The organism is Nonomuraea sp. NPDC049152, from assembly GCF_040648355.1.
GTDB lineage: Bacteria > Actinomycetota > Actinomycetes > Streptosporangiales > Streptosporangiaceae > Nonomuraea.
In genome coordinates, this window is the sequence record NZ_JBEZDO010000031.1 from 57,157 (window position 1) to 113,623 (window position 56,467).

General features: G+C 69.6%; 50 protein-coding genes, 1 tRNA gene and 2 pseudogenes (2 of these 53 running past the window's edge). 24 read left to right on the forward strand and 29 right to left on the reverse strand.

The window, feature by feature from the left end; translation table 11 throughout:
- The 4 genes in view from AB0B45_RS40135 to AB0B45_RS40150 are tightly spaced (at most 56 nt apart) and all read left to right on the forward strand, a layout consistent with a single transcriptional unit that may run on beyond the window.
- On the forward strand, positions 1-277 hold the end of the coding sequence (locus AB0B45_RS40135; RefSeq protein ID WP_358142234.1) for a hypothetical protein. The gene continues 629 nt to the left of window position 1, outside the view; only the last 277 of its 906 coding nucleotides appear in the window; its start codon lies beyond the left edge, outside the window; it ends in the stop codon at positions 275-277.
- A 5-nt stretch (positions 278-282) separates the two neighbouring features.
- Entirely contained in the window at positions 283-1,128 is an 846-nt protein-coding gene (locus AB0B45_RS40140) for a sulfotransferase domain-containing protein (protein WP_358142237.1), read from the forward strand.
- 56 nt (positions 1,129-1,184) lie between these two features.
- Positions 1,185-2,477, forward strand: coding sequence for a polysaccharide biosynthesis C-terminal domain-containing protein (locus AB0B45_RS40145; protein ID WP_358142239.1), 1,293 nt, complete (start codon positions 1,185-1,187; stop codon positions 2,475-2,477).
- On the forward strand, positions 2,462-3,361 hold the full coding sequence (locus tag AB0B45_RS40150; RefSeq protein ID WP_358142242.1) for a sulfotransferase: 900 nt from the start codon (positions 2,462-2,464) through the stop codon (positions 3,359-3,361). Before AB0B45_RS40145 ends, AB0B45_RS40150 begins: the two co-directional genes overlap by 16 nt.
- 143 nt (positions 3,362-3,504) lie before the next feature.
- Here AB0B45_RS40150 and AB0B45_RS40155 read toward each other — a convergent pair whose 3' ends face one another.
- The 9 genes from AB0B45_RS40155 to AB0B45_RS40195 form a co-directional block, all read right to left on the reverse strand.
- The gene (locus AB0B45_RS40155; RefSeq protein WP_358142245.1) at positions 3,505-4,416 is read right to left on the reverse strand and encodes a WecB/TagA/CpsF family glycosyltransferase; all 912 of its coding nucleotides are present in this window, start codon (positions 4,414-4,416) and stop codon (positions 3,505-3,507) included.
- Complete coding sequence (locus tag AB0B45_RS40160; RefSeq protein WP_358142248.1) at positions 4,413-5,333, reverse strand: glycosyltransferase family 2 protein; 921 nt, start codon at positions 5,331-5,333, stop codon at positions 4,413-4,415. Before AB0B45_RS40160 ends, AB0B45_RS40155 begins: the two co-directional genes overlap by 4 nt.
- Positions 5,330-6,208, reverse strand: coding sequence for a sulfotransferase (locus tag AB0B45_RS40165; protein ID WP_358142392.1), 879 nt, complete (start codon positions 6,206-6,208; stop codon positions 5,330-5,332). The genes AB0B45_RS40160 and AB0B45_RS40165 overlap by 4 nt, the downstream gene beginning before the upstream one ends.
- 242 nt (positions 6,209-6,450) lie before the next feature.
- On the reverse strand, positions 6,451-7,707 hold the full coding sequence (gene cysN / locus AB0B45_RS40170; protein WP_358142251.1) for a sulfate adenylyltransferase subunit CysN: 1,257 nt from the start codon (positions 7,705-7,707) through the stop codon (positions 6,451-6,453).
- Positions 7,708-7,759: 52 nt separating this feature from the next.
- Entirely contained in the window at positions 7,760-8,674 is a 915-nt protein-coding gene (gene cysD / locus AB0B45_RS40175; protein WP_358142254.1) for a sulfate adenylyltransferase subunit CysD, read from the reverse strand.
- A 17-nt stretch (positions 8,675-8,691) separates the two neighbouring features.
- Positions 8,692-9,456, reverse strand: coding sequence for a 3'(2'),5'-bisphosphate nucleotidase CysQ (locus AB0B45_RS40180; RefSeq protein ID WP_358142256.1), 765 nt, complete (start codon positions 9,454-9,456; stop codon positions 8,692-8,694).
- Positions 9,456-10,895 (reverse strand): sugar transferase, encoded by a 1,440-nt coding sequence (locus tag AB0B45_RS40185; RefSeq protein ID WP_358142259.1) that lies wholly within the window; start codon positions 10,893-10,895, stop codon positions 9,456-9,458. Before AB0B45_RS40185 ends, AB0B45_RS40180 begins: the two co-directional genes overlap by 1 nt.
- Positions 10,896-10,965: 70 nt before the next feature.
- Positions 10,966-11,550 carry an aminoacyl-tRNA hydrolase gene (gene pth / locus AB0B45_RS40190; RefSeq protein WP_358142262.1) on the reverse strand — a complete coding sequence of 195 codons (585 nt, stop codon included), beginning with the start codon at positions 11,548-11,550 and terminating at the stop codon, positions 10,966-10,968.
- A gap of 68 nt (positions 11,551-11,618) precedes the next feature.
- Positions 11,619-12,242, reverse strand: a complete 624-nt coding sequence (locus AB0B45_RS40195; protein ID WP_358142265.1) for a 50S ribosomal protein L25/general stress protein Ctc — start codon at positions 12,240-12,242, stop codon at positions 11,619-11,621.
- Between the two features lie 219 nt (positions 12,243-12,461).
- Between AB0B45_RS40195 and AB0B45_RS40200 the strand changes: the two genes are divergently transcribed.
- From AB0B45_RS40200 to AB0B45_RS40210, 3 genes are all read left to right on the forward strand, one after another.
- Positions 12,462-13,403 carry a TIGR03619 family F420-dependent LLM class oxidoreductase gene (locus AB0B45_RS40200; protein WP_358142268.1) on the forward strand — a complete coding sequence of 314 codons (942 nt, stop codon included), beginning with the start codon at positions 12,462-12,464 and terminating at the stop codon, positions 13,401-13,403.
- 183 nt (positions 13,404-13,586) lie between these two features.
- Positions 13,587-14,699, forward strand: coding sequence for a PP2C family protein-serine/threonine phosphatase (locus tag AB0B45_RS40205; protein ID WP_358142270.1), 1,113 nt, complete (start codon positions 13,587-13,589; stop codon positions 14,697-14,699).
- A 165-nt stretch (positions 14,700-14,864) separates the two neighbouring features.
- Positions 14,865-15,248 (forward strand): hypothetical protein, encoded by a 384-nt coding sequence (locus AB0B45_RS40210; protein WP_358142273.1) that lies wholly within the window; start codon positions 14,865-14,867, stop codon positions 15,246-15,248.
- A 589-nt stretch (positions 15,249-15,837) separates the two neighbouring features.
- Here AB0B45_RS40210 and AB0B45_RS40215 read toward each other — a convergent pair.
- The 3 genes from AB0B45_RS40215 to AB0B45_RS40225 all read right to left on the reverse strand — a co-directional run bounded on the left by AB0B45_RS40215 (position 15,838) and on the right by AB0B45_RS40225 (position 18,471).
- Complete coding sequence (locus tag AB0B45_RS40215) at positions 15,838-16,815, reverse strand: ribose-phosphate diphosphokinase (RefSeq protein WP_358142276.1); 978 nt, start codon at positions 16,813-16,815, stop codon at positions 15,838-15,840.
- On the reverse strand, positions 16,812-18,260 hold the full coding sequence (gene glmU / locus AB0B45_RS40220; protein ID WP_358142279.1) for a bifunctional UDP-N-acetylglucosamine diphosphorylase/glucosamine-1-phosphate N-acetyltransferase GlmU: 1,449 nt from the start codon (positions 18,258-18,260) through the stop codon (positions 16,812-16,814). The genes AB0B45_RS40215 and glmU overlap by 4 nt, the downstream gene beginning before the upstream one ends.
- A 139-nt stretch (positions 18,261-18,399) precedes the next feature.
- A tRNA-Gln gene (locus tag AB0B45_RS40225) sits at positions 18,400-18,471 on the reverse strand.
- A 282-nt stretch (positions 18,472-18,753) separates the two neighbouring features.
- Here AB0B45_RS40225 and AB0B45_RS40230 point away from each other — a divergent pair.
- The 4 genes from AB0B45_RS40230 to AB0B45_RS40245 are packed head-to-tail and all read left to right on the forward strand — an operon-like array spanning position 18,754 to position 23,525.
- On the forward strand, positions 18,754-19,692 hold the full coding sequence (locus AB0B45_RS40230) for an acyl-CoA desaturase (RefSeq protein WP_358142282.1): 939 nt from the start codon (positions 18,754-18,756) through the stop codon (positions 19,690-19,692).
- Between the two features lie 55 nt (positions 19,693-19,747).
- Positions 19,748-20,608, forward strand: coding sequence for a TetR/AcrR family transcriptional regulator (locus AB0B45_RS40235; protein WP_358142284.1), 861 nt, complete (start codon positions 19,748-19,750; stop codon positions 20,606-20,608).
- A gap of 54 nt (positions 20,609-20,662) precedes the next feature.
- On the forward strand, positions 20,663-22,723 hold the full coding sequence (locus tag AB0B45_RS40240) for an RNA degradosome polyphosphate kinase (protein ID WP_358142287.1): 2,061 nt from the start codon (positions 20,663-20,665) through the stop codon (positions 22,721-22,723).
- Complete coding sequence (locus AB0B45_RS40245) at positions 22,716-23,525, forward strand: NUDIX hydrolase (protein WP_358142290.1); 810 nt, start codon at positions 22,716-22,718, stop codon at positions 23,523-23,525. Before AB0B45_RS40240 ends, AB0B45_RS40245 begins: the two co-directional genes overlap by 8 nt.
- Here AB0B45_RS40245 and AB0B45_RS40250 read toward each other — a convergent pair.
- Together AB0B45_RS40250 and AB0B45_RS40255 are read right to left on the reverse strand one after the other, a co-directional pair.
- Positions 23,513-24,946 (reverse strand): CYTH and CHAD domain-containing protein, encoded by a 1,434-nt coding sequence (locus AB0B45_RS40250; protein WP_358142293.1) that lies wholly within the window; start codon positions 24,944-24,946, stop codon positions 23,513-23,515. The two genes, AB0B45_RS40245 and AB0B45_RS40250, sit on opposite strands and share 13 nt — an antisense overlap.
- A 153-nt stretch (positions 24,947-25,099) precedes the next feature.
- Positions 25,100-25,882 (reverse strand): trans-aconitate 2-methyltransferase, encoded by a 783-nt coding sequence (locus AB0B45_RS40255; RefSeq protein ID WP_358142296.1) that lies wholly within the window; start codon positions 25,880-25,882, stop codon positions 25,100-25,102.
- Positions 25,883-25,938: 56 nt separating this feature from the next.
- Between AB0B45_RS40255 and AB0B45_RS40260 the strand changes: the two genes are divergently transcribed.
- Positions 25,939-26,430, forward strand: a complete 492-nt coding sequence (locus tag AB0B45_RS40260) for a MarR family transcriptional regulator (RefSeq protein ID WP_358142299.1) — start codon at positions 25,939-25,941, stop codon at positions 26,428-26,430.
- A gap of 11 nt (positions 26,431-26,441) precedes the next feature.
- On the opposite strand, the gene AB0B45_RS40265 is transcribed toward AB0B45_RS40260, so the two are convergent.
- Positions 26,442-28,244, reverse strand: coding sequence for an ABC-F family ATP-binding cassette domain-containing protein (locus AB0B45_RS40265; protein WP_358142302.1), 1,803 nt, complete (start codon positions 28,242-28,244; stop codon positions 26,442-26,444).
- Positions 28,245-28,531: 287 nt separating this feature from the next.
- Positions 28,532-29,434 (reverse strand): 4-(cytidine 5'-diphospho)-2-C-methyl-D-erythritol kinase, encoded by a 903-nt coding sequence (locus tag AB0B45_RS40270; RefSeq protein WP_358142305.1) that lies wholly within the window; start codon positions 29,432-29,434, stop codon positions 28,532-28,534.
- A 235-nt stretch (positions 29,435-29,669) separates the two neighbouring features.
- Between AB0B45_RS40270 and AB0B45_RS40275 the strand changes: the two genes are divergently transcribed.
- Positions 29,670-30,035, forward strand: a complete 366-nt coding sequence (locus AB0B45_RS40275; RefSeq protein ID WP_358142308.1) for a hypothetical protein — start codon at positions 29,670-29,672, stop codon at positions 30,033-30,035.
- A pseudogene (locus AB0B45_RS40280) lies at positions 29,999-30,130 on the forward strand (hypothetical protein); the annotation flags it as partial. The gene AB0B45_RS40275 and the pseudogene AB0B45_RS40280, both read left to right, overlap by 37 nt.
- Before the next feature lie 14 nt (positions 30,131-30,144).
- Here the strand turns inward: AB0B45_RS40280 and AB0B45_RS40285 are convergent.
- The 4 genes from AB0B45_RS40285 to rsmA form a co-directional block, all read right to left on the reverse strand.
- On the reverse strand, positions 30,145-31,434 hold the full coding sequence (locus AB0B45_RS40285) for a transposase (RefSeq protein WP_358142311.1): 1,290 nt from the start codon (positions 31,432-31,434) through the stop codon (positions 30,145-30,147).
- 6 nt (positions 31,435-31,440) lie between these two features.
- Positions 31,441-31,839 (reverse strand): IS200/IS605 family transposase, encoded by a 399-nt coding sequence (gene tnpA, locus AB0B45_RS40290; protein WP_358142314.1) that lies wholly within the window; start codon positions 31,837-31,839, stop codon positions 31,441-31,443.
- Positions 31,840-32,507: 668 nt separating this feature from the next.
- On the reverse strand, positions 32,508-33,518 hold the full coding sequence (locus AB0B45_RS40295; RefSeq protein ID WP_358142316.1) for an NlpC/P60 family protein: 1,011 nt from the start codon (positions 33,516-33,518) through the stop codon (positions 32,508-32,510).
- A 155-nt stretch (positions 33,519-33,673) separates the two neighbouring features.
- Positions 33,674-34,480: a 16S rRNA (adenine(1518)-N(6)/adenine(1519)-N(6))-dimethyltransferase RsmA gene (gene rsmA / locus AB0B45_RS40300; protein WP_358142319.1), complete on the reverse strand. Its 807-nt coding sequence runs from the start codon at positions 34,478-34,480 to the stop codon at positions 33,674-33,676.
- A 137-nt stretch (positions 34,481-34,617) separates the two neighbouring features.
- Here rsmA and AB0B45_RS40305 point away from each other — a divergent pair, with 137 nt between their 5' ends.
- Together AB0B45_RS40305 and AB0B45_RS40310 are read left to right on the forward strand one after the other, a co-directional pair.
- Positions 34,618-36,183 (forward strand): serine/threonine-protein kinase, encoded by a 1,566-nt coding sequence (locus tag AB0B45_RS40305; protein ID WP_358142395.1) that lies wholly within the window; start codon positions 34,618-34,620, stop codon positions 36,181-36,183.
- Positions 36,180-37,355, forward strand: a complete 1,176-nt coding sequence (locus AB0B45_RS40310; RefSeq protein ID WP_358142322.1) for a hypothetical protein — start codon at positions 36,180-36,182, stop codon at positions 37,353-37,355. The genes AB0B45_RS40305 and AB0B45_RS40310 overlap by 4 nt, the downstream gene beginning before the upstream one ends.
- An 89-nt stretch (positions 37,356-37,444) precedes the next feature.
- Here AB0B45_RS40310 and AB0B45_RS40315 read toward each other — a convergent pair whose 3' ends face one another.
- Together AB0B45_RS40315 and AB0B45_RS40320 are read right to left on the reverse strand one after the other, a co-directional pair.
- Positions 37,445-38,368 carry a ubiquitin-like domain-containing protein gene (locus tag AB0B45_RS40315; RefSeq protein ID WP_358142325.1) on the reverse strand — a complete coding sequence of 308 codons (924 nt, stop codon included), beginning with the start codon at positions 38,366-38,368 and terminating at the stop codon, positions 37,445-37,447.
- A 34-nt stretch (positions 38,369-38,402) separates the two neighbouring features.
- Positions 38,403-39,260: a TatD family hydrolase gene (locus AB0B45_RS40320; protein WP_358142328.1), complete on the reverse strand. Its 858-nt coding sequence runs from the start codon at positions 39,258-39,260 to the stop codon at positions 38,403-38,405.
- 31 nt (positions 39,261-39,291) lie between these two features.
- Between AB0B45_RS40320 and AB0B45_RS40325 the strand changes: the two are divergent.
- A pseudogene (locus AB0B45_RS40325) lies at positions 39,292-39,957 on the forward strand (AfsR/SARP family transcriptional regulator); the annotation flags it as partial.
- Positions 39,958-40,343: 386 nt separating this feature from the next.
- On the opposite strand, the gene AB0B45_RS40330 reads toward AB0B45_RS40325, so the two are convergent.
- Entirely contained in the window at positions 40,344-40,832 is a 489-nt protein-coding gene (locus AB0B45_RS40330; RefSeq protein WP_358142331.1) for a MarR family transcriptional regulator, read from the reverse strand.
- Between the two features lie 272 nt (positions 40,833-41,104).
- Here AB0B45_RS40330 and AB0B45_RS40335 point away from each other — a divergent pair, with 272 nt between their 5' ends.
- The gene (locus tag AB0B45_RS40335) at positions 41,105-42,265 is read left to right on the forward strand and encodes a cytochrome P450 (protein ID WP_358142334.1); all 1,161 of its coding nucleotides are present in this window, start codon (positions 41,105-41,107) and stop codon (positions 42,263-42,265) included.
- Between the two features lie 110 nt (positions 42,266-42,375).
- Here AB0B45_RS40335 and metG read toward each other — a convergent pair whose 3' ends face one another.
- Together metG and AB0B45_RS40345 are read right to left on the reverse strand one after the other, a co-directional pair.
- A complete protein-coding gene (gene metG / locus AB0B45_RS40340; protein WP_358142337.1) occupies positions 42,376-43,920 on the reverse strand; it encodes a methionine--tRNA ligase in 1,545 nt (514 codons plus the stop codon).
- Positions 43,921-43,995: 75 nt separating this feature from the next.
- On the reverse strand, positions 43,996-45,225 hold the full coding sequence (locus tag AB0B45_RS40345; RefSeq protein WP_358142340.1) for a glycosyltransferase family 2 protein: 1,230 nt from the start codon (positions 45,223-45,225) through the stop codon (positions 43,996-43,998).
- A gap of 287 nt (positions 45,226-45,512) precedes the next feature.
- On the opposite strand from AB0B45_RS40345, the gene AB0B45_RS40350 reads away from it, so the two are divergent.
- Positions 45,513-46,991: a hypothetical protein gene (locus AB0B45_RS40350; protein WP_358142343.1), complete on the forward strand. Its 1,479-nt coding sequence runs from the start codon at positions 45,513-45,515 to the stop codon at positions 46,989-46,991.
- On the opposite strand, the gene AB0B45_RS40355 is transcribed toward AB0B45_RS40350, so the two are convergent.
- Positions 46,942-48,471, reverse strand: a complete 1,530-nt coding sequence (locus AB0B45_RS40355) for a phospholipid carrier-dependent glycosyltransferase (protein WP_358142346.1) — start codon at positions 48,469-48,471, stop codon at positions 46,942-46,944. The genes AB0B45_RS40350 and AB0B45_RS40355 overlap by 50 nt on opposite strands.
- Positions 48,472-48,507: 36 nt before the next feature.
- Positions 48,508-49,356: a 16S rRNA (cytidine(1402)-2'-O)-methyltransferase gene (gene rsmI, locus AB0B45_RS40360; RefSeq protein ID WP_358142349.1), complete on the reverse strand. Its 849-nt coding sequence runs from the start codon at positions 49,354-49,356 to the stop codon at positions 48,508-48,510.
- A gap of 78 nt (positions 49,357-49,434) precedes the next feature.
- Between rsmI and AB0B45_RS40365 the strand changes: the two genes are divergently transcribed.
- The 4 genes from AB0B45_RS40365 to AB0B45_RS40380 all read left to right on the forward strand — a co-directional run bounded on the left by AB0B45_RS40365 (position 49,435) and on the right by AB0B45_RS40380 (position 54,203).
- Positions 49,435-51,042 (forward strand): phospholipid carrier-dependent glycosyltransferase, encoded by a 1,608-nt coding sequence (locus tag AB0B45_RS40365; RefSeq protein ID WP_358142352.1) that lies wholly within the window; start codon positions 49,435-49,437, stop codon positions 51,040-51,042.
- A 114-nt stretch (positions 51,043-51,156) separates the two neighbouring features.
- Positions 51,157-52,329 (forward strand): hypothetical protein, encoded by a 1,173-nt coding sequence (locus AB0B45_RS40370; RefSeq protein WP_358142354.1) that lies wholly within the window; start codon positions 51,157-51,159, stop codon positions 52,327-52,329.
- 28 nt (positions 52,330-52,357) lie between these two features.
- Positions 52,358-53,512, forward strand: coding sequence for an AI-2E family transporter (locus tag AB0B45_RS40375; RefSeq protein ID WP_358142357.1), 1,155 nt, complete (start codon positions 52,358-52,360; stop codon positions 53,510-53,512).
- A gap of 112 nt (positions 53,513-53,624) precedes the next feature.
- Positions 53,625-54,203: a hypothetical protein gene (locus AB0B45_RS40380; protein ID WP_358142360.1), complete on the forward strand. Its 579-nt coding sequence runs from the start codon at positions 53,625-53,627 to the stop codon at positions 54,201-54,203.
- Here the strand turns inward: AB0B45_RS40380 and AB0B45_RS40385 are convergent.
- Positions 54,180-55,064, reverse strand: coding sequence for a DMT family transporter (locus AB0B45_RS40385; protein ID WP_358142363.1), 885 nt, complete (start codon positions 55,062-55,064; stop codon positions 54,180-54,182). The two genes, AB0B45_RS40380 and AB0B45_RS40385, sit on opposite strands and share 24 nt — an antisense overlap.
- Before the next feature lie 154 nt (positions 55,065-55,218).
- On the opposite strand from AB0B45_RS40385, the gene AB0B45_RS40390 reads away from it, so the two are divergent.
- Positions 55,219-56,418 carry an FAD-dependent monooxygenase gene (locus AB0B45_RS40390; protein ID WP_358142366.1) on the forward strand — a complete coding sequence of 400 codons (1,200 nt, stop codon included), beginning with the start codon at positions 55,219-55,221 and terminating at the stop codon, positions 56,416-56,418.
- A 25-nt stretch (positions 56,419-56,443) separates the two neighbouring features.
- Here the strand turns inward: AB0B45_RS40390 and AB0B45_RS40395 are convergent, their stop codons facing one another.
- Positions 56,444-56,467, reverse strand: the end of a protein-coding gene (locus AB0B45_RS40395; RefSeq protein WP_358142369.1) for a MerR family transcriptional regulator. 342 nt of this gene lie beyond the right edge of the window; only the last 24 of its 366 coding nucleotides appear in the window; the start codon falls outside the window, past its right edge; it ends in the stop codon at positions 56,444-56,446.

Here is a 56,467-nt window from a genome sequence, read left to right on the forward strand (position 1 = left end):
CTACGAGGTCGGCGTGCCGCCCGGCTTCGACGCCGTCCACCACCTGTTCCAGCGAGCGCTGCGCCGCATGCCGCCCGACCAGGCCGCCAAGGCATGCCTGGCCCAGTCGGGGCGCGCGCTCGCGCCGCTCGGGCTCTCGACGGCCCAGGCGCGGCTGACCGCGATCCGTTACCTCATCGCGCTCGCCGACCGGCACGTCGCCGACGGCCACGAGCCCCTGGGCCCGCCCTCGTCCTGGCTCAACCCGCTCGTCGATCACCAGGAGCTGCTCCTATGAACGCCATGAAGCACTCTGTCATGTCCGTCTCCCGCACCACGGGACGGCTGACCTCCGGCGGCCGGCTGCTGCCCTCCTTCCTGATCATGGGAGCCCAGCGCTGCGGCACCACCTCGCTCTACCGCGCGCTCGCCCAGCACCCGCTCCTGCTCAAGCCCGTGCTGCACAAGGGCGTCCACTACTTCGACATGGGCTACGGCAAGGGCCCGTCCTGGTACCAGGGACACTTCCCGCTGAAGATGAGCGCGGTGCTTCTCAAGACGAGGTACGGCATGCAGCCCCTGGCCTTCGAGTCGGCCCCCTACTACCTGTTCCACCCGCTGGCCGGCGAGCGGATCGCCAGAGACCTGCCAGGCGTGAAGCTGATCGTGCTGGTGCGCGACCCCGTCGAGCGGGCCTTCTCCGCGCACTCCCACGAGCTGGCGCGCGGGTTCGAGACCGAGTCGCACTTCGAGTACGCGGTGGAGCTGGAGGTCAGGCGGCTGGCGGGAGCGGACCAGCAGCTGCGCTCCCAGCCGTACTCGGCTCACTACTCGCACCGTCACCACGCCTACCTGGCCCGCGGGCGGTACGCCGAGCAGCTCAACCGGCTGGAGCCGCTGTTCGGGCGCGACCGGATCCTCGTCCTCGACAGCCACGTGTTCTTCACCGAGCCCGAGCGGGCCTACAACCAGGTGCTGGAGTTCCTCGAGGTGCCCGCGATGGGCAAGCCGGTGTTCGAGCGGCACAACGGCAGGTCCAGGCCCAAACCGCTGCCCGAGTCGGTACGGCAGACGCTGATGGAGCACTTCGAGGTGTACGACACGGACCTCGTGCCCTGGCTGGGCGGTGAACCTTCATGGCGCCGGTAACCCCCGGCCCTTCGGAGAGACGCGCGCGCCGTAGGTCCGGTGGGGTGATCGGGCGGGTGGCCATAGGGGGGATCGCGGGGATCACCGGAGCGGGGGTCGGCGCGGTAGCCCAGTTCCTCCTGGTCGTGGTGGTGACCAGGGCCTTCAGCGCCGACCAGGCGGGTGTCCTCTTCACCGCCATCGCGCTGGCCCTGATGGTCGCCGGCATCGCCAAGCTGGACGCGGGCAACGGCCTCATCTACTTCATCGCCCGAGCCAAGACCTACGACTACCGCGGCATATCCGGATATATCAGGGCAGCCGTCGCCCCCGGCACGGCGCTCTCCCTCGCGGCGAGCGCACTCCTCTACCCCAGTCTCGGCCCGCTCGCCCTCGCGCTCCCCTTCATCGTCGTCGCCGACGTGCTCCTCGCCGCCACCAGAGGGTTCGGCACGATGCGCCCGACCGTGCTGCTCGACGGCGTGCTGCTGCCCGTCGCGCAGCTGGTGCTGGTGGCGTCCGTGAGCTTGACCGCGCTGGCCGGTCTCCTCCCCGACGACCGCGCCGGTCACAACGGCCACGACGGCCAGGTCGCCGACCTGCTCGCCGCCGCGTGGGCCGCGCCGTACCTCCTGCTGGTGGTCCTGGCCGCGGTGAGCCTGCGCGGCCGGATGCCGCGCACGCCGTACCTTCCAGGCACGGGACGCGACCTGTGGCGTCACACCGCGCCGAGATCGGCCGCGGGTGCGATCCAGGCGGTGTTCCAGCGGCTCGACATCGTGATCGTCGCCCTGCTCGCAGGACCTGTCCAGGTGACCGTCTACACCGCGGCGACCAGGTTCAAGGTGGTCGGGCAGCTCGCGAACCAGGGTCTTTCCCAGGCCGCGCAGCCCCGCCTGGTGCGCGCGATGGCCGAGGGCGACCTGACGCGAGCCGGAGAGCTCTACCAGGTGACCACCATGTGGCTGGTGCTGCTGACCTGGCCGGTCTGGCTCGGCTACGCGCTGCTCGCGCCGTGGCTGCTACGCGTCTTCGGCACCGGCTACGGCGACGCGGTGCCCGTGGCGCTCGTACTGGCGGGAACGATGATGGTCGCCACGGCGTGCGGCATGGTCGACGTCGTCCTCACCTCGGCAGGGCACACCTCCTCCAGCCTCGCCAACCTGGTCGCGGCCGTCGGCTTCACGGTGATGCTCGACCTGGCGCTGATCCCCGCCCACGGGGCGCTGGGCGCGGCGCTCGGCTGGTCGGGCGGGACATTGCTGAAGAACCTGCTGCCGCTGTGGCAGCTCCACCAGCGTTACGGCCTGCGCCCCTTCGGCCGTCACAGCCTGACCGCCCTCCGGTTCCGCTCGTGGGCGACCGCGTGACGCCGATCCTCGTCACCGGCCTGCCCCGAAGCGGCACCAGCTGGGCGGGCAAGATGCTGTGCGCCTCGGGCGAGCTCGTCTACGTCAACGAGCCGCTCAACCCGCAACACCCGCCCGGCCGCTGCCCCGGCGTGCTGCGCGCCTCCGTCACGCACCGCTTCCAGTACATCTGCGACGACAACTCCGCAGACTGGCTACCGGCGTTCCGCGACACCGCGGCCCTCCGCTACGGCTTCCTGGCCGAGCTGCGCGCCAACCGCTCGCCGTACGACCTGGCCAGACTCGCGCGGTACGGCACCGCCTTCGCCTGGGGACGCCTCGCCGGACGGCGGGCGCTCCTCGACGACCCCTTCGCGGTGCTGTCGGCCGGCTGGTTCGCGCACCGGCTCGGCTGCAGGGTGATCGCGCTGGTGCGCGACCCCGTGTCGTTCGTCGGCTCGTGGACGCGGCTGGGCTGGACCGTCTACTTCCACGAGCTGCTCGAACAGCCCCTGCTCGTCCGCGACCATCCTGAGGTCGAGGAGCTGAGGGCGCTGGTCGGCTCGCAGGACCGCATCGCCAAGATCTGCGCGCTGTGGCGGGTCACCCGCACCGTCCTGGCCCGCACCGAGGGCATCACCGTGGTCTCGTACGAGGACCTCGCCGCCGCGCCCCTGCCCGGCTTCCGGAGACTCTACGAGGTGGCGGGACTGCGCTGGTCCCCCTCGGCCGAACGTCTCATCACCCGCGCCTGCACGGCCTCCGGTACGGCTGAACGCGGCTTCACATGGTCCGGCCTGTCACGCACCGCGTACCGCCCGATGGACTCCAGCCGAGCGCTCCACTCCTACCGCGACCGCCTGACCGACGACGAAATCGCCAAGATCCGCCACCTCACCACCTGAACAAACCCCCTGACCCGGCCGGCACCCAGCGCCTCAAGTTCGCGATCTCACCACCGGACCCGTGACACGAACCCGCGATCTTCTCGCCGGGCGACGCCATCGCCGGGGATCCGCCTGCTCGCCCACCGGCTGGATCGGCGACCTCACCGCCGGACGAGCAACGACCTGGCCATCAGCCGTACCGCGAAAGGAACGTCGTCGACCAGGTAGCGCCTGGCCAGCCGCCCTGGCTCGCTGGCCAGGCGGAACAGCCACTCGGCCCCGGCGCGCCGCATCCACGCCGGCGCCCTGGGCACCGACCCCGCCGCGAACGCGATCGCCGACCCGCACCCCACGAACCACGCGCTCGGCACATCAGCACGCAGCTCGGCGATCAGCCGGTCCTGCCTGGGGAAGCCGAGCCCCACGAAGACGACGCTCGGCCGGGCGGCGACGAGCCTGGCCCTGACCCTGTCCAGCTCCTCCGCGTTCTCCTCGAACCCGAACGGCGGAGCGTCCACCCCGCACACCTCCAGTCCGTGGTAGAGGCCCGCCAGCTCCCTCGCCGCCCTCGCCGCCACGCCAGGCGGACCGCCGAGCAGGTAGACGGACCGGCCGATGCCGGCCGCCATCGCGCTGAGCGACCAGATCAGGTCGGCGCCCGTCACCCGCTCCGGGATCGTGGTCCCGAGCAACTTGGACGCCCAGACCAGCGGCATCCCATCGGCGACCACCAGGTCGGCGGCGGCGACCAGCGCGCTGAGAGCGGGGTCCGTTGAGACCGCGTGGCAGATGTCGACGTTCGGGGTGACGATGTGGCCGCCCTTGCCCTGGTCGAGCGCGGCGGCCACCCACTCGACCACCTGGCGCTCGGTGAACGGATCCACCTCGATCCCCGCCACCCGCACCCTGGGAGGACGACCCTCCACCGGGTCGACGGCCGTCGCCGCCTCATGTGACGACTTGGACTCGCGCGCCCCACCGCCCACAGCCCGCCCCGGACCGCCGGAGTCCTCCCCGAAGGCGGAGGGGGCTGAGCCGGGGGTGGGTGGGTTGTGCGGGGGGGTGCCGCTCAAATTCCGTGGCCTCTGTCGTGGAGGAGGGCGAGTACCGCGGGAGCCGACACCAGCCCCGCCGCCACCGCCAGGGCGATCGGAGCGCGGGGTTCGCCGAGGCGGGCGGCGAAGGTGCGCAGCGCCCAGCGGCCCGCCTCCCTGCGCCGCCCCAGCGCCGCGTTGTGGAACGCGAGTTGGCCGTAGATCCGCGCCGCGCCGCGCGGATCCACGGCCAGTTCAGGGTGCCGGGCGAGCATCCACTCCAGCCCGGCGATGCGGTCGGCCCACTTGGCGACGTACTGGGACGCCCCCCAGCGGACCCTGACCAGCGGACGGTCGACGTGCGCGATCGGCTGCCGTTTGGCGGCGCGCAGCGCGAGGTCCCAGTCCTCGTTCTGGCCCGCGGGCGCGCTCTCGTCGACCCAGTAGGCGCCGCGCTTGAACAGGAACGTCGAGGAATGGACCATCACCATCCGCGAACACACCAGGTGGGCCTTGGTGACCTGGCTGACTCCCGCCAGCCTGGGGACGCGGCGGTTGCCGTACTCCACCTCGATGGAGCAGCTGGCGAAGTCGGCGCCGTCGGTGAGCGCGCCGCGCTGCGCGGCGAGCTTGCCCGGCAGCCAGACGTCGTCGTCGTCGCAGAAGGCGACCAGGTCGGTGTCGGCGGCGGCGATGCCGGTGTTGCGGGCGCCCGGCAGGCCGGGGCTGAGCCTGTTGGGCAGCACCCGCACCCTGTGGTGGTCGTCGGCGTGCGACCTGGGCGCGACGATGTCGGCCACCTGCTCGGCGACCGTGGCGGGGTCGCCACCGTCGACCACGATGACCAGGTCGATCCTGCCTGGATAGTCCTGGGCGAGCACCGCGCGCGTCGCCGCCCGCAGCTGCTCTGGCCGTCTGCCCGTGGTGGGGATCACCACGCCGACCGAAGGAGTCATGCCGCCGCTCCGCGATAGCCGTACTTGGTCATGAGAGGGGCCGTCAGGCCCGAGACGACGGCGCGCTGGACGGGTGGCAGCCCGCCGCGCCACGCGTCGTCGTGGAAGAGCCGCACCTGGCCGACCGCGAACCGCATGGGGTTGCCCGAGGCGGTGTGAGCGGGGCCGAGGCTCGCGGTCGTGCCGTCGAGGAAGCCGAGGCGGGCGTCGAGGCCCAGTTCGGCCGCGAGCGCGGTGAGGGTGGTGCGGGGATCGGCGAGCAGGTCCTCGTAGCGGACCCTGATCACCTGGACGCCCCGTCTGGGCAGCAGGTCGAGCGCGAGGTTCTGGGCGCTCCAGTGGAGTGAGGTGCGCATCGCGCCCCACCTGGTCATCGGTCGGCCGTCCTCGGGCCGGGCGACCGTTCTGCGCCACGAGTGGGCCACGGCGCGCGGATCGCGCACGACGTGGACCACCCGGGGGGACACGCCACCCGCCGACAGGCAGAACGCCAGGGAGGCGTGCTTGCTGGAGTCGACGACGACGGTGCCGCCGGCGACGTCCATGGCCGCGGAGTAGACGCGGTCGTAGGCGTTGACGTATTCGGCCAGGTCGGGGTGTCCGACCGCGGGGATGCGCCTGGTGCGGTCGACCCTGTGACGCAGCGCCAGCACCCGCTGGGCCAGCTCGCTCGGCCAGCCGCCGAAGGCGCGCTCGCCCACCTCGCGCCAGAACGGGCAGCGCCCGAACGGCTCGCCGCACCCGCACGGCTCGTCGGCCAGCACGCCGCGCGCCCAGAGATGGACGACCTCGCCGAGCGGCACGACGCCGGGCAGCTCGCCGAGGAGCCGCTCGAGCAGCGTGGTTCCGCTGCGGCCGAGGCCACCGAGAAAGATCACCCGGCTAGTCACTGGCACGCCTCCGGCGGTGCGACGGATACGGACCGTGGAGACGTTAGCGCGGAGAGTAATCAGAGCGTCAGCGAAACTTAAAGGATCTACCTAAGAGCAGCCGCCGTTTCAAGACCGCCCACATGCGAGAGCGCCGCGTGAAGGAACCACGCGGCGCTCAGGTCGTACGGCGGGCACGGCACGCCACAGGGCCCTCGGTCACACCGGGACCGCGAGCCCTTCGAGCGTCAGGCCCTGGCGTCGACGATCATTCCGGCGCCGACCGTCGTGTTGGTGCCCTCGTCGACGAGGATGAACCCGCCCGTCATCCGGTTGCGCGCGTAGTCGTCCACGAACAGCGGCTGGGTGACCCGCAGCGACACCCTCCCGATCTCGTTCAGCCCCAGCGAGGTCGCCGCCTCGTCGCGGTGCAGGGTGTTGACGTCGAGCCGGTAGTGCAGGTCGCGCACGAGCGCGCGCGCCGTACGCGTGGTGTGCTTGATGGTCAGCTTCGAGCGCGGCGCGAGCTTGGCCACGTCGGACATCCAGCAGACCATCGCCTCCAGCTCCTGCGCGACGTGCGGCCGGTTGTTCGGCCTGCAGATCAGGTCGCCACGGGAGATGTCGATGTCGTCCTCCAGCCGGAGGGTGACCGACATGGGAGCGAAGGCCTCCTCGACGGGCCCGTCGAAGGTGTCGATCGAGGCGATCCGCGTGGTCAGGCCCGAGGGCAGGTGGAGCACCTCGTCACCGGGCTTGAGGACGCCGCCCGCGACCTGCCCCGCATAGCCGCGGTAGTCGTGGAACTCGGTCTTGTGCGGGCGGATGACGTACTGCACGGGGAAGCGCACGTCGACCAGGTTGCGGTCGGAGGCGATGTGCACGTTCTCCAGGTGGTGCAGCAGCGAGGAGCCCTGGTACCAGGGCATGTTCTCCGACCTGGAGACCACGTTGTCGCCGTTGAGCGCGGAGATCGGGATGAAGGTCAGGTCGGCCACGTTCAGCTTGGAGGCGAACGCGGTGAACTCCTCGCGGATCTCCTCGAACCGCTCCTCGGAGTACTCGACCAGGTCCATCTTGTTCACCGCGAGGACCAGGTGGGGGACCCGCAGCAGCGATGTCAGGAACGCGTGACGGCGCGACTGCTCCAGCACGCCCTTGCGCGCGTCGATCAGGATGATCGCCAGGTCGGCGGTGGAGGCGCCGGTGACCATGTTCCGCGTGTACTGGATGTGGCCAGGGGTGTCGGCGATGATGAACTTCCGCCGGGGCGTCGCGAAGTAGCGGTAGGCCACGTCGATCGTGATGCCCTGCTCCCGCTCGGCGCGCAGGCCGTCGGTGAGCAGCGACAGGTCGGTGTACTCGGTGCCGCGGTCGCGCGAGGTGCGCTCGACCGCCTCGAGCTGGTCCTCGAAGATGGCCTTGGAGTCGAAGAGCAGGCGCCCGATGAGGGTGGACTTGCCGTCGTCGACGCTTCCCGCCGTGGCAAAGCGAAGGATGTCCATTACAGCTGCTCTCCCGTGGTGGTACGGCTTGCGAGGGGAAGGCGGGGGCCCATTAGAAGTAGCCCTCCCTCTTGCGGTCTTCCATCGCGGCCTCGGAGGCCCTGTCGTCGGCCCTGGTGGCACCGCGCTCGGTGATCCTGGTGGCCGCGATCTCCTCGATGATCTCCTCGACCGTGGCGGCCGTGGACTGGACGGCGCCCGTGCAGGTCATGTCGCCGACCGTGCGGTAGCGGACGACCGTCTCGAACAGCGGCTCGTCGTCGCCCCTGCTGACCACCGCGGCGTCGGGCAGCAGCATGCCGTCGCGCTCGAACACCTTGCGGGTGTGCGCGTAGTAGATCGAGGGGATCTCGATGTCCTCGCGGCGGATGTAGTCCCAGATGTCGAGCTCTGTCCAGTTGGACAGCGGGAACACCCGGATGTGCTCGCCCTTGCGGATCCGCGAGTTGTAGAGGTTCCACAGCTCGGGTCGCTGGTTCTTCGGGTCCCACTGGCCGAACTCGTCGCGGAAGGAGAACACGCGCTCCTTGGCGCGGGCCTTCTCCTCGTCGCGGCGCGCGCCGCCGAAGACCGCGTCGAACTCGTTGTCCTCGATCGCGTCGAGCAGCGTCGTGGTCTGCAGGCGGTTGCGGGAGGCACGCCGTCCGGTCTCCTCGGTGACGCGTCCCGCGTCGATGGAGTCCTGGACGCTGGCCACCACCAGGCGCGCGCCGAGCTCCTCTGCCCGCCGGTCGCGGAAGTCGATGACCTCGGGGAAGTTGTGCCCCGTGTCGACGTGCATCAGCGGGAACGGGATCATCGCGGGCCAGAACGCCTTCTCCGCGATGCGGAGCATGACGATGGAGTCCTTGCCACCGGAGAAGAGCAGACAGGGCCGCTCGAACTCCGCGGCCACCTCGCGCATGATGTGGATGGCCTCGGCCTCTAGGACGTCGAGCTGCGACGTCGTGTAGTCGCGCTGAAGCATGGGGGCTTCCTCCGGCATTAGCGGTGCAGGTCGCGGATCCCGGCGAGCAACGTTGGCGCCAGCTCCGGTAGGGAAACAAGGATATCCGGAAGAGTGGGGTCCTCCTGGTTGTAGGCCAGCTCAGAGCCGTCGATTCGGCTCGCGAAAGCCCCAGAGGCCTGCGCGACAGCCACCGGCGCCGCGGAATCCCACTCATACTGCCCGCCCGCGTGGACGTACGCCTCCACCTCGCCGGTCAAAACCGCGGAGATCTTCGCTCCGGCCGAACCGATCGGCACGAGGTCGGCGCCCGCGAGGTAGGCGAGCTTCTGGACGAACTCGGGCGGTCTGGTACGGCTGACCGCGATACGGAACCGGCCGCCCTGGTAAGGGGGCAGCTTGGGCGGCTCGCCCGTCGACAGCGTGCGGCCCTGAGCGGGCAGCGCCACCGCTCCGGCGACCAGGGCGCCACGCTCCCAGAGCGCCACGTGGACCGCCCAGTCCTCGCGGCCCTCCTCGGCGAACTCCCTGGTGCCGTCGAGCGGGTCGACGATCCACACCCGGTCCGCCGCACGCCTCGCGGGGTCCTCGCGCTCCTCGCGGGTGGCCTCCTCCGACAGCACGCCGTCGCTGGGCCGCAGCCGGGCCAGGGCCTCGGTGAGGAAGACGTGGGACATCCTGTCGCCCTCGGCCCGGAGCGCGGGCGGGTGCGCGAACCCCTCGCGGGCGCGCAACGCGAGCAGACGTTCTCCCGCCTCCGTCGCCAGGTCCGAGGCGAGGGAATGGTCGTCGCGAATCGTCATCAATAAGCTCCTTGCCCGCGGGCGACGGCCGACCAAGTCTTCCACAGGATCTGCAGATCAAGCATGAGTGACCAGTTCTCGACGTAACGCAAGTCGAGGCGGACGGATTCCTCCCACGACAGATCTGACCTGCCGGAAACCTGCCACAGCCCCGTCAGCCCCGGGCGCACCAGCAGTCGCCGGCGGACGTCGTCGCCGTACCTGGCGACCTCCTCGGGCAGCGGCGGGCGGGGACCGACGAGCGACATGTGACCCAGCAGCACATTGACCAGCTGAGGGAGCTCGTCCAGGGAATGACGGCGCATCAGCGCGCCGAGGGCGGTGACACGTGGATCGTTCCTGACCTTGAACAGCAGGCCGTCGGCGTCGCTGACCAGCTCGACCTTCAGCCGCTCCGCGTCCTGCCGCATCGTGCGGAACTTCACGATCGTGAACAGCTTGCCGTCCCTGCCGACGCGCGTCTGCCTGAACAGCGCGGGCCCTGGACTGTCCAGCCGTACGGCGACCGCCACCGTCAGCAGCAGTGGCGCGCCGAGCACCAGCAGCAGCAGCGCCACCAGCCTGTCGAACACGTTCTTCACCAGCTGCCGCGCGCCCGCCAGCTCGGGGTGCTCCACGTGCAGCAGCGGCAGCCCCGCGGCGGCCCTGATCGTCGTGCGCGGGCCCGCCACCTCCATCAGCGCGGGCGCCACGACCAGCTCGGTGTGCGTCCTCTCGAGCCGCCACGCCAGGCGGCGCAGGGCCACGCCGTCCATCTCCTGGCAGGCCAGGACCGCCACCGTGTCGGCGCCCAGCTGGGCGACCACCAGCGGCACGTCGCCGAAGCCGCCCGCCACGGGCACGCCGCCGACCTCCTTCTCAGGAGAGTCTTCGGGCAGGCACGCGGCCACGATCTCCATGCCGTGGTAGCGCTCCTTGCGGAACCTGCTCACCAGCTCGGCGACACCCGCGGCGTGGCCGACGGCCACCACCCTGCGCATGCACTGCCCCGCCGCCCTGCGCCTGTGCAGGGTGCGGCGCAGGCCGTACCGGAAGAGCACGGTCAGCAGTGTCGTCAACGGCAGCGCCAGCACGACGTAGCCGCGCGCCACCTCGGTCTTGGTCGCGTAGGCGCAGATCGCCATCGCCGCGGTCAGTGCCAGGCCGCACCTGACGACCCTGCGGAACTCCTCCGAGCCGATGCCGATGAGGCGCGGCTCGTAGGCCCTGTTGAGCGCCACCGCGCACACCCAGACGGGCGGCAGCGCGAGGCTCAGCACGATGTACGGCGCGGCGTGGGGCGTCAGCCCGCCGAACCTGGCGGAGAAGGCGAGCATCGCCCCCGCCACCGCGCACGACAGATCCACCCACAGCGCCTGCGCGCGGTAGGAACGCACCCATCCGGGCATGCGAGGGCTCGCCCGCCAGACAAGCGGCGGCTCGACCTTCGCGACCGTCATCAGCCCCCCTGACCAATCTCAACAGACAGTCATGGAATGGTAGCGGGGGGTAGCCGTGCGTGACCGGAATTCAGCGAGGCGGACCGGAGATCTTCAGATCGACGCTGTGGAAAGCGTTCTGCGTCGCCTCCAGGCCCTTCTCCATCAGGGACTCCACCACGTCCGCCGCCCTGTCGACCAGGAACGCCAGGTCCTTGCGCTCCGCGGTGCCGAAGTCCTTCAGCACGAAAGCGGCGGCGTCCATGCGTCCCGGCGGGCGGCCGATGCCGAACCGCACCCTCAGATAGTCGCGGGTGCCCAGCACCTTGGTGATCGACTTCAGCCCGTTGTGCCCGTTGTCGCCACCGCCGAACTTGGCCCGCAGCGCGCCGTACGGAATGTCCAGCTCGTCGTGGACGACGATCACCCGCTCAGGGGTGATCTTGTAGAAGTCGGCGAGCAGCTTCGTGGGGCCGCCCGACAGGTTCATGTACGTCTGCGGCTTGGCCAGCACCGCGCCCCTGGTCTCCAGGACGTGCGCGCGGCTCTTGTGCGCCTTGAACTTGCCGCCCGCCCTCGCGGCCAGCTCGTCCAGCACCATGAAGCCCGCGTTGTGCCTGTTGCCCTCGTACTCGGACCCAGGGTTGCCCAGGCCGACGATCAGCCAGCGATCCATCGCTCCTCCATGCAGAAACGGGGCGAGCTGGGCGGTGCCCGGCTCGCCCCGTTCCGGGCTCTGGCTACTTACTCGGCGGCCTCAGCGGACTCGCCCTCGGCGGAAGCCGCGGCGGTCTCGCCCTCAGCGGCCTCCTCGCCCTCGGCGGGAGCCTCGGTCGGCCTGGCGATGACCTGGACGATCACGGTCTCGGGGTCGGCGGCCAGGGTCGTGCCCTCCGGCAGCTTCAGGTCGCCGGCGGTGATCGAGGCACCGACCTCGAGACCCTCGACGCTGACCTCGACGCCGGTCGGGATGTGGGTGGCCTCGGCCTCGACCGCGATGCTCATGGCCTGCTGATCGAACAGACCCTCGGAGTTGACGTCACCGGTCGTGGTGACGGGGATCTCGACCGTGACCTTCTCGCCGCGCTTGACCAGCAGCAGGTCGACGTGCTCGACGAAACCCTTGATGGGGTCGCGCTGGACGCCCTTGGGCAGCGCCAGCTCGTCCACGCCGTCGCCCTGGAGGCGGATCAGGACGTTGGCGGTGCGCAGCGCGAGCAGGACCTCGTGACCGGGAAGCGTGAGGTGCTTGGGGTCGATGCCGTGCCCGTAGAGAACGGCGGGCACCTTGTCGGCGCGACGGATCTTGCGGGCGGCGCCCTTGCCGAACTCGGTGCGGGCTTCGGCGGCGATACGTACTTCGGACACGACATCTCCTAGGGATGCATGGGAAGACCGGATACTGCGTTCCCCCTCACCCGCCCTAGCGGAAGGCGTTACGAACGCAACCTGAGTAGTCTACCCGCTCCCTTCCCTCCCCCGGCCCGCTCGCGCCTTCGCCGGTGGCGTGCGCACGTTGCCTTGACACTGGCGACAAGGTTCTAGCGTGGCCGCGACGGGCGGGTGAGCCGGCGCGCCATGCACGGCGTGCCGCACGCGCCGGCCGACGGCCGCGTCGCCGGGGGCGGCACGCGCGTCGGCGCGACCGAAGGGATGAGGATGAAGTTCGGGATCAGCTACAACACGGCCTACTACGGCGTCGACCCCGACAAGATGATGGCCTTTGCCCAGCATGCGGAGGATTGCGGCTTCGAGTCGCTCTACGTGCCCGAGCACATCGTGCTGTATCCGGGCGCCACGGTCGGACCCGTCGAGTTGCCGCCCTCGCTGCCGTTCGCCGATCCGCTCGATTGCCTGAGCTTCATCGCCGCGGCCACCCGGCGGATTCTGCTCGGGACGGGCGTGCTGCTGCTGCCGTACCACCATCCGGTGGTCCTGGCCAAGCGCCTGGCGACCGTCGACGTGCTGTCGAAGGGGCGGATGCGGCTGCTGACGGTGGGGCTCGGCAGTCTCCCTGGTGAGGCCCGAGCGGTGGGAGTCGACTTCGGGTCGCGCGGCCGTCGCGCCGACGAGGCGATCGACGTGATGCGACTGCTCTGGGCCGGCGGCGAGGACGGCGTGAGCTTCGAAGGGGAGTTCTTCACCTTCGACGACCTGTGCAGCTTCCCCAAGCCCCTTGGGGTCGCACACCTGCCGATCCACGTCGGCGGATCGAGCCGGGCGGCCGCGCGCCGCGCCGGACGGCGGGGCGACGGCTACTTCCCCGGTGGCGCGCTCGACCCGGCCGAGCGTGCCGTCCAGATGGAGCTTGCCCGGTCGGCCGCCATCGAGGCGGGCCGTGACCCGGAGACGCTGGAGTACACGCGATGGGGGTCGATCGGCATGTCCGCCGAACGCGTCGAGGCCTTCGCCGCGCAGGGAGTGACCCGCGTCGTCGTCAGCCCGACCACGACCGAACTCGACTGGCAACGCGATGAGATGTCCTCCTTCGCCCAGCGGTTCGCCCTCCTCGACCCGCTCCCCCGTTAGTCCTGCGCGCCCGCCCGGTACGGCGGGCGCGCCGCACATCGGCGGCCGCCGCCCCGATGAGGCCCGCCGAGCCGTCCCACCACCCGCGGAGATGATCCATTCCGTCGGCGAGCGCACAGGAGGGCGGATTCGTGCGCCTCCCCGCGCGTCCCCATGCGACGATGCGGGCGAAGGAGGCCCACGATGTCTGTGCTGGAAGCCGTCCGTCGCGTCTGGTCACCCGGCGACAAGGTGATGGAGTTCTCCACAGGAGAGGGGCTCCCGCCCGCGGCCGGCACCTACACCGCTCCATCTTTGGATCTTGGAAGGCACCGGCTCCTGCTCATCGCGCTCACCCTGGCGGCCCTGGCCATCGGGCCGCTCGCCGCGACGTTCGGCACCGCGTGGGCACCGCCGATCATGCTGGCGCCGATCGTCCTCACCGGTGGGCTGCTGCTTCGCCTTCCCGCCATCGCCGTCGTCCTGGCCGCCTCGGCGGTCTCCGCCGTCGCCTCCCTGACGGTCACGCTCGAACTCGCGCAACTGGCCGTGCTAATGGTGGTGGCCGTCCTGGCCGTGTCGCTGGGCTACGCCCGCGCGAGCGTCGGCATCTACGGCCTGCGCGGCGACCACGCCCTGATCGAGCTGAAGAGCCAGCTCAAGGCGATCAACCAGATTCCGCCGTTACCGCGTCGCTGGGGCCGCAAGGTCGCACTCCAAGCCGCGCCTGGCGCGCTGTTCGGCGGTGACTTCCTCGTCTCCCGCCTGGAGGACTCCCGCCTGCAGCTCGCCCTCGTCGATGTCTCCGGCAAGGGCAACGACGCCGCCGCGCACGCGCTGATGCTGGCGGGCACCTTCGGCGGGCTGCTGGCCTCCGTGCCGGCCGAGCGCTTCCTGCCCGCCTGCAACGAGTACCTCCTCCGCCGGGGCGAAGAACGCCTCGTCACGGCCGTCCATCTCGATCTCGATCTGACCACCGGCGCCTACACCATTGCCTGCGCCGGGCATCCGCCCGCGGCTCAGTACTTCGGGGGCAGCGGCACCTGGCAGCCGTCGACCGCCGTCGGCATCGCGCTCGGCGTCATCGACCACGTCAGATGGCCCACGGTGGAGGGCGCGCTCAGCAAGGGGGACGCGCTCATGTTGTTCACCAACGGTTTGTGGGGGCCGCGCGCGGACCCCGATACGGGCCTCGATCGGATCCTCGGCGAGGCCCACTCCCTGGTCAGGGAGGGCTTCACCGAAACCGCCACGCTCGTGAAGAGCGTCCGCAACCGTGAGGACGACTCCGCGCTCGTACTCATCTGGCGCACCTGAGCCTCCGGCGTCCGTTGTGGGCCGCCGCCCCGCGCCGTCGGGCGCCCCTTCCCCTGCCCCGAGGCCCTTCTGCCCCCGAGCCAGGTGACCGTCCCGGCCAAGGACCTGGCCGGGACGGTTTGGTCTGCTGCGCGCCGAGGACGGCGCAACCCACGGTCGCGGTGTGTGAAAGATCTCGACAAACCTGCGAGAGCCGACGGACCACTGGAGGTCGCGGCATCACGCTGGGCGACGCATCAGCCTCTGTTGCGCGAAGACCTGGGGACGGCCACGATCGTCGCCTTGTATCCGTTCTGGCTCACGCTTTCCAAGGTGATCGTCCAATCGCCGATCACCACGGACGTGCCTCTCCTCACGGACTTCTTCTCAGTGCCCAACGCGATCGAGATCGAGTCATCGGTGAAGTCGCTGATGACCAGGCGTGCCTTGACGTTGTCGGCCCCCAGCGTGATGACCTGGGTGGGCGCGCCGGACACCACCACCGTGCAGGTGCCGTTGGAGCACCTGCTGGACTGGGACCTGGACTGGCGCGTGGACGGAGGGGTGTAGGTGGCGGTGGGCGCGGGAGTGACGGTCGTCGTGACGGTCGCCGTGGGCTTGGGGGTATGCGTGGAGGTGTAGGTGTGCGTAGAGGTGTAGGTGGCAGTGGGAGTGCTGGTGGGACTGGGACTGGCAGTGCTGGTGGAGGTAGGGATGTGCTTGGGCGTGTGTGCGGGTTGACGCTCGGACATGAACTTGGCCGCGGACATGGACGCGATATCAGTGCCGCATGCGGTCAGGCCGCCCACCACCGAAGTCGCGGCCACTACGCCGACCCAAAGCAGTCGAAGACTCATGATTCATCCTCATAAGTACGAAAGGACCCATAGCGAGGTCCTTTTTGTGAGGCGGTGGGCGTGCTGATCACATCTCCACCGCTTGACTACGAAGAGTTATGATACATGCACATACTGTGACGTTCGGCTTGAGCTGGTCGAATGCACGGAAGGCCTCGGCAAACTCACTCAGGGCACCAGGGCATCACAGCGTCACGGCGCCCGGCAGCCGAACCGATGAGAGTGTCGTGGAGAGGGATCCCGAAAAGAACGGCCCGGGCCCCCACGTGTGAAGGGGCTCGGGCCGAAGGACGTGCGGTTGCTCAGGTGTTGCCCTCGAACAGGCTGGTGACCGACCCGTCGCTGAACACCTCGGTGATGGCCCGAGCGATGAGCGGCGCGATCGACAGCACGGTCAGCTTGTCGAACCTCTTCTCCTCCGACAGCGGCAACGTGTTCGTCACGATCACCTCGGCGATGCGCGAGTTCTTCAACCGGTCCACCGCCGGGTCGGAGAACACCGCGTGGGTGGCCGCCACGATGACGTTCGTGGCCCCCTGGTCGTACAGCGCGTCAGCCGCCTTGCAGATGGTGCCCGCCGTGTCGATCATGTCGTCGATGAGCACGCAGGTGCGCCCGCGTACCTTTCCGACCACCTCGTTGACCTTCACGGAGTTCGCCACGTCGAGGTCGCGCCGCTTGTGGATGAACGCCATGGGGGTGCCGAGCGTGTCCGCCCACCGCTCCGACAGCCGGACGCGACCGGTGTCGGGCGAGACGATGGTGGTGTTGGCCAGGTCGAGCTTGTCCTTGAGGTAGCTCTCCAGGACCGGCATCGCGAACAGGTGGTCGACGGGCCCGTCGAAGAAGCCCTGGATCTGCGAGGTGTGCAGGTCGATCGACATGAGCCGGTCGGCGCCCGCCGTCTTGAAGATGTCGGCCATCAGCCGCGCGGTGATCGGCTCGCGGCCACGGCCCTTCTTGTCCTGCCGCGCGTAGCCGAAGAACGGCATGACCACGGTGATGCGCTTGGCGGAGGCCCGCTTGAGCGCGTCGACCATGATGAGCTGTTCCATGATCCACTTGTTGATCGGCCCGGTGTGGCTCTGGATCACGAAGGCGTCGCACCCGCGTACCGACTCCAGGTAGCGCGCGTAGATCTCACCGTTGGCGAAGTCGATCAGCTTCGTCGGCGTGAGCGAGACCCCGACGTTCCTGGCGACCTCTTCGGCCAGCTCAGGATAGGCCCGGCCAGAAAAGAGCATCAGCTCCTTGGACCCCGGCTGTTTGATGCTCGTCACGTGCCACTCTCCCGCTCTTGCTCGGCAAGCGCCCTTTCGGCCGCCGCTGCCGACTTCGTGCCCGCGCGCCTGCGCAAGACCCATTTCTCGATGTTGCGCTGCCGCGCTCTTGCCACGCCGATCGCCCCTGGTGGGACGTCGTCGGTGATGACCGATCCGGCCGCCGTGTAGGCGCCGTCGTTGACGGTCACCGGAGCGACCAGCATGGTGTCGCACCCCACGAAGACGCCGTCTCCGATGGTGGTGTGGTGTTTGTCTACCCCGTCGTAGTTGACGAAGACGGCGGACGCCCCGATGTTGACGTCCTCGCCGATCGTCGCGTCGCCCACGTAGGTCAGGTGCGGCACCTTGGACCGCGCCCCGACCTTCGAGTTCTTCACTTCGACGTAGGTCCCCGCCTTGGCCTTGTGACCCAGCTCGGCGCCGGGGCGCAGGTAGGCGTACGGTCCGACGGAGGCTTCGGGCCCGATGACCGCGCTGTCGCACACGGCGTTGCGCACGACGGCGCCCGCTCCGACGGTGGTGTCGGTCAGTGTGGAGGCGGGGCCGATCTGCGCGCCCGCCCCGACGGCGGTGCTGCCGTGGAGCTGCGTGCCGGGGTGGATGACGACGTCGGTCTCGAGCGTGACCTGGACGTCGACGAAGGTGCTCGCGGGGTCGATGACGGTCACGCCGGCCCGCATGTGCGTTTCGAGGATGCGCTGGTTCAGCACCTTGCGGGCGAAAGCGAGCTGCACCCTGTCGTTGACGCCTTCGACCTCAACGTAGTCGGCGGCGATGTGCGCCCCGACCCTGTGCCCGTCCTCCCTGAGGATGGACAGCACGTCGGTGAGGTACTCCTCGCCTTGCGCGTTGTCCGTCGACACCCGCTTGACTGCGTCGGCGAGCAGGAGGCCGTCGAAGGCGTAGACGCCGGAGTTCATCTCCTTGATGGCACGCTGCGCCTGGCTGGCGTCCTTGTCTTCGACGATCTCGAGGACGGCGCCGGTGCCGTCACGAATGATCCGTCCGTATCCGGTCGGATCGGGCACCTCCGCGGTCAGCACGGTGACCGCGTTGCCGTCGGCCGCGTGGGCTTCCAGCAGCCTGCCGAGGGTCTCGGCGCGCAGCAGCGGCGTGTCGCCGTAGGTGACGAGCACCGTGCCCGCGATGGTGCCCACCTCTTCGAGCACGGTGCGTACGGCGTGGCCCGTGCCGCGCTGCTCGCGCTGCACGACCGCCCGCGCGTCGGGGCTGGTCTGGGCGAGGTGGCCGCCGACCCGCTCTTTCGCGTGGCCGATGACGACGATGAGCCGCTCGGGTTCGAGCTCTCGCGAGGCGGCGAGCATGTGGTCGACCAGCGTGCGGCCGCACAGCTCATGGAGGACTTTGGGGGTCTGGCTCTTCATCCGGGTGCCCTCGCCTGCGGCGAGGACGATGACTGCTGCCGGGCGCGGCACACTCACGGACTGAGGCTCCCTGTGACGAGGCGGATCAGGGCGTGGTACGGCTACCGCACCGCTACCCTCCCGACACCGTGAGGATACCTTCCCGCCCTCAATGCCTCTCTAGCTACCCGGCCTATGGCCGTATGGCACCCCAGAGCTCCCGGAAGAGGACTCGAACCCCTACAAAGTGGACCAAAACCACTTGTCCTGCCGATTAGACGATCCGGGATGATCCGGACACTCGCGTGTCGCGGCTAGTCATACGATACCGACGTCCGCGTCGCTCACGCGCCCGCATTTCATCTCGCGGACGGGGTAGAGCTCCAGGCAGTCAGCCGAGCACTTATACCAGTGCCTGTTGGTTCTCGCAAGACACGGAACCCACTCAGCAATCCCTGGAGACCGTCACCTTCCACATATTCGCTTCTGGGTGATTCCTAACTTACGCTGACGTAGGTTACGGTTCCGTAGCCCGGACATTCATCCTCATACCTGCTGTGAGAGGTAGCCCATGACCGTCCTTGCCGACCGACCGGCGCCCGGTCCCAAGCCAGACGTGGATCCCGAACCCAAGACCAGGGTGGAGATGATCATCTTCGGTCTCGTCGTGGGCCTCCCCCTGGTCGCGATCGCCGCCGCCGTGCCGTTCGCGTGGGGCTGGGGCCTGGGGTGGACCGACATCGCGATCGCGTTCGTCTTCTACATCGTCTCGGGGCTGGGCGTGACCGTCGGCCTTCACCGCTACTTCACACACGGTTCCTTCAAGGCCAAGCGCCCGATGAAGATCGCGCTGGGTATCGCGGGGAGCCTGTCGCTGGAGATGTCGGTCCTCGACTGGGTCGCCACGCACCGCAAGCACCACAAGTTCTCCGACAAGGAGGGCGACCCGCACTCGCCGTGGCGCTTCGGCCCCGGCTTCAAGTCGCTGTCCAAGGGCCTGCTCTACGCGCACATGGGGTGGCTGTTCGAGAGCGAGCGCACCAACAGGGAGAAGTACGCCCCCGACCTGTACAAGGATCCGGACGTCATCAAGCTCCACAAGTGGTTCGGCGCGCTGGCCGTCACCTCGATCTTCCTTCCCGCGCTCCTCGGCGGACTGCTGACCTGGTCGTGGCAGGGCGCGGTGACCGCGTTCTTCTGGGGCTCGCTGGTGCGCATCGGCCTGCTGCACCACGTGACGTGGTCGATCAACTCGATCTGTCACGTGTTCGGCGACGAGGCCTTCGAGGTGCGCGACAAGTCGCGCAACGTGTGGTGGCTGGCCCTCCCCTCGTTCGGCGAGTCGTGGCACAACCTGCACCACTCCGACCCGACCTGCGCCCGTCACGGGGCGCTGAAGGGGCAGATCGACCTGAGCGCGGGCCTGATCCGGATCTTCGAGCGGCTCGGCTGGGTCCACGACGTACGGTGGCCGACTCCCGAGCGCCTGGCGGCGAAGCGCATTGGGTAGTGCCGATACCACCACGGTGCCCGGTCATCGACCGGGCACCGTCATGATGGAACCTGTGACCACCGAATCCCGATCCCGCAGACGCATGACAGGAAGAGAACGAAGAGAGCAGCTGATCACCATCAGCCGCGCGCTGTTCGCCGAGAAGGGGTTCGACGGCACCTCCATCGAGGAGATCGCCGCCACCGCACAGGTGTCCAAGCCCGTGGTGTACGAACACTTCGGCGGCAAGGAGGGCGTCTACGCGGTGGTGGTGGATCGCGAGATGCAGAAACTGCTCGGCATGATCACCGCGGCGCTGGCTGCGTCGCACTCGCTGATCAAGCTGGAGCGGGCGGCGCTGGCGCTGCTGCAGTACATCGAGGAGAGCAGCGAGGGCTTCCGCATCCTGGTGCGCGACTCGCACGCCGCTTCGGGCACGGGCACGTTCGCGAGCCTGATCAGCGAGATCGCCAGCCAGGTCGAGGACGTGCTTGCCGACGAGTTCAAGGGCAGGGGCTATGACCCCAAGCTCGCGCCGATGTACGCGCAGATGCTGGTCGGCATGGTGGCGCTGACCGGTCAGTGGTGGCTCGACGTGCGCAGACCCGGCCGCGAGGAGGTCGCCGCGCATCTGGTCAACCTGGCATGGAACGGCCTGACGGGCCTCAACCCGATGCCGCAGATCACCGCGACGAGCAAGGGCCTCGAGCTCGCCCCCGTGCCCGCGCTGACCAGGCCGACCGAGAAGGAGCTCAAGGAGGCCCAGAAGGCCAGGGCCAGGGAGCTCAAGGAGGCCGAGAAGGCCAGGGAGCGCGAGCTGAAGGAGCGCGAGCGGCTGCTGCGCGACGCGGAGAAGGCCAAGGAGCGCGAGGACAAGCTGCGCCAGCGTGAGGCAAGGTTGGCCGAACGTGCGGCAAAACTCGAACAAGAGTGAGTCGTTGAGGCGAAGTTAACGCTTTGTTCAATCTGGTTGGGCATATTACGTAATATGTCCGTCGAGGTCCTGCATCCTGACAATGATCTGCCCCTGCCTCAGGAGCGGTTCCTCAACCGTGAGGAAAGCTGGCTCCAGTTCAACGAGCGCGTGCTCGAGCTGGCCGAAGACCCCTCCCTCCCCCTTCTCGAACGTGTGCGCTTCCTGGCGATCTTCGCGAGCAACCTCGACGAGTTCTTCCGGGTGCGGGTGGCCGGGCTCAAGCGGCGGATGGCGACGGGGCTGCTGCTGCGTACCAAGAGCGGCCTCAAGCCGCGCGAAGAGCTGGCCCGCATAGGGACGATCGCGGACGACCTGGCCAAGCGCCACGCCGCGCTCTTCCACAAGCAGATCTGCCCGCAGCTGGCGAGCGAGGGCATCGAGATCGTCCGGTGGGACGACCTCGGCCGCGAGGAGCGCACCGAGCTGCGCAAGCTGTTCAGAGAGCGCATCCGTCCCGTTCTGACGCCCTTGGCCGTCGATCCGGCTCACCCGTTCCCGTACATCTCGGGCCTGAGCCTCAACCTGGCCGTCGTCGTGCGGAACCCGTCGACGGACCACACGGTCTTCGCCAGGGTCAAGGTGCCTTCCCAGCTCCCCCGCTTCGTGACCGCCTCCAAGAACAGGTTCGTCCCGCTGGAGGACGTGATCGCGGCCCACCTCGGGCAGCTGTTCAAGGGCATGGAGATTCTCCAGCACCACGCCTTCAGGGTGACCCGCAACGAGGATCTCGACGTCGACGAGGACGTCACGGAGAACCTCATGAAGGCGCTGGAGAAGGAGCTGCTCAAGCGCAGGTTCGGCCCGGCGGTCCGGCTCGAGGTCGAGGACACGATCACGCCCGAGGTGCTCGAGCTGCTGGTCGACGAGCTGGACGTGGCCCCGCACGAGATCTACGAGATCAACGGCCCACTCGACCTGACGGGCCTGCACGCCATCGCCGACCTGGACAGGGGCGATCTGAGCTTCCGCCCGTTCGTCCCCTCCGAGGCCATCCACGCCGAGGACGACATCTTCGGAGTCCTTCGTGAGCGCGACGTGCTGCTGCACCACCCCTACGACTCCTTCGCCACCAGCGTGCAGCGCTTCATCGAGCAGGCGGCGGAGGACCCGAGCGTTCTGGCGATCAAGCAGACCCTCTACCGCACCAGCGGCGACTCCCCGATCGTGAACGCGCTGATCGACGCGGCCGAGGCGGGCAAGCAGGTCGTGGTGGTCGTGGAGATCAAGGCCCGCTTCGACGAGCACGCGAACATCTCGTGGGCGCGCAAGCTGGAGAAGGCGGGCTGCCACGTGGTCTACGGCGTGCTCGGGCTGAAGACGCACTGCAAGCTCGCGCTGGTCGTACGGCAGGAGGCCTCGGGCGAGCTGCGCCGCTACTGCCACATCGGCACCGGCAACTACAACCCGAAGACCGCCCGGCACTACGAGGACTTCGGCCTGCTCACCGCCGATCCGCTGGTCGGCGAGGACGTGACCGACCTGTTCATCCACCTGACCGGGTACTCCAACCACTCGGCGTACCGCAGGCTGCTCGTCGCGCCGCACTCGCTGAGGGGCGGGCTGCTGGCCAGGATCGAGCGGGAGATCGCCCACCAGCAGGCGGGCCGTCCCGCGAGAATCCGGATCAAGACGAACTCGCTGGTGGACGAGCAGTTGATCGACGCCCTCTACCGGGCGTCCCGTGCGGGAGTGCCGGTGGACCTGTGGGTCCGAGGTATCTGCGCGCTTCGTCCGGGCATTCCCGGGCTGAGCGAGAACATCCGCGTCCGTTCGGTTCTCGGGCGCTTCCTCGAGCATTCCCGCGTCTACGAGTTCGGGCTGGGCAGGCGGCCCGAGATCTGGATCGGCAGCGCCGACCTGATGCGCCGCAACCTCGACCGCAGGGTGGAGGCGCTGGTGAAGGTCACCGGCCAGCCGCACAGGGCCTACCTGATCGAGCTGCTCGACCGAGGGATGGCCGAGACCACGAACAGCTGGTGGCTGAACTCCGACGGCACGTGGAGCCGCCACCAGGGCGAGGACCTGCAGAGTCACATCCTGGGAACCAGGCGCTGGAGAACCGTTGATGACTAACCCCATCAGAGCCGCAGGCGCGGTCGTCTGGCGAGGGGACGAGGTCGCCCTCGTCCACCGGCCCGCCTACGACGACTGGACCTTCCCCAAGGGCAAGCTGCTGCAGGGCGAGCACGTGATCGCCGCCGCCCTGCGCGAGGTGCGGGAGGAGACGGGGCTCACCGTGCTCCTCGGCCGCGCCCTGCCTCCCGTCCACTACCTGAGCAAGGGTCGGTTGAAGCGGGTCGACTACTGGACGGCCCGTGCCGTTTCGGGAGAGTTCGCCCCGGGGTCCGAGGTGGACGAGATGGTCTGGCTGCCCATCGAGGAGGCTCGGGCGCGCCTGACGTACGAGTGGGACGCGGGCCTGCTGCGCGCCGTCACGGCCGCGCCGCTGGAGACCACCCCGTCGATCCTGGTACGGCACGGCAGCGCCGGCTCACGCCAGAAGTGGAAGGGCGACGACGACCTGCGCCCGCTCGACGACGAGGGCGAGGCCCAGGCGCGCACGCTGGCCACGGTGCTGCCCGCCTACCGTCCCGCGGCCATGCTCAGCTCGCCGAGCAGGCGGTGCGTGCAGACGCTGCCCGACACCGACATCCAGCTCGAACCGCTGCTGAGCGAGCCCGGCTACGACCCTGACAAGACGGCCGAGCTCGTGCGCGAGCACGAAGGCCCCATCGCCGTGTGCAGTCACGGCAAGGTGCTCCCTCCGCTGATCTCCGAGCTCAGCGGCGTACGGGTGCATCTGCGCAAGGGCGCGTTCGCCGTTGTCCACCGCGCGGGCGAACAGGTCGTCAGCGTCGAGCGCTACTGCGCCTGAACCTTCGCCCACACGGTGGGGAAATCCGCCTGCGCGCGGTCGGCCGTGGCTCGCTCGATGCCGACGAGGACGCCGTAGGTGAAGGTGTCCTCACCGGCCTGCCGTGCGCCCTCCGCCTCCTTGGCGAGCGTTTCCTGGGCGATCACGCCGTCCTGATGCAGTCCGAGCACGTCCTGGATGGATTCGGCGCGCTCGGCCAAGGTGTCCATCCCGAGCGCCTCAGCGGTGTATCGAGCGCGTTTGGCCGCCTTGCGCACGTCGTGCATGGCGATTTCGCGCCGCTCCTCGTCCGGGATGGCCTGGGCGGTGTCGTACGCCTTCGTCACCCGCCGCCAGTTCTTGTCGGCGACGTCGGCGAGCGTGGGGTCGGCGGGCTTCTTCGCCGCCTTGCCGAGTGACGGCTTGGCGACCAGGTCGTCGAGGGCGTCGAGCAGCGCGTAGTAGCGCTCGCCGCCGAGCGCCTCTCTGATCCTGACGTACGCCTCGTCCTCGCGGGCGCCGAGGTCGTCGCCGAGCCGTACCTGGATGGGGCCCACCACCAGCTCCGGCGACAGGTTCTTCAGGTGACGGGCGAACCTCGCCCTGGTGACCTCCAGGTCGCGGGCCTCTCCGAGCAGGACGCCGAGCCATTTCAGCTCGTCCTGCGTCCGCTCGGTGTCGCGCACGACGCTCTTGAACGCCTTGAGCGCGCTGCGCAGCCTGCGGCAGGCGACGCGCATCTGGTGGACCGCGTCCTCCTCTGCCCTGCGGGTGCGCGGGTCCTGTGACAGCAGCGCCTGCACCTGCCCGGCCAGGTAGTCGATGACGACCTCGCCCGCGGTGCCGCCGCCGATCCGGGCGCGTGCCGGCGGGGACGGCTTCAGCAGCCTGGCCAGCTTGCTGCCTGATCCAGCTGGTACGGCTCCCGCCTTGCGCAGCCGCTTGCCGACCTTGGCCAGCAGTTGCGGGTCGCCGTGTTCGAGCAGCTCGGCTTCGACCTCGCGCCAGCGCTCGACCTGCGGCGTGTCGCCGAGCACGGTGCCCTTGACCCTGTCGTCGGCCACTTCGACCAGCCCCGACAGCACCCGCACGCTCCTGCGGGTCTCCAGCTCGGCCACGGCAGCCAGCCCCGCGCCGCGCGTGTATGCCTGGACGAGTTCGGTCAGCTCCTGGGGGACGTGCTTCGTGCTTCGGGTGAGCGGGAGCTGGATCTCCTGGCGGACGCCCTTCGCCTTGGGCAGCTTGAGATGCCAGCCCGCGTCCGCGCCGCCTCTGCGCCTGCGCAGCGTGATGCCCCTGGCGGCGAGCCGGAGGTCGGGGGTGTCGTAGTAGAGCGCCACGAGCTGGTAGCTCCGCGGTCCGAGGACCTCGCCGAGTTTGCCCAGGTCAGGGATTTCGTAGTCGTCCGGAACGTCGAATTTGTCTTCGATCTCGATGCCCACCGCACCTCGCAAGTGTCGAATTGCGGACAATAATGCCACTGCGCGATGAACAGGAGAAGTCCGGACGGATTCTCGCCCGTCAGCAGGGAGACTCGGGGACTGGACTTGACCGACCCGCGTTCACTGGACTCTACCTACCCACATTCCGCCTGATCAGGACGCTTTCCCCTGCTGGCCGACCACGAAGATCCGCCGGAACGGGAAGGGCGTGCCGTAGGGCTTGCTCGGATAGGCCTCATCGAGCCGGACGGCGAGCTCGTCGGCGAAGCGCCGGCGCTCGTCGGGCTCCAGCCGGTCGAAGATCGGACGCAGGGCCGTACCGGAGATCCAGTTGAGCACCGCGTTCTCGCCCTTGAGGATGTGGACGTAGGTGGTCTCCCATGCGTCCACCCGCAGCCCCAGGCCACTGAGCTGGTCCACGTACTCCACGGGGTCGACGACCGGCCATGGGCGCTCGAACTCGCCGAGCCTGTCCCGCCAGGCGTCGCTCGCGCACAGCTCCCTGATCAGCACGTGGCTCGGGGCGTTGAAGTTGCCCGGCACCTGGAACGCGAGCCAGCCGCCGGCGCTGAGGTTGTCGACCCAGCGCTCGAACAGGTCGCGATGCGTCGGCACCCACTGCAGCAGCGCGTTCGACACCAGCACGTCGACGGGCCGGTCAGGGTGCCACAGGGTGACATCGGCGACGTCGAAGCGGGCGGCGGTCTCCAGCTCGCGCGCCTTGCTGATCATCGCGGGCGAGGAGTCGAAGCCGTAGACGGTGGCTCCCGGCCAGCGTTCGGTGAGCGTGGCGGTCAGTTCTCCCGAGCCGCAGCCAGCGTCGACGACATAATCGGGTGCGTCCGCGTGGATCCGGCTGACGAGCTCGATGTACGGCCTGCCGCGCTCGTCGGCGTACTTGGCGTAGGTCGCGGGGTCCCAAATATCTCTCGACATAGAGATAATTGATATCGAGAGAGATATCTCGATGTCAAGACAGTAGACTCTGTGCCATGACGATGGACGAGGTCGACAGGCTCGTGACGTCCTGGCAGCAGGAACGTCCCGATCTCGATGTGACGCCGCTGCAGGTGCTGAGTCGAGTCTCCCGCCTGGCCCGCCATCTCGACAGGGCGCGACGCGCCTCCTTCGCCGAATACGACCTCGAACCGTGGGAGTTCGACGTGCTCACGGCGCTGAGGCGGGCGGGCAAGCCGTACGAGCTCTCGCCGGGCGCGCTGCTGCGCGCGACGCTGGTGACCTCCGGGACGATGACCAACCGCATCGACCGGCTGGAGCAGGCGGGCCTGGTACGGCGCAGGCCCGACCCCGAGGACCGGCGCGGCGTGCTGGTGTCCCTCACCGACGACGGCCGGGCCAGAGTCGACGCCGCCTTCGCCGACCTGCTACGACGGGAGCGGGAGCTTCTGGCGGGACTGGGCCCCGACGAGCAGAAGGTCCTCGCCGACCTCCTCCGCACCCTCCTCACCCCGTTCGACACCTGAGGCAAGCCCGGTCACTCGCCCAGCCGCTCGGCGACCTCCAGCCACTCCGCCTCGACCGCGTCCTTCTCATTCAGGATGTCGCGCAACTTCCCGTCCAGCTCCCCGAGCTTGGCGTAGTCGCTGGCCGCCTCCGCCATCACGGCGTGCAGCTTCTCCTCCTGGCCACTGAGCCTGTCGAGCTGCCGCTCCAGGCGGTTGAGCTCCTTGCGCAGCTCCCGCTCCTCCTTCGCCGACAACCCGGCGGCGGCGTCCGAGGCGTTCGCCACCGCAGGAGTCGCCACCGGGGCCGCGCCCGCGAGCCGCGCCGTCACCGCCGTGCCGGACGCCCGCCGCTCCAGGTACTCGTCCACCCCGCCGGGCAGCATCGACAGCCGGCCGTCGCCCAGCAGCGCCACGCACCTGTCGGCCACCCGCTCAAGGAAGTAGCGGTCGTGGCTGACCAGCACCAGCGTGCCAGGCCAGCCGTCGAGCAGGTCCTCCAGCTCGTTCAGCGTCTCGATGTCGAGGTCGTTGGTCGGCTCGTCGAGCAGCAGCACGTTCGGGTCGTCCATGAGCAGGCGCAGCAGCTGCAGCCGCCGCCGCTCCCCGCCCGACAGGTCGCCGACGACCTTCCACTGCGCCTCGCCCTTGAAGCCGAGGCGTTCGAGCAACTGGGAGGCGGTCCACTCCTTCTTGCCGAGCTGGATGTACTTGCGGATCTGCTCCACCGACTCCAGCACCCGCTGCGTCGGGTCGACGTCGGCGAGCTCCTGCGACAGGTACGCCAGCCGTACCGTCCTGCCCGTGACCACCCGGCCCGCGTCCGGCTTGACCTGGTCGGCGAGCAGACGCAGCACCGACGACTTACCGGAGCCGTTGACCCCGATCAGCCCGATACGGTCGCCGGGACCGAACTGGTAGGTGCACCGCTCCAGCACCAGCGGACCCGCGTCGGGCCCGCCCGCGTGCAACGTCACGTCCTCCAGGTCGTAGACGGTCTTGCCCAGCCTCGCCGCCGCGAACTTCATCAGCTCGACGGTCTCCCGCGCCGGCGGCTCGTCGGCGATCAGCGCCTGCGCGGCCTCGATCCTGAACTTCGGCTTCGACGTGCGCGCCGGCGGACCCCTGCGCAGCCAGGCGATCTCTTTGCGCATGAGGTTCTGGCGGCGCTCCTCGGCCGCCTGCGCGATGCGCGCCCGCTCGGCCTTGGCGAGCACATAGGCGGCGTAACCGCCTTCGTAGCGCTCCACCCTGCCGTCGACGACCTCCCACGTCCTGGTGGAGACCGCGTCGAGGAACCACCTGTCGTGCGTCACGACCAGCAGCGCGCTCTTGCGCTGCGCCAGATGCGCGGCAAGCCAGGCGATGGCCTCGATGTCGAGATGGTTCGTGGGCTCGTCGAGCATGATCAACTCGTGCTCGTCGATGAGCAGCTTCGCCAGCGCCGTACGTCGCCGCTCCCCACCGGACAGGTCCCCGACCAGGCTCTCCAGATCGAGATCGCCGATCAGATTGGCGAGGATCTCCCTGATGGCCTGGTCACCCGCCCACTCGTGCTCGGCCTTGCCGCCCAGCACCGTCTCGTGGATGCTCCTGCCCGGATCGAGGTCGTCACGCTGGGAGAGCAGGCCCACCCGCAGGCCCCTGTTGTGCGTCACCCTCCCGGAGTCAGGCTTCACCGCCCCCGCGACCACGGACAGGAGCGTCGACTTACCGCCACCGTTACGGCCGACGACGCCAATGCGCTCACCGGCCTCGATGCCGAGGGACACGTCGGAGAGCAGCGGCTTGGGCCCGTAGGCGTGGGAAACCGACTCAAGATTGACCAGATTCATCGCCCCCCAGGGTACGGACTACCGCCCCATTTGGCTAAGCGGCCCCGAGCGCTCCCCGTCCGTTCCTCCTGTTTGCACGGCAAGCCCTCTTGTTTGCACGGCAAGCAGGCTCGAGTTCGTACGGCAAGCGGGCTCGAGCGCCACCCTGAGCACGTGGCCGGCGTCCCTCCAGGGATACGCTCCCCGAGCTCCGTGGCAGACCACCGCCACGGAAGGCCACCCGTCCACCATCACCCGGCTGGAGCCGCCCCCGCCACCACGTGGCGGACGGTGGGTCGCCGCCGCCCTCAGACGATCGAAGCGCCCTCGACCGGGCCATGGGCCGGCACCGCCGTACGGCACACACCCGCTCCGACGAGCGCCACCGCCAGCTCCCGCGCCTGGTCCTCGTCAGCGGCCAGGAAGGCGCACGTCGGACCTGACCCCGACACGATGGCACCCAGCGCGCCCAGCTCCCGTCCCGCCTCCAACGTGCGGGCCAGCGAGGCGCGCAACATCAAGGCCGCAGGCTGCAGATCGTTGGCCAGCTCCGCGCCCAGCGCCCGCGCGTCGCCCGCCTTCAACGCCGCCAGCAGCGCGTCGCTCGCCTGAGGCCAGGCCACGACCTCGCCCAGCGCCGCCCGCAACCGGTCGCACTCCGCGTAGACCCGCGCCGTCGACAGGCCGCCATCGGCGATCGCGAACACCCAGTGAAACCTGCCGCCGGTCAGCAGCTCGGCCAGCTGCTCGCCCCTGCCGGTGCCGACCGCCGTACCGCCCAGCAGCGAGAACGGCACGTCGCTCCCCAGGTCCGCGGCGATCTCCATCAGGTCCTCGCGCGGCAGCCCGAGACCCCACAGCTCGTTGCAGGCCACCAGCGTGCCCGCCGCGTCGGCGCTGCCGCCCGCCATTCCGCCGGCCACCGGGATCGCCTTACGGATGACGAGCTCGACCCCGTACGTCCTGCCCGCGTGCTTCGCCAACGCCCTCGCCGCCTGGATGGCGAGGTTCCCGTCGTCCACGGGCACCTGGTCGGCGGACTCCCCCTCCACCCGTACGGAGATCGACTCCGACTCCTTCGCGATCACCTCGTCGAAGACGGAGACGGCGTGGAAGACGTTCACCAGGTCGTGGTAGCCGTCATCCCGAAGCGGGCCCACGGACAGCTGCACGTTGACCTTTGCGGGCACCCGGACGGTCACGGAACTCATCGATCTTCTGCCACTCTCGTCGCCTGCTGGGTCTCGACTTTCGATGCTAGCGGGACCAGCACGCTCACCACGCCCTCCCACTCCGCCCCCATCGGAGCGCCATGCCCTTCTGACGACCCCCGGCCCTGAGTGGGCGTGGATGACTTCGAGGGCTGCGGGTGCGGGATGGTGGGGCTGACGGCTCGGCATATCCTGCCGACGGCGGGAGCAACACAGCGCAGGTGAGGTGGATCCGATGTCGCAGGTGATGGTCGTCGAGGTGCCGCAGTGGCAGGGGTCGGGTTCGGCCACGGCCGAGCGCCTGGTCGAGGGGGCCGGGTTGCTTGCCGCGATGGTGCCCGACGCTGTGCGCCATCGGATCGAGGTCGGGGAAGGCGATACGCCCGCCGCTCTCGCCGCCACCGCCGGCAAGGCCAGGACCGTCATCGGCGATGTCCGCGAAGGGTTCGTGGTGACCGTGGGCGGAGACTGTGGGGTCGAGTTGGCGCCCGTGTCCGCGGCGATTGACGGTACGGCGAGCGCCTCGCCCTCGTCTGGTTCGACGCGCATGGGGACCTCAACACTCCTGCGTCGTCTCCCTCCGGCGCTTTCCACGGGATGATTCTTCGGGCGCTCACCGGTGAAGGCCATGACGTACTGCTGCCCGGACGTGCCATCAGCCCTGGAAGGGACCGCCGGCCGTCTACGTTCATTTGAAGCGCTCCCCACGACTAAAGTCGGGGGATTCCAGCCAGCTCGGGGCTCGCCGTAGCGTGGCCCTGGGCTGCTGTTGCTTGGCGGTTAGCCTTCCGGCCCACGCTGTCGCGTGGTTTGCGCGCCCCAACCCGCACACCCGGTCTGGGCTGTGCGTGCTCCGCCCTCCCGGCGGTGAGGATGTTCTTAGCGGCGTTCACATCCGCGTGCTCGATGTGTCCGCACGCGGTGCACCAGAAGACCGCTTGGCTCTCGCGGGATTTCCGGTCCACCGCCGTGCACACGTTGCACGTCTGACTCGTGTACGCCGGGTCGACGCTGATCACGTGGGTGCCCGTGTACCGGGCCTTGCTGCGGGTGGCGAGTTCGACGCGGTGCCAGCCCTTGTCCAGGATGGACCGGTTCAAGCCGGACTTGCTCGCGGCTCCGTTGGGCAGGAACGCGCCCGGCCGTTCGGGGTCTGGCTTGGGCTCGACGGCGGCGGTCATGTTCTTGGTCGCCAGCGCCTCGAACACGACCAGCTCGAAGCTCGTGGCCAGGGTGTGGGCGGTCTTGGCGGCGAAGTCCTGGCGGCGTCTGCCGACCTTCCGCGCCAGGTCGGCGACCCGTGCCGCGGCCCGCTTCCGTCGCTGACTGCCCTTCTTCGTGCGGGCGAGGCCGCGCTGGAACTTCTTAGCATGCTCGACTTCCCGATCACGGGCGAACACCTGGTGGTGGAAGATGCCGTCCGAGCGGGTCACGACCTTGACCACACCCCGGTCGATCCCCACCCCGCTACCCGGGCTGGCGTGCCGCTCAGGCGGGGCGATTCCGTCCTCGACGAGGAAGCTGATGTACCAGTGCTCGCCGTCCCGGCTGACGGTGGCGCTCTTGACCTTCCCGCCGAGCGGGCGGGTGATGCGGAAGCGGACCCAGCCGAGCTTGGGGAGTTTCGCCCGCCCCCAGCGCCGGTTGAGTCGCTGGATGGCGATCTTCCCGCCTTCGGGGAACCGGAAGCTCGGGGCGTTCCTTACCCGCGACTTCCAGCGGACATTCCACGTCCCGTGCCGGGCACATGCCTGGTCCAGGTCGATGAGCGTCTGCTGAAGGCAGTGGCCGGGCGCCTCTGCCAGCCACTCGAAGTCGACCTTCGCCTCGGCCAACTGGCGGGCCTGGTCGTGGTAGCCGATCCAGCCGCCTCGCCTACGGTAGATCTGGCGCTGTTCCAGGGCGGTGTTCCAGACGCTGCGGCAGGCTCCGCCGATCCGCTCGGCGAACTCGGCCTGCTCCTGGGTGAGGTCCAGGCGGTACTTACGTCCGGTCAGCACGATGCCTCACCGGTTCTTCTGGTTCTCGACGTACCGCTTGACGACCTCCAGGGGTGCCCCGCCCACGGTGGCCACGAAGTAGGAGTTGGTCCACAGTGTCGGCAGTTTCGACGTCAAGCTCGGGAACTCCTGACGCAGGACGCGGGAGGAGCGGCCCTTGATGGCCTTGACCAGCTTGTGGATTCCGAACTGCGGGTCCACCTCGACCAGAAGGTGAACGTGGTCGGGCATGACTTCCAGTTCCACCAGCCATGCCCCTTTCTCCTCGATCACCTCGCGGATCAGCTCTTTCAGCCGCGCTTCGATCAGCCCGCCCAGCACCCGCCTGCGGTATTTGGGGCACCACACCACGTGAAAGGCGCATTGGAAGGCGATGTTACTGTTCGTGCGCAAGGTCACGGCCACACTGATCAATATACAGCGGCGACTCATCTACCGCTCAAAGATTCGAGAGAAGGGCTTACCCCCATGGCTGAAGTCAGGGGTCCGCGCCCTGGATCTCCGATCGACCTTGATGTCCTGGACTCTGGGTGTTCGCGTCTGTGGGGAGTCCGGCGCCTGAGGGCTGCGGCCTGACCACCTTCTCAAGCTCGTCACGACGCGGACGGAGCGCTTCGAGCCGACGGGACTCGGCATCACGGAGTACGAGCCCGGCCGGCCCGAGGATCAGGTGCTCCTGGCCCCCTGGTCGCCGCCCTGTCGCCAGCGCTTCCCGATCCTGAGCCGCCGCATCTGAGCGTCACCGCTGGCTGCGTTGCCCCGGAGCACGTTCGAGACCCTTGTCCCGGAGCACGCTGGATGATCTCCTCTCCCGGAGGGCCGTCGATGCCCCCGTTCCAAAGCCCGTTCGATGACCTCGCCTCAGAGTGCCTTCGCCCCGCCCCGGAGAACGTTGGCGGCCTCGCCCCGAAGCACGCTGGATGGCCTCGCTCCGGAGCACGTTGGCTGCCTTGTCTCGATGGATGTTGGATGACCTTGTCGTGGAGGGCGTGGCACCTGACCGCCGGAGGACGCGATGTGTTCCTCCGGCGGGCAGGCCGGGCGTTTTCAGGGCGCCGTTGGGGTTTCTCGGGTCAGCCGGGGCGGACGGCGCCTCGGTAGCGGGGGCGGTAGTAGGCCGAGCCCAGGAAGTCGGTCCTCTTGACCACGTCGCCGGTCTTGGGGGCGTGGATCATGATGCCGTTGCCGAGGTAGAGGCCGACGTGGGTGGGGTCGCCCGTGCCGCCGCCGAAGAACACCAGGTCGCCGCGGCGCAGGCCGGACAGCGGGACCCTCTTTCCTTGCCGGAACTGGGTCCCGGTGTAGTGGCCGAGCCGCACCCCTGCTCTGGACCAGGCGTAGAGCGTCAGGCCTGAGCAGTCGAAGCCGACGGTGCCCGCGCCTCTCCCTATGCCTCTGCTGGGGCCTGAGGAGGTGCCGCCGCCCCAGGAGAACGGGGTGCCGAGGCGGGCGACGGCTGCGATGGCCGCGGTGTCGCCCTTGGTGCCTGAGACCCGCGGCCTGCCGGTGCCAGGCCTGTTGCGCGGCTTTCCGACGCCGGGCCGACTGACACGAGGCGGCGAAACGGGCGGCGGCGCCACCCGCGGCAGGGTGACATGAGGCGGCGTGACGCCAGGCGGGATGACGCGAGGCGGGATGACGCGAGGCGGGATGACGCGAGGCGGGATGACGCGAGGCGGGATGACGCGAGGCGGGATGACGCGAGGCGGGATGTGGCCAGGCGAGACGGGGCCAGGTGGGGTGTGGCGAGGCGGCGTGTGGCCGAGCGAGTGATCAGTCGGGGTCGGCCGCTCAGGAGGCGGAGCCCAGTCGACGCGGGATGGGGCGTCAACGGAGTGGTGCCACACCGAGAAGTGGTCTCGCCAGGTGGCGAGCCAGTCGGCGTCCGTCATCGGCATGCGCATCACCGACCACCGTGTCGGCGATTTTCGGTCAGAAGCGCACGCCTCCGGAGGCAGGACGACCGTCAGGCGGGTGTGGGCGGCCGGAAGCGTCACCGTGCCGAGGCAGGGCGGCGTTCCGGGGCCGGCCGCCGCGCCTGGCGAGGCGCCGAGCGTCGCGAGAAAGCCGATGGTGAGCCACATCAGAACCTCCTGAGCCGTGGAAGGGAAGGCTCAGGATCATGCGGAGAGGCTCACGGGAAAGTGGCCGAGCGAGGTTCTGTGGACGGTGAAGGGTAGGCGGCCCAAGCTGTGGACGGTGGTAGGGGGTGCGGGCTGTGGACGGACGGCCGCCCTGGTCAGTCGAGATGCTCCGCGATTCTCGCGAAGGCCACGATGTCCAGTTGCTCCCCCCGTGTCGAAGGCTCCACCCCGGCGGCCCTCAACGCCTCCTCCGCCCGCGGAGCCGTACCGAACAGCGAGGCCAGGGCGGCGCGCAGCGTCTTGCGCCGCTGTGCGAAGGCCGCGTCCACCACCGAGAAGACCTGCTTGCGCGTCGCCGTGGTCGTAGGCGGGTCGCGGCGCTCCAGGGCGACCAGCCCGGAGTCGACGTTCGGCACCGGCCAGAACACCGTCCGGCCGACGGGCCCGGCTCTGCGGACGTCGGCGTACCAGGCGGCCTTGGCGGACGGCACGCCGTACACCTTGGAGCCGGGTGGGGCGGCGAGCCGGTCGGCGACCTCGGCCTGCACCATGACCAGGCCCTTGCGGAGCGAGGGCAGCACCTCCAGCAGGTGGAGCACCACCGGCACGGAGACGTTGTAGGGCAGGTTGGCGACCAGGGCCGTGGGGACGTACCCGCCGAAGTCGCCGGGGCCCACGCGCAGGGCGTCGGCCTGGACGACGGTCAGCTTGTCGCCGAGCCCTCGGGTGTCGACGGTCAGGGGGAGCTGGGTGGCCAGTACGGGGTCGATCTCCACGGCGACGACGTGGGCGGCCTCGGGCAGCAGGGCGAGAGTGAGCGAGCCGAGCCCGGGACCGACCTCGATCACCACGTCGTCGGGCGACAGCCCGGCCGTGCGGACGATCCGCCGGACGGTTCCGCCGTCGATCACGAAGTTCTGTCCGAACTTCTTTGTCGGGCGAAGGTCCAGCTTGTCCGCCAAATTACGTATTTCAACCGGCCCCAGCAGGCTCACAATGGCACTCCCCACGTCATCCGTTAAGTCTCCAGCATCCACGACGCTACGAAGAACCAGGCAGGAGGAGGGAGGATGGTGTGAACGACGAAGGGACTTCCCTGATGGAGCCGACGGGCGCCAGGCCACTGCGTCCGGCCGACGCACGGGAGATCGGGCCGTACCGCCTGCTCGGGCGGCTCGGCGAGGGCGGCATGGGCACGGTCTTCCTGGCGATCGCGCCGACCGGTCGTCCTGTCGCCGTGAAGGTGGTGCGGGCGGAGTTCGCCAATCAGGAGGGATTCAACGCGCGGTTCCACGCGGAGGTGGACAACGCGCGCAGGGTGGCCTCGTTCTGCACCGCGCAGGTGCTCGACAACGGCAACGACAGCGCGGGCAGGCCGTACATGGTGACCGAGTACATCGCGGGCGTGCCCCTGTCGGAGCAGATCACCAAGTTCGGCGCGCTGGAGCCTGGCGCGCTGCACGGCGTGGCGCTGGGGGTGGCGGCGGCGCTGGCCGCGATCCACGTGGCGGGGCTCGTGCACCGCGATCTGAAGCCGGCCAACGTCATCCTGTCGATGTCGGGGCCCAGGGTGATCGACTTCGGCATCGCCCGCGCCCTCGACCGTGAGAGCAACTTCACCCTGTCGGGCGAACTGCTGGGCAGTCCTGGCTGGTGGGCGCCGGAGCAGGTGCGCGGCCGTCAGGTGACGCCGGCGGCCGACGTGTTCGCGTGGGGCTGCCTGGTGGCGTTCGCGGGCAACGGCCGCCACCCGTTCGGACGCGGCGACGCGATCACGCTGGCCAGCAGGGTGCTGAACCAGCCGCCCGACCTCGGCGCGCTGCCCGCGCCGCTCAACGAGCTGGTACGGCAGGCCACCGCGATGGACCCGCTCCAGCGGCCGACGGCGCAGGACCTGCTGATCGCGCTGGTCGGCGGGCGCGTCCCCACGCCCGACCCGCCCACAGTGGTCGCCAGCGAGCTCCTCGACCGGGCATGGCGGCCGCCGCCCAACGTCGCCAACGAGCCCGACGCCACGGAGGTGCTGTCCGCGACCCTCCACTCGAGCGCGCCGGTCGCGACGACGACGCCACCGCCATCGCCGACGCCGACACCGACGCCGACGCCGGTCGGGCTGACGCAGGCTCCCGTGGAGGACGGCAGGCCGACGACGAGGCGCTGGCTGATCCCCGCGATCGTGGCGGGGGTGGCGCTGCTGGTCACGGTCGCGATCCTGATCGTCGGCGGCCCCTCGCCCTCGTCCCCCGTGCGTCCCACGAACGCGGGCGGCGGCCAGTCGGCGGGTATCACCGACGTCGGCAGGCGGTTCGCGCTGGGTCCCGGCTTCGACGATCCACAGCTGATCGTCGCGCAACGGCCCGACTGCGGCCTGACCGACTACGGCGGCAACCAGCCCACCTCGGGCCGGTTCTGCGTGATCAAGTGGACGATGGTGAATCCCGGGGGTACGGCCCGCACCATCGGCAGGCCTTCGGTCACGCTGCGCGACGACAGGGGCGCCAGCCACGAGGCCACGACCTTGTCCAGCGCGGTTCCCGACTCGATCCCACCAGGTGGGCGGATCGACGGGACGTTCGTGTTCGACCTGCCGCCGCAGCGGATGCCGGCCGTCCTGTCCGGCACCATGCTGCAGGGAGGAAGGGAAGTGGAGGTGCGGCTGTCATGACCAGGGTGCTCCTCGCCGTCCTCCTCGCGGCCGCCATGGTCCCGGGCAACGGTGGCGAGGCTGCCGCGCGGGCGATGGCCTGCAGCGGCGACGTGGTCGTGGGCGACCCCTTCGACGGCGCCGGCTCGGTCTCGCTGGTCTCCGGCGGCCAGATCGTCCCGGTCAGGCTTCCCGCCCTCCAGGAGAACGACGGGTTCGGCTGGTCGGTGGCCATGGCGGAGGTCGACGGCGACGGCTGCGCCGATCTGCTGGTCGGCGCGCCGTACGCGGACGTGGAGGGTCTGCAGGACGCGGGCGTCGCCTACCTGATTCCCAGCAAGGGCGGCACCCCCACCAAGCTGACCTCGCCCGAGCCGCAGGCCGACGCGCATTTCGGGTGGTCGGTGGCGGCGAAGGGCACGTTGATCGCCGTGGGCGCGCCGTACGAGGACCTGGGGGACCTGGCCGACACCGGCGCGGTCTACGTCCGCCAGGGCGAAGGCACCCTGAAGAAGATCAGCCAGGAGCCGAAGGAGGTGCCCGGCAACCCCGAGGTGGGCGACCAGTACGGCTGGGCGCTGGCCTTCGCGAAGGGCAACAGCCTGGTCGTGGGCGTGCCGTACGAGAACGACGACGGCGCGGGCGTCCAGAACGGCCAGGGCAGGCTCGACTCGGGCTCGGTGAGCATCATCACCGACGTGACCGCGCAGAAGCCGTCGGGCGTCAAGTGGGAGCCGCCCGACAACCAGGCCGGCGACAGGTTCGGCTACTCGGTGGCCTACGTCGAGGGGGTCGAGGGGATCGGCATCGCGGTGGGCGCGCCGCAGGCCAACGTCGTGCAGTTCCTCGACACCGCGGGCAATCCGACGAGGAGGGTGAAGGGCGAGGGCAACTTCGGCTTCTCGCTTGCCGCTTCCCAGGACGGCAGGCTCGCGGTCGGCGCTCCCTACGCCGGAGGTAAGGGCGCGGTGCGGATCCTGTCGGGCGCTGACAGCTCCGCCGAGCGCATACTGGTTCCCGCCCAGGGGGGCAGGTTCGGCTGGTCGGTCGCTTTCGCCGGCAACCGCCTGGTCGCCGGCGCCCCCGACGCTCTGCCGTACGGCGCGGCGGGCGTCATCGGACGCAACGAGGAGACCATCCAGGAGCTCAAACCGCCACGAGGCGCCGAGTTCGGCGCCTCTGCCGGCAGCTGAGAAATCTCGGCCGGCAGCTAAGACGCCTCGGCGGGTGGCTGAGGCACCTGGCGAGCGGCTGAGGCGGCTCGCGGCAGAGCGGGATGCGGCTAGCCGAAGAGTCTGGCGCCGCAGTGTGGCCACTGCCCCTGCCAGCGCCCGCCCACCCGCTGGTAGAGCAGCTGGGCCCGGTAGGTCTGCTCCTCGGCGGACCAGACGTGTGGCATGCCCGAGCCGCCGACGGCCTGCCACATCGGCAGGCTGAACTGGTACAGGCCGTAGTAGGGGCCCGAGGGGTTGTAGGCGTGCGGGTTGCCGCGTGACTCGCACGCGGCCAGCGCTGCCCAGTCGAGCCGCGCCACGTCGGCCTGGATCGGGATGGTGTGCGCCGGCGTGGCGGGCCCCGGCGGGGTGACCGTGATCGTGGTGCCCTCGTGAGGGAAGCTGCCGAGCGCGGGCGTGACGCGGTAGCCCCTGCCGTACCGGACCCTGGTCTCCCGCAGCACGCCCCTGACCGTGCCTTCGGTGGTCGTGGTGGTGACGCGGCGCTCGCCCGCGACCACGTGCACCTCGCGTGGAGTGAACATCGTCACCGCCATCCCGCCCAGCGGGAGCGCCCTGGTCCTCGGCGCGGACAGGCGGCTGCCGCCGTGCTCGATGGCCAGCTCGTCGAGGGCCGCGCCGACGCTCGTGGCGGTGACGAGGTGCCTGGCCGTACGGCCGTCGACGGTGAGCGTGATCGGGCGGGCGTGGCGGACCACGATCGTGCTCCCTTCGCCGATCGCGGTGTGGGCGCCGGGCTGGAGGTAGTCGTCCTCGCCGAAGGGGATCGAGGCCTCCTTCAGCACCTCGGCCACCGTGGCGGCGGTGCTGCGCAGCGCCATGGCCTTGCCGTCCACGACCAGCGAGACGTCCTCGCCGAGCGTGGCGGCGATGGCCGAACCAACCAGGGCAGCCGTCGCGAGCCCGTATCCAGCCAACGCCCGGCCCGACTTCCAGAGGGGCCGGGGAGCGCGTCGTCGTCCTCTAGCCATCACCCGCGCGAGGCTAACCGAGCGCGGGACGGCCTCACCGGAAGATGCCGAAGACGGCCTCTCCGTTGGCGTTCACGGCCGCGCACAGTTCATCAGCTGGCATGTCCTTGACCTCGGCCAGGCAGCGCAGGGTGAGCGGGATGAGGTAGGGGGCGTTGGGCTTGCCGCGGTGCGGGACCGGCGGCAGGTACGGCGCGTCGGTCTCGACCAGGATCAGCTCCTTGGGCGCCACCCTGGCCGCCTCGCGCAGATAGCCGGCGTTCTTGTACGTCACAGGGCCGGAGAAGGACATGAAATATCCGGCTTCGACACACTTCTTGGCCATGTCGGCGTCTCCCGAGTAGCTGTGGAAGACCACGCGCTCGGGAGCCCCCTCCGCCGCCAGCACCTTCAGCACGTCGTCGTGCGCGTCGCGGTCGTGGATCACCAGCGCCTTGCCGGTCCGCTTGGCGATCTCGATGTGCGCGCGGAAGCTGGCGTGCTGGTCGTCCTTCGACGCCCAGTCGCGGTAGTAGTCGAGCCCCGTCTCGCCGACCGCCCGCACGTCGGGTTCGCAGGCCAGCGCCTCGATCTCGGCCAGCACCTCGGGCGTCGCGGCGTGCGCCTCGTTCGGGTGGATCGCCACGCCCGCGAAGACGTCGCCGTGGGCCGCGGCGACCCGCGCCCCCCACACCGAGGACGGCAGGTCGTAGCCGATCGTGACGAGCCTGCTCACACCCACGGCGCGCGAGTCGGCCAGGATGCTCTCCACGCTGGCCGAGGCCGCCTGCGCGGCCTGCGCCACCGGGTCTCCCGAGGAGGCCTGCCTGTTGCCCACCATGATGTCGAGATGGCAGTGGCTGTCGAAGACGGGCGCGGTCAGCGGCTCTGGCGCGGCGGGAAGCGTGCTCACTCACCCAAAGGTACCGGGGAGAATGACCCCCATGCGGTTCGGGATCCTCGGCTCCACCGTCGCCTGGCGCGCCGACGGGACACAGGTGCCGCTCGGCGGCCCTACCCAGCGCGCCCTGCTCGCGCTGCTGCTGGCCCGCGCGGGCCAGGTCGTCTCCGCCGACACCCTGATCGACTCCCTGTACGGCGAGCAGCCCCCCGCCAACGCCGCCCACGCCCTGCAGTCGCAGGTCTCCCGCCTGCGCCGCTCGTTCACGATCGAGCTGCTGCCCGGCGGCTACCGCCTCGACGTCGATCCCTCGGCGGTCGACGCGCACGTCTTCCTCCGCCTGGCCGACGCGGGCCGTGCCGCGCTGGAGGCCGGTGACTCCGCGGGGGCCGCCGATCTGCTGCGCGAGGCGCTTGCGCTGTGGCGGGGACCGGCGTCGGCCGACGCCGTCCATCTGGAGGAACGCAGGCTGACCGCGCTCGAGGACCGGTTCGAGGCCGACCTGCGCGGCGGAGCCCCCGGTGTCGCCGCCGAGCTGCGCGGCGAGATCGACCGCCATCCGCTGCGCGAGCGCCTCCGCGGCCAGCTCATGCGCGCTCTTCACGCCGAGGGCAGGCAGGCCGAGGCGCTGGTCGCCTACGAGGAGACCAGGCAGGTGCTGGCGGAGGAGCTGGGCGCCGATCCTTCGGCCGAGCTCGCCGCCGTCCACCGGAGCCTGCTGCGCGGGGCCCGCCCTTCGGCTCCGCCCGCCCCGCTGACCGGCCTGGTCGGCAGGGAGTCCGACCTCCAAGGTGTGCGCGACCTGCTGCGCGAGGCCCGCCTGGTCACCCTGCTCGGCCCCGGAGGGGTGGGCAAGACCCGGCTGTCGGTCGAGGTCGCGAGCGGCGACGACGTCGCCTTCGCCGACCTCTCGGCGATCCAGGACGGCGCCGAACTGCCCCAGGCGCTCCTCGGCGCGCTCGGCCTGCGCGAGGGCGCGCTGCTGAGCCTCCCCGACGCCATGACTCCCACCTCCAGGCTGGTCGCCGCGCTGGCCGAACGCTCCACGCTGCTCGTCATGGACAACTGCGAGCACCTCAGTGAGCGGGCTGCCGGTCAGTCGTCGTGGTCCTGCTGCTCGAGCTGCGCGTCCATGGCGGTGCACAGGTCGTGCAGGAAGGTCTCGAACTGCTGGAGCAGCTCGGGCGGGTATCGGGACATCGTGGCGTCCAGGCGGTCGGCGAGGGGCCCGAAGAACTTCCTGGCGGGCTCCTGAATGTGCGGGCTGCTGGTCAGGGTGACGATCCGCCGGTCGGTGTGTTCGCGGGTGCGGATGATGTGCCCGGCGCGTTCGAGGCGGTTCAGCAGCGCGGTGGTGGCGCCAGAGGACAGCGAGATGCGCTCGCTGAGGCGGGCCGGGGACAGTGGGGCGCCCCTGTCCTCGGCGTAGAAGATCTCCATGAGGGCGACGGCGTCGGTGGAGTGCACGCCGAGCCAGGCCGCGAAGCGCCTGGTGAACTCGGTGTAGTTCGCGCCGTAGACCCTCAGCCCTTCCATGAGCCGGTGATGCTGCGCCGAGACGTGACCGAGCTTCGGTTCCCCCATCGAGGTCCTCCGCCTTCCTTCTCGTACGGGTGATCCGCGTCAGCGGCTCGTTTTGACAACCTACCGCCACCACTTTACCTTCACCGTGGAGTTACTTCACCATGGAGGTATCTGGTCGTGACCGCCGCCCTCTCGCCCATCCGCCGATCGCCCGCCTCCCGTGCCAGGCCACCATCAGCACCTCACCGCTCATCCGACGCCCCTCTCGCAGGCGCGCCCGCCGTCAGCACCTCATCTCCTCATGCGAATCCCCTAGACCTCATGGAGTCCTGATGCTCAACGCGCCCCGCCTCGACGGCATCGACCCGTTCGCCGCGACCACCCGCGGCATCACCGAGCCCGATGCCATCCGTGCCGCCCTGCGCGCCGCCGGCCCCATCGTCCAGGTGAACGCCCCGGCCGGGGGACCGGTGTGGATCGTGACCGACGACGACCTGGCGCGTGACGTCCTGGCCGACCCGCGCATCGCCAAGGACCCGGCCCTCGCGCCCCTGAGCTGGGACCGGCACACCGCCGGGCTCGAGCAGACCGCCGCCGAGCAGCCATCACTCACCACTCTCGACGGCCCCGAACACGCGAGCCTGCGACGCGCGCACGCCCCGCTGCTCAACGCCAGGCGGATCCGCGAGCAGTCCGATCGGGTCCACGCGATCGCCCGGGAGCTCCTCACCGAACTGGCCGCCGACGGCACGGCGGTCGACCTCATGGCCGACTTCACCACCCGCTACCCGCTCACCGTCCTGCTCGACCTGCTCGGCATTCCCCTCGACCTCGTCGACCAGGCCACCGACGCCTGCCGGCGGATGTTCGATCCCGCCGAGCAGAGCAGGGCCATCGCCGCACTCGCGGAACTGGCCGCTTCAGGACTCGGCGACGGCAGCGAGGGACTCGCCGCCGAGCTGCGTGACCGGGTCTCCCCCGAGACCACCCGGGAGCAACTGCAGTACCACCTGTTCGCGTTGATCTTCGCAGGGCAGCTGACCACCGACGCCGCCCTCGGCTTCCTGGTCGCGCGCGTCCTCGCGGGCGGCACTCACCGGACCCCGGCGGGCGAAGGGACGACCGACGAACTGGTCCGCGAGACGCTGAGGCGGCACCCACCCGCGCCCTTCACGCTCTGGAGGTTCACGACCACCGAGCTCGAACTCGCCGGAGTACGGCTCCCCGCCCGAGCGCCTGTGCTCGTCGACATCCAGGGAATCAACACCGACCCCGCCCGCCCGTCCGGACCTGACCTGGCCTTCGGCGCCGGCCCGCACTTCTGCGTCGGCGCGCAACTGGCCCAGCTCGAACTGCGCGCGGTGGCCACGGTGCTGCGAACCGACTTTCCCGGCGCCCGCCTCGCCATCCCCTTCACCGACCTCCGGCAGACCAGCCTCGGCGGCATTCAGGGAACCCGGCTGACCGCCCTCCCCGTCGCACTGCACGGCTGAACCGGAGAGCGACCGGGGGTCCAGCCGGCGAGGTCATCAACGAGGAGGCTCGGGCAGGCTCCCGAGAGAGCGGCCCGAGCCTCCACGCGCGCAGCGAGCGTTCGCGCTCGTTATGCGACGCTCTCCAAGCGCGGGAAGAGGATCTCGCCCTTCACGACCCGCGCCCCCGCGGGCAGCCTGCCCCACTGGCCGGCCTCGCCCACCCGCTGTGCGGTCAGCGCGCCCAGGTGCTCCTCAGCCCCCAGCGACGCCCACAGCTTCTCCGCGGTGGCCGGCATCACCGGGTTGAGCAGCACGGCGACCGCGCGCAGTGCCTCAGCGGCGGTGTAGAGGATCGTGGCCAGCCTGGCGCGGCCCTCCTCCGAGGTGTCCTTGGCCACCTTCCACGGTTCCTGCTCGCTGAGGTAGCCGTTGACCAGCTTCACGAAGTCGAAGATCGCGCCGAGCCCGCCCGCGAAGTCGAGCTCGTCGCCGATCGCCCTGTCGGCCTTGGCCACGGTCTCGGCCAGCGCGGTGGCGATGGCCTCCTCCTGGCCGGCGGCCGCGGGCAGCTCGCCGTCGAAGTACTTGCCGACCATGGCCGCCACCCTGGAGGCCAGGTTGCCGAAGTCGTTGGCCAGCTCGGAGGTGTAGCGGGCGGCGAAGTCCTCCCACGAGAACGAGCCGTCCTGGCCGAACGGGATCGCCCGTAGGAAGTAGTAGCGGTAGGCGTCGACGCCGAAGTGCTCGGTGAGCTGCTGCGGCGAGATGCCGGTCAGGTTGGACTTGCTCATCTTCTCGCCGCCGACCATCAGCCAGCCGTTGGCGAAGACCTTGCCGGGCAGCGGCAGCCCGTTGGCCATCAGCATCGCGGGCCAGATGACCGCGTGGAAGCGCAGGATGTCCTTGCCCACGAGGTGGACGTTGGCCGGCCAGATCTGCTCGAAGCGCGCGGGGTCGGAGCCGTAGCCGACCGCAGTGGCGTAGTTGAGCAGGGCGTCGACCCACACGTAGATGACGTGCTTGTCGTCCCACGGGATCGGGATGCCCCAGTCGAAGGTGGAGCGGGAGATCGACAGGTCCTGCAGGCCCTGCTTGACGAACTGCACGACCTCGTTGCGCGCGGAGGCGGGCTGGACGAAGTCGGGGTTGGCCTCGTAGAACTCCAGCAGGCGCTCGCCGTACTCGGAGAGCTTGAAGAAGTAGTTGTCCTCGCGCAGCCACTCGACAGGTCGCTTGTGGATCGGGCAGAGGTCACCCTCCAGCAGCTCGCCGGGGGTCTTGAACTCCTCGCAGCCCACGCAGTAGGGGCCCTCGTAGCCGCCCTTGTAGATCTCGCCCTTGTCGTAGAGGTCCTGGACGAACTCCTGGACCCGCTCGGTGTGGCGCTTCTCCGTGGTGCGGATGAAGTCGTCGTTGGCGATCTCGAGGTGCTGCCAGAGCGGTTTCCACGCCTCCTCGACCAGCTTGTCGGCCCACTCCTGCGGTGTGACGCCGTTGGCCTCGGCGGTGCGCATGATCTTCTGGCCGTGCTCGTCGGTGCCCGTGAGGTACCACACCTGCTCACCACGCTGGCGGTGCCAGCGCGTCAGCACATCGCCCGCGACGGTCGTGTAGGCGTGGCCCAGGTGGGGAGCGTCGTTGACGTAGTAGATCGGCGTGGAGACGTAGAACATGGCATCAAGACTAAGGCTCGGGCCAACCGTCTTGCGCGGCATCGCGAAGGAGGCCGCGCCCGGCTCGTCGAGGCTTCAACCCTTGGGGGCGGAGGACTGGTCCCTGGTGACCGCCTCGGCGGCCTCCTCCGCCGCCTTGGCGGCGACGTCGATGGCCGTCTCCCTGGTGCGCCTGATGCCCAGGATGCTGACGAACAGCGCGGCGAAGATGGTCTGGAAGCTCATGATGAGCGCGGTGGCCGACGGCACGACGATGCGCAGCGACTCGCGGGGGTCGAGCGCGCCGAAGCTGCGGACCTGCCAGTGGACCAGCGACATCACCAGGCCGACCAGACCGGCGACCGCGAGCAGGCCGCCGACGACCAGCCCCTTCTCCAACGTCACGATGCTGATCAGCTTGCGGACGCGCGGCGACTCGGGGAGGAATCCCTCCTCCGCCGCGTAGACCTTGGTGAACAGCGCGAACAGCGACGCCTGGAAGCCGATCACCACCGCGGCGGACGCGCCGACCAGCGTGTCGACGTCGAAGGCCAGCTCGCCGATCTGCACGGGACCGAACGTCAGCGCGGCGCCGGCGACCAGGCCGAGCGCCATGAGGACGAGGCCGGGGAAGAAGAAGAGCCACTTGGGGCTGTAGAGGAGCAGGAAGCGCAGGTGGCGCCAGCCGTCACGCCACGAGCGCAGGTGCGGAGGGCGGGAGCGGCCGTCGGGCGAGAGCGTGGTGGGAACCTCGCGCACGTCGAGCCCCTGCAGCGTGGACTTCACCACCATCTCGCTGGCGAACTCCATGCCGCCGGTCTGCAACCCCAGGTTCAGGATCGACTCGCGGCGGAACCCGCGCAGACCGCAGTGGAAGTCGCCGATCGCGCTGGGGAAGAACAGCCTGCCGACGAACGACAGGACGGGGTTGCCCAGGTAGCGGTGCAGCGGGGGCATGGCGCCAGGGGCGATGCCGCCCTTGAAGCGGTTGCCCATCACCAGGTCGGCCCCGTCGCGCAGCTGCTCGACGAACGGCACCAGCGCGGTGAAATCGTAGGAGTCGTCGGCGTCGCCCATGATGACGTACTTGCCGCGGGCGGCGCGGATGCCGCCGAGGAGGGCGTTGCCGTACCCCTTCTCCTCCACATGGACCACGCGAGCCCCGGCGTCGCGGGCGAGCTGTTGCGAGCCGTCCGTGCTGCCGTTGTCGGCGATCAGGACCTCGCCTTCGATGCCGTGTTCCTCCATGCACGCAACAGCCTTGCGTACGCAGACTTCTACGGTCTCGGCCTCGTTGAGGCAGGGCATGACCACCGTCAGTTCCACGTCTAGACCCTTCAGTCACGGCACTTCCAGCCAACCATCATGCCCTGTGCCCTGACGTGGTCGTGTCAAGTCGTCAAAAGGGCTGGCATTCTTTAGGAGAATCTTCGGCGAAGAGCCCGAATGGTAGAATCGAGTAGCTCGGCACTGTCGCTGCTGGGTCTACCGCCGGAAAGGACTATCCGGTCCTCTGCAGCAGGAGCGGTGGAGGTCAAAGCATGGTGAGCGTTGCCGAGAGAACGCGTGTCGAGCCTTCCGTCCCAGGACGAAAGGCTCGTTTGCTGTCCTACGTGGGCAGACACCGCGTGTTCTTCATCGCCTTCGCGCTGGGCGCGTTGCTGCGGCTCGTCGCGATGCTCGGCTACGGCCCCGCGATGTGGTTCAACGACTCCTACGAGTACGTCTCGGTGGCGCTGCACCCGAGGCCGAGCGCGGTCAGGCCGGACGGCTACAGCTTCTGGCTGATGCTGCTGCGTCCCTTCCACAGCTTCTCCCTGGTGGTCTTCACCCAGCACCTGATGGGTCTGACCACGGGCGTGCTCGTCTACGCGCTGCTGCGCAGGAAGTTCGCGCTGCCCAAGTGGGGCGCGACACTGGCGGCCGTTCCCGTGCTGTTCGACGCCTACCAGATCCAGCTCGAGCAGATGGTGATGTCCGACACGATGTTCACGCTGCTGGTCGTGGGCGTCATCACCCTGGTCCTGTGGCACCGGCGCATGTCGTGGAAGGTCGGCGCGGTCGTCGGGTTCCTGCTCGCGCTCACGGCGCTGACCCGCTCGATCGGGCTGCCGATCCTCGGCCTGGTCGTGGTCTACATGCTGATCAAGCGCAGCGGCTGGAAGGCGATCGTGGCCATGGTCACGGCCTGCGCCATCCCCGTCGTCGCCTACATGGCGTGGTTCTACGCGGCCTTCGGCAAGTTCGCGATGACGAACAGCGACGGCCTCATCCTCTACATGCGGGTGTCGATCTTCGCCGACTGCAAGAAGATGGACCTGGAGCTGCCGCGCGAGCTGCCGCTGACCTTCATGTGCATCGAGGAACCCGTCAGCAAGCGGGTCAACTACGCGCAGTGGTACCTGTGGGGCACGGGCAGCGGCAACGGCAACGGCGGCGGCGAGGTGCTGCACAGGCTGCCGGGCAAGGTGAAGTTCGACGACTTCAAGAACGAGGTGGCCAGCGAGTTCGCCAAGCGGGCGATCCTGGCCCAGCCGGGCGACTACCTCGCGGTCGTCGCGCGCGACTTCATGCGGTCCTTCACCTGGGGCAGACCGCGCTTCCCCGACGCGAAGACCTACAACATGTACCAGTTCCGGCCCTACTACGACCTCGACACGAACGGCAGGCCACAGCGGCTGCCGCACTGGGCCACCGTGGGCGGCTTCGCCGACACCGACGCGTTCATGTACGAGCAGGGCCCGGCGGAGACCAGGATCGAGCACCCGTGGGCGGGCATCATGAGCGCCTACCAGAAGATCTTCTACCTGCAGGGCGTCATGCTCGGCGGCATCCTGCTGATCGGCCTCGCCGGGGTGCTCGTCAGGTGGCGGGACCTGGGCGGCCCCGTGCTGCTGCCGTGGCTGGGGGCGTTCGGGCTGATCCTCGCGCCCGCGGCCACGGCCGAGTTCGACTACCGCTACCTGCTGCCCGCCGTCCCGCTGGCGTGCATCGCGGCGGCGATCACGCTCAGGCGCGGGATCAAGGTGCGCCGCTCCTCGCTCACACCCACGAGCGCATCAGCATCCGAGCCCACCACTGTGCGAACGTGATCGTCTCAGCCGACAGGATCGGGTAGAGCCACCAGAAGTTGATCAGCACAACGAGCGCGCACGCGCCGACCGTGGCCGCGCCCGCGGCCCGCCTGATCGGCGGCGCGCTCGCGGGGCCGAGCGCGATGCCCGCGACGAGCACGAGCGCCAGCACCATGAACGGCACGACGGGGATCATGTAGAACAGGTACATCGTGCGGTTGTCGGCGATCGCGTAGTAGAACCACGGCAGCCAGCCCACGCCGTAGCCGAGCAGGACCGCGCCCGCCCGCCAGTCGCGCCTGGCCACGTACCACCCGACGAGCGCCAGCAGCGCGAGCAGCGCCAGGTACCAGAGGGCGGGCGTGCCGACGCCCAGCACCGCCGAGGAGCACTTGTCGGCGCCGCAGCCGGTCGGCGGGGGTTTGCTCGGATAGTAGAACGACACAGGCCGCTGCAGCAGCGGCCACTGCCAGGGCTCCGACATGTACGGGTGCCCCTTGGCCATGCCGGTGTGGAAGCCGAGCACCTGCAGCTGGTAACTCAGCCACGAGCGCAGCGAGTCGAAGACGAAGAAGGCGGGCCCGGCCTGCGTGGCCTGGTCCCAGTTGCGCCCCCAGCCCTCCGCCCGCACGAACCAGCCGGTCCAGCTGAGCATGTAGACCACGGCCGGAGCCAGCGCGAGCGCCCCCAGCGCGCCGGTCAGATCCCGCTGCACCACTCCCCTGTACGGCTCCCGCAGCCCGAGCGCCCGGCGCGCCCCCGCGTCCCACATCAGCGACATGACGGCGAAGGCCAGCAGGAAGAAGATCCCCGACCACTTGACCGCGCACGCCGCTCCCAGGCACACCCCCGCGGCCAGCCGCCACGGTCTGACGCCCAGCCACGGCCCCGTCGGCGTCGGCAGGGAGCTCTCGTACCAGTCGGACAGGCGTTGCCTCGACAGGTCCCTGTCGACCACCAGGCAGGCGAATCCGGCCAGCACCCAGAACATCAGGAAGATGTCGAGCAGCGCGTTGCGGGAGAGCACGAAGTGCAGGCCGTCGAGCGCGAGCAGCAGCCCCGCCAGGCAGCCCAGCAGCGTGGAGCGGGTCATCCTGCGGGCGACCCTGGCGATGATCAGGATGGACAGCGTGCCCACCACCGCGCCGGCGAAGCGCCAGCCGAAGGGCGTCAGGCCGAACAGCCACTCGCCGACCGCGATCATCCACTTGCCGAGCGGCGGGTGGGCGACGTATTCGGCGCACTCGTCGACGGTCGGGCACTTCTTCCAGAAGTCGAGGTTGCCTGCGATGATCATCCGGTCGGCGATCGGGTCGTCGGTCGTTCCGAGAGCCACCCGCTCGACCCCGAATCGCAGCAGCGCGTAGGCGTCCTTCATGTAGAAGGTCTCGTCGAAGACGACCGCGTGCGGCTCACCGAGCCGAAAGAACCTCAGGAATCCCCCGAAGGCGGTGACCAGGAGCGGCCCCACCCATCCCCATAACGTGTCAACCGGCATGGGGGGAATTAGTCGCCTATTTCCCACCTTGGCACCTTAGGGCGTAGACGATCTCCTGTGAACCGCGTCGTACAGCTCTCGTTTGGGCATGCCCGCCTCCTTGGCCACCTCGACGATCGCCTGCTTGCGCTGGGTGCCCTCGGCGGTGCGCCGGTCCACCTCGGCGACGAGCGCGTCGAGGTCAGGAGGTCCCGCGTCGGGGACATGGCCCGCGACGACCACGGTGATCTCGCCCTTCACCCCCGCAGCCGCCCAGTCGGCCAGCTCGGCGAGGCCGCCTCGCCGTACCTCCTCGTAGGTCTTGGTCAGCTCACGGCAGACGGCGGCCCTGCGGCCGGGGCCGAACGCCTCGGCCATCGCCCGCAGCGCCGCCTCCAGGCGGTGCGGGGCCTCGAAGAACACCATCGTGCGCTCCTCGCCGGCCAGCGCGGCCAGCCTGCGGGCACGCTCGCCCTGCTTGCGCGGCGGGAAGCCCTCGAAGCAGAACCTGTCGCTGGGCAGGCCGGAGACGGCCAGCGCGGTGGTGACCGCCGAGGGCCCGGGCAGCGCCGTGACGGTGATGCCCGCCTCGACGGCCAGGCTGGTCAGGCGGTAGCCGGGGTCCGACACGCCCGGCATCCCCGCATCGGTGATCACCAGCACCGTGCGGCCGTCATGGAGGGACTCCATCAGCTCGGCGGCGCGGGCGGCCTCGTTCTGGTCGTAGTAGGAGACGACCCTGCCGCCGATCTCGGCGCCGAGCTCGCTGGCCAGCCTGCGCAGGCGTCTGGTGTCCTCGGCCGCCACCACATCGGCGCTCTCCAACGCGTCGCGTAGCCTTGGTGACGCGTCGCCTACCTGCCCGATCGGCGCGCCCGCCAGCACCAGCCTGCCCTGTTCTCTCACCTGGCCATTGTGTCAGGCAGCCCTAATTGGGCGGTGTTTCTTACGTAACTACCGCGTTGGGGCCCCTACGATGTCCGAATGGCCGTGACCGATTTCCAGCACAAGGCCTTCTCAGAGTCAGAGGGCGAGTCTGGGCGTTCCCTGCGCGACAGGCTGGTCCCTTCCATGCCGGGAAGCGCCCTGTGGGGATGGATCGGGCCGCTGATCCTGGCCGCGTTCGGGGCGGTGCTGCGCTTCGTCAACCTGGGCCGGCCCAAGGGCGTGGTCTTCGACGAGACCTACTACATGAAGGACGGCTACTCCCTGCTCACCTGGGGAGTCGAGCGCGTCACCGTCAAGGACGCCGACAAGCTCGTCCTCGCAGGGCACACACGCGAGATCTGGAAGCAGTGCGCCGCCGACAAGATCGGCGAGTGCGCCTCCTACGTCGTCCACCCGCCGCTGGGCAAGTGGATGATCGCGGCGGGCGAGTGGCTGTTCGGGCTCAACCCCCTCGGCTGGCGGGCGGCCGGCGCCTTCGTCGGAGCGCTGTCGATCCTGATCATCGCCAGGGTGGCCCGCAGGATGACCCGCTCCACGCTGCTGGGCTGCTTCGCGGGGCTGATGCTGGCACTCGACGGCCTGGAGTTCGTGCTCTCGCGCACCGCGCTGCTCGACATCTTCCTGATGTTCTGGGTGCTGGCCGGGTTCGCGTGCCTGGTGGTCGACAGGGACCACGCCAGATCACGCCTCGTCGACTGGTACGAGACCTCGCCACTGTCCGACAGGGGCCCCTATCTCGGGGTCCGGCCGTGGCGGTTGGCGGCGGGGCTCTGCCTGGGCGCCGCGTGCGCGGTCAAGTGGTCGGGCATCTTCTTCCTCGTCGCCTTCGCGATCATGTCGCTGTTGTGGGACGCGGGGGCGCGCAAGGCGGTCGGGCTGCGCAAGCCGTACTTCGGGGCGCTGGAGAAGGACATGCCCTCGGGGTTGATGGCGCTGGCGCTGGTTCCCGCGATCACCTACGTCCTCTCGTGGACCGGCTGGTTCGTCAACGCCACCGGCTACGGCCGCAACTGGACCGAGGCGACCTCGCAGGGCCCCGTCCACTTCGTGATCAGCTCGATCGGTTCCTGGATCGGCTACCACTTCCAGGTGCTCGGCTTCCACAACCAGCTCGACGCCAGCCACCCCTACCAGTCCGAGCCGTGGTCGTGGCCGCTGCTGCTGCGTCCCGTCGCCTTCTTCTACGAGGGCAGGCAGAACGCCTGCGGGGTCAAGGACTGCTCGGAGGCGGTGCTCGGCGTCGGCACCCCGGTCATCTGGTACGGCGCGCTGGCCGCCCTGATCGCCATGGTGGCGTGGTACGTCTCCACCCGCGACTGGCGCGCCGGAGCGGTCCTGCTGGCCTACCTGATGGGCTGGCTGCCCTGGTTCTACTGGGCGATCGCCGACAACCGCACCATGTTCCTGTTCTACGCCGCCCCGATGGTGCCGTTCATGGTGCTCGCTCTCACGCTGGCCGCGGGACTGATCATCGGACCCTCGACCGCCTCTCCCTCCCGTCGTATGATCGGCGCCGCCGTGACCGGCGCTTTCGCGCTCCTCGCGCTGATCAACTTCGGCTGGCTCTACCCCGTCCTTGCGGGCGAGGTGATCCCCTATGCCGAATGGAACGCCCGCATGCTGTTCAAGTCGCGCTGGATATGATCCCGAAAACTGTCCGCTTACAACTGGTTTCGTAGGGTAGGCGCTGTGCACGACCCGATACGCACCGGTTTCGGTCATCGTCAGGGCTGGGGTCCATACGGCAAACTTCGAGGCATGCCTGCACCAGACGTGGCCGCGCTTCTCGTGGAGTTGGAGCGATCCGAGCCCGAAGTGGCCGACGAGGCCAGGACCGCGGTGGAGTGGCTGACCGGCGGAGAGCCGCTGGAGACGGTCACTCAGCTCGACGTATGCGAGTTCCTCTGGTTCACCCTGCCGACCAAGGTCGACGGCGACCGCGAGAGCACGGCCACCTCCCTCGGACGGCTGTTGCGGCTCGGCGGCCTCGACCGTTATGCCGCACTCTGCGATTCACCGACCACGACCGAGATCCTCCGTACCTACGAGCGCGAGGGGGAGGAAGCGGGCAACACCGCCTACCACCAGGAGCTCAAGGCAACGGGCGTGCTCCCGCCCGACGTGCCCGAGCTGCAGTGGAGCACCATCATGGGGCCCGAGGAGCTGGGCGCGCACGTGGCGTGCTCGGCCGCGCTCGAGCTGGCCATGCTGACCGCCGCCGACTTCGACGGCCAGGTCGGCCTCACCAGGCGCTGGCTCACCGAGGCGAGGTCCGAGCTGGGTGGCGACAGCTGGCTGCACAGGGTGCAGGGCGAGCGGCTCAACCGCTGGGTGCTCGGCCGCGGCACCGCGCGCCGCGAGCTGGCCCAGCCCTTCGAGGTACGGCTGCACGCGCCCGTTCCCGCCGCCCCACTGCCCGCGTTGCAGGGTCTGCTGGTGCTGGCCGCCTCGGAGGAGGGCGTGCCGCTGCGGCTGCCGCCCTCGCCCGAGGCCATCGCCCTGCGCGAGCTGGCCGAGCACTCGCTCGGGGCGATCAGGCACTTCGGGACGAGGCTCATCATCACCGCCGAGGGCCGGCGCCTGCTCGGCTCGCCCGAACACCTCTGGGAGGCAGCCACGGCCCTGCTGCTCGCGCAGGGCGACAGCGACGTCACGGTGTCCGCGTGCGAGGCGGCGCTGCTGCTGCTCGCCTCTGGCGACCCGCTGCCGTGGTCCAGGCTCTGCGCGAAGGTGTCCGAGGTGATCGGCGGCGAGGGATGGCAGCCCGACGACGTCGCCGGCACGCTGGCGACGCTCCTGCGCCACATCACGGCTCTGGGGCTCGGCGTCGCCCTCGACGGTTCGGTACGGCTGACCCCCGTCGGGCAGTCAGCGGCCCTGGCCGCGCTCAGGGCGCACGCGCTGCGGCCGAGGAAGTACGTCAGCGTCTAATCGCGCTGTTCGCGGGAAGTGGGAGTCCGTGTCGGACCCCACCTCCCCCGCGCCCTCCGATCCTCAGGACGCGCCGCACGCCAGACCCGACGGACCGGCCGCACCCGCCCCGTCCATCCCGCCCGCTCGGCCTGCTCAGGAGATGAGGCAGGCCAGGGTGCCCGGCGGCAACCCGTTCGTCTTCGGGTTCGTCGGCGCGCTGGGCGTGCTCACCGCGTGGCTGCTCGTCCAGGCGATCGCCACCGCCGGATCGATGCTCCTGCTGATCGTGGTGTCGCTGTTCCTGGCGATCGGGCTCAACCCCGCCGTGGAGTACCTCAGAAGGCACAACCTGTCCAAGCCGCTGGCGATCGCGGTGGTGTTCCTCGGCGTCATCCTGGTGTTCGTCGGCACGGGACTGGTGCTGGCGCCGCCGCTGACCGAGCAGAGCGGCGAGTTCGCCCAGCGCATCCCCGGCTACGTGCGCCAGTTGCAGACCAACCCCACCATCCGCGACCTCGACCAGCGCTTCCAGCTGCTGGAGCGGCTGGTCCAGTACGTCGGCAGCGGCGCGTTCGGGACGCAGCTGTTCGGCGGGCTGCTCGGCTTCGGGCAGGCCGTCATCGGGGCGATCTTCAACGCGCTGACCGTGCTGGTGCTCACCCTGTACTTCCTCGGGTCGATGCAGACGATGAAGAAGGCCGGCTACCTGCTGGTGCCGCGCTCGCGGCGGGCGCGCACCAGGCAGATCGGGGACGCGATCATCGACAGGATCGGCGGGTACGTCGGGGGAAACCTGATCATCTCGCTCATCGCCGGCCTGGTGACGTTCTTCTTCCTGGTGATGATGCGTGTGCCGTACGCGCTGGCGCTGGCGTTGATCGTGGCGCTGACGGACCTGATCCCGATGGTCGGCGCGTTCATCGGGGCGGTGATCGCCTCCGCCGTCGGGTTCTTCGTCTCCATCCCCGTGGGCATCGCGTGCGTGGTGTTCTTCATCCTCTACCAGCAGGTCGAGAACTACTGGATCGCGCCTCGCGTCATGCAGAGCTCGGTCGACGTGCCGCCGGTCGCCACCATCGTCGGCGCGCTCATCGGCGGGGCGCTGCTCGGGGTGGTCGGGGCCCTGCTGGCCATCCCGCTCGTCGCCGCGCTGCTGATCATCCTCCGCGAGGTGGTGCTTCCCCGGCAGGAACGGGCCTGACGCAGCCGGCGTCACGGGGTCGTGGGAGGGAGGGGATCCCTCTCAGGAGGGAGTCGAGGGATCGCCCGCGGCGGCGATCACAGAAAGGCCCCGTTTCGCGAGGATTTCCGGCATGAAGAAGTTCGCGTTCATCGCCGCTCCCCTGTTCGTCCTCGCCTACGGCGTCCTGCGCATCATCGACGGCTTCGACGGCGAGCGGGGCCCAGGATTCGCCTGGACCGCGGGCCACCTGGCCTTCCTCGCAGCCCTCGCCCTGTTCGTCCCGATCTTCCTGGAGATGCGGCGCATGGCGGGCAGGGGCGTGTTCGCCACCGGCAGCGTCGTCGCCGCCTTCGTGGGCGTCGCGTCCGTCTCGATCCAGTTCGCCCTCGACATCGTCGTCGGCTTCATCTCCCCCGACCACGCGGCGATGGGCACGCACTTCGACGCGATCCAGTCGATTCCAGGCGTCGAGTTCGCGATCTACGGCAGCCTGCCGTTCCTGTTCTACATCGCCCAGGTCGCCCTGATCGTCCAGCTCGCCGTCCAGCGCAAGGTCAAGGTTTGGACCCCGATCCTGGTCGTGCTGGACTTCGGCCTGCCCATCATCGAGAAGGACCTCATCCCGCTCGGCGCGATCTTCCTGCTGATCTCCTTCCTGCAGCTGGCCCGCCAGGTCGGCCCCAGGTCAGCGCACGTTCTGGCCGCTTGACCGCTCGGCCTTGCTGCGCGACACGGCCACGCCCGCCAGGCAGAGCAGGCCGCCGGCCAGCGTCAGCCACCCGGGCACCTCGCCGAGCGCGATCCACGACATCAGCACCACGATCGCGGGCACCAGGTACGTGGTGGCGCCCATCTTTCCCGCCGTCGTCCTGGCCAGCGCGTAGGCCCAGGTCGTGAACGCCAGGGCGGTGGGGAAGACGCCCAGGTAGACGACATTGAGCGTGGCGCCCGTCGAGGCCGTGGACACGTCCTCGACCAGCTGCCCGGCGAACGGCAGGCACGCGACCGTGCCGACGAAGCAGCCGAACGTCGTCACCTGCAGGGCGCTCGCGTGGCGGAGCGCCGGCTTCTGGAAGACGACGCCAATGCCGTACGAGACGGCCGCCAGCAGGCACAGCAGCACCCCGCCGAGCGAGGAGCTCCCGCCGTTGGACATCGAGACGCCCACCACCGCCGCGCCCGCGAACGACACCGCGAGCCCGGCGAACAGGGCGCGGGGGAAGCCTTCCTTGAGCAGCCAGCCGCCGAGGATGGCCACGACGATCGGGCCGATGTTGACCACCATCGCGGCCGTGCCGGCGTCGACGAGCTGTTCGCCCCAGTTGAGGACCACCATGTAGAGCCCGAACCACAGCAGTCCAGAGCCGAGGATGCCCGGCCAGGCCGCTCTGGGCGGGACGCCCCCACCGCTCGCCAGCCAGATGACCGCCAGCACCACGGACCCCGACAACAACCGTCCCAGTGCGAGCGAGCCGGGGCTGTACTCGGCGCCGGCACTGCGGATCGCGACGAAGGCCGAGGCCCAGAGGAGTACTGTGACCCCTGCTGCGGCGAATGCCCGTTTTTCCATGCGACGAAGACTAGGGCCTGGACCCAACAAAACGCTCGCGGGGATCGGTAACACATTTTTAGACGTTTGTCTCAGACATAGGTGTTGCACAACTGTGTGAGACGCCTGTATGGTTCTGAGTGCAGGTAGAAACCCCCTCCTCAAGGAGCCCCCCATGAAGAACCTGAACGTGCTGATCTCGGGCGCGAGCATCGCAGGCACCACGCTGGCCTACTGGCTGCACCGGCACGGCTTCACCCCCACCGTGGTGGAGCGGGCGCCCGAGGTCCGCGAGGGCGGCTACAAGATCGACATCAGGGGCGCCGCGCTCGAGGTGGTCTCCCGCATGGGCATCCTCGACGAGATCCGCCGCGAGCGGACCGACGTCCAGGGCGGCTCGGTCGTCAACGCGGCCGGCAAGCGGGTGGCCTCCATGGACGGCGACACGTTCGGCGGCCGGATCCACGAGGACGCGGAGATCCTGCGCGGCGACCTCAGCCGCCTGCTGTACGACCTGACCCGCGACAAGGTCGACTACCTGTTCAACGACTCCATCGCCTCGCTGGCCGATGGCCCCGACGGCGTGGACGTCGTCTTCGAGAGCGGCAAGCGGGCCAGGTACGACCTGGTGGTCGGTGCCGACGGGCTCCACTCCAACACCCGCGGGCTGGCCTTCGGGGACGAGCGGCAGTTCGTGCGCGACATGGGCTACTACGTCTCGATCTTCAGCGTGCCCAACCACCTGAACCTCGACAGGTGGGAGCTGACCTACGTGGGCGCCGGCCGTACCGCGCTGACCTACAGCACCGCCAAGGACACGGGAGCGAAGGCGATGTTCCTGTTCGCCTCCGAGCCGATCGCCTACGACCACCGCGACCGCGGACAGCAGCAGCGGATCCTGGCCGGCGCCTACGCGGCCGAGGGCTGGGAGGTCCCGCGCCTGCTGGAGGGCATGGCCGACGCGCCCGACTTCTACTTCGACTCGCTCAGCCAGGTGCACATGGACCGCTGGTCCACCGGCAGGGTCGCCGTGGTCGGCGACGCCGCCTACTGCGCCTCGCCCGCCTCAGGACAGGGCACCAGCCTGGCGCTGGTCGGCGCCTACGTCCTGGCGGGCGAGCTGGCCGCGGCGGCCGGCGACCACGAGGCGGGCTTCGCGGCGTACGAGAGGGAGATGCGGCCCTTCGTCGCCGCCAACCAGAAGCTCGGCCCCGCCAACATCAAGCGGATGGTGATGCGGACCAAGGGCCAGATCAGGATCGCGATGACGATGCTGTCGCTGATGAAGTACATGCCGGGCAAGGACCGCATGATGACCAAGGTCGTCGAGCCCATCCACAAGGCCGCCACGGCCATCTCGCTCAAGAGCTACTGACCACGACAGGCCCTCGTCTCCCGCCCTATGCCCGCGCGCTCAGCGCCGT

What these genes read in the sequence shown, in the direction of transcription:
- AB0B45_RS40385 (WP_358142363.1), bottom strand. Translation starts at nt 55,064, where the DNA reads ATGGAAAAACGGGCATTCGCCGCAGCAGGGGTCACAGTACTCCTCTGG.
- AB0B45_RS40185 (WP_358142259.1), bottom strand. Translation starts at nt 10,895, where the DNA reads ATGACGGTCGCGAAGGTCGAGCCGCCGCTTGTCTGGCGGGCGAGCCCT.
- metG (WP_358142337.1), bottom strand. Translation starts at nt 43,920, where the DNA reads ATGTTCTACGTCTCCACGCCGATCTACTACGTCAACGACGCTCCCCAC.
- AB0B45_RS40335 (WP_358142334.1), top strand. Translation starts at nt 41,105, where the DNA reads ATGCTCAACGCGCCCCGCCTCGACGGCATCGACCCGTTCGCCGCGACC.
- AB0B45_RS40355 (WP_358142346.1), bottom strand. Translation starts at nt 48,471, where the DNA reads ATGCCGGTTGACACGTTATGGGGATGGGTGGGGCCGCTCCTGGTCACC.
- AB0B45_RS40310 (WP_358142322.1), top strand. Translation starts at nt 36,180, where the DNA reads ATGACCAGGGTGCTCCTCGCCGTCCTCCTCGCGGCCGCCATGGTCCCG.
- pth (WP_358142262.1), bottom strand. Translation starts at nt 11,550, where the DNA reads ATGGATCGCTGGCTGATCGTCGGCCTGGGCAACCCTGGGTCCGAGTAC.
- AB0B45_RS40255 (WP_358142296.1), bottom strand. Translation starts at nt 25,882, where the DNA reads ATGTCGAGAGATATTTGGGACCCCGCGACCTACGCCAAGTACGCCGAC.
- AB0B45_RS40180 (WP_358142256.1), bottom strand. Translation starts at nt 9,456, where the DNA reads ATGACGATTCGCGACGACCATTCCCTCGCCTCGGACCTGGCGACGGAG.
- AB0B45_RS40275 (WP_358142308.1), top strand. Translation starts at nt 29,670, where the DNA reads ATGTCGCAGGTGATGGTCGTCGAGGTGCCGCAGTGGCAGGGGTCGGGT.
- AB0B45_RS40230 (WP_358142282.1), top strand. Translation starts at nt 18,754, where the DNA reads ATGACCGTCCTTGCCGACCGACCGGCGCCCGGTCCCAAGCCAGACGTG.
- AB0B45_RS40390 (WP_358142366.1), top strand. Translation starts at nt 55,219, where the DNA reads ATGAAGAACCTGAACGTGCTGATCTCGGGCGCGAGCATCGCAGGCACC.
- cysN (WP_358142251.1), bottom strand. Translation starts at nt 7,707, where the DNA reads ATGGACATCCTTCGCTTTGCCACGGCGGGAAGCGTCGACGACGGCAAG.
- cysD (WP_358142254.1), bottom strand. Translation starts at nt 8,674, where the DNA reads ATGCTTCAGCGCGACTACACGACGTCGCAGCTCGACGTCCTAGAGGCC.
- AB0B45_RS40205 (WP_358142270.1), top strand. Translation starts at nt 13,587, where the DNA reads ATGTCTGTGCTGGAAGCCGTCCGTCGCGTCTGGTCACCCGGCGACAAG.
- AB0B45_RS40330 (WP_358142331.1), bottom strand. Translation starts at nt 40,832, where the DNA reads ATGGGGGAACCGAAGCTCGGTCACGTCTCGGCGCAGCATCACCGGCTC.
- AB0B45_RS40305 (WP_358142395.1), top strand. Translation starts at nt 34,618, where the DNA reads ATGGAGCCGACGGGCGCCAGGCCACTGCGTCCGGCCGACGCACGGGAG.
- AB0B45_RS40380 (WP_358142360.1), top strand. Translation starts at nt 53,625, where the DNA reads ATGAAGAAGTTCGCGTTCATCGCCGCTCCCCTGTTCGTCCTCGCCTAC.
- AB0B45_RS40370 (WP_358142354.1), top strand. Translation starts at nt 51,157, where the DNA reads ATGCCTGCACCAGACGTGGCCGCGCTTCTCGTGGAGTTGGAGCGATCC.
- AB0B45_RS40160 (WP_358142248.1), bottom strand. Translation starts at nt 5,333, where the DNA reads ATGACTCCTTCGGTCGGCGTGGTGATCCCCACCACGGGCAGACGGCCA.
- AB0B45_RS40315 (WP_358142325.1), bottom strand. Translation starts at nt 38,368, where the DNA reads ATGGCTAGAGGACGACGACGCGCTCCCCGGCCCCTCTGGAAGTCGGGC.
- AB0B45_RS40265 (WP_358142302.1), bottom strand. Translation starts at nt 28,244, where the DNA reads ATGAATCTGGTCAATCTTGAGTCGGTTTCCCACGCCTACGGGCCCAAG.
- AB0B45_RS40260 (WP_358142299.1), top strand. Translation starts at nt 25,939, where the DNA reads ATGACGATGGACGAGGTCGACAGGCTCGTGACGTCCTGGCAGCAGGAA.
- AB0B45_RS40365 (WP_358142352.1), top strand. Translation starts at nt 49,435, where the DNA reads ATGGCCGTGACCGATTTCCAGCACAAGGCCTTCTCAGAGTCAGAGGGC.
- AB0B45_RS40270 (WP_358142305.1), bottom strand. Translation starts at nt 29,434, where the DNA reads ATGAGTTCCGTGACCGTCCGGGTGCCCGCAAAGGTCAACGTGCAGCTG.
- AB0B45_RS40295 (WP_358142316.1), bottom strand. Translation starts at nt 33,518, where the DNA reads ATGTGGCTCACCATCGGCTTTCTCGCGACGCTCGGCGCCTCGCCAGGC.
- AB0B45_RS40140 (WP_358142237.1), top strand. Translation starts at nt 283, where the DNA reads ATGAAGCACTCTGTCATGTCCGTCTCCCGCACCACGGGACGGCTGACC.
- AB0B45_RS40245 (WP_358142290.1), top strand. Translation starts at nt 22,716, where the DNA reads ATGACTAACCCCATCAGAGCCGCAGGCGCGGTCGTCTGGCGAGGGGAC.
- AB0B45_RS40240 (WP_358142287.1), top strand. Translation starts at nt 20,663, where the DNA reads ATGTCCGTCGAGGTCCTGCATCCTGACAATGATCTGCCCCTGCCTCAG.